Origin of the sequence: uncultured Traorella sp., from assembly GCF_944327115.1 — a bacterium.
GTDB lineage: Bacteria > Bacillota_I > Bacilli_A > Erysipelotrichales > Erysipelotrichaceae > Traorella.
Genome location: NZ_CALVGS010000122.1, coordinates 1 through 57671 on the forward strand (window position 1 = coordinate 1; position 57671 = coordinate 57671).

Genomic DNA, 57671 nt, shown 5'->3' on the forward strand with positions numbered 1-57671 from the left:
ATGCCGAATATGTAGTAAGTGAGGTAGCAGCCTATGGAAGGCTGACCGAGGATTTTGGCCCTGTTACCTTAGGAGAAGATGAATATTTTCTAATGGGAGATAATCGTCAGCATTCCACGGATTCAAGAGTTGTCGGAGCTTTTCACAAGGATGAAATTACGAGTGTGGGCATTTTTATCTATTACCCGTTTGATGAATTTGGGGTAAAATAAATGATTAGAGTCAAATATGAAATCACAGCGGAAGATTTTTTTAAGATGAGAAGATCTGTCGGCTGGCGGGATATTGGTATCAATCAGTTGAAGAAGGCTCTTGACAATTCGATGATAACACTCGGACTTTATGATGATCACAAGATCATAGCGATGGGAAGATTGGTCGGTGATTTTTCCTGTAAAGGAATGTTGACAGATATCATCGTTGATCCGAAATATCAAAGAAAAGGATATGGGAAACAGATCGTATCGGAAATCTTGGCGCTTTGCAAAAGCCGGTTGGATCAGGGCGATAAGATATGTATAGAAGCAAATCCGACGGCCGGCAACAGATTGTTTTATATCCATTGCGGATTTGAATATGATCCAAAAAAGCAGGAGGGTGTCTTTCTTTGGATAGAGAATGTATAAAAAGAGGAAGTGAATCATGGGCGAAAACAGAATAAATATCAACTGGTTTCCGGGGCATATGACCAAAGCTAAAAGGGAAATGCAGGAAAAATTGAAAATGGTGGATATGGTGGTAGAGTGTCGTGATGCCCGTATTCCCAATGCATCTAAAAATCCTTTATTAGAAGAGCTGATCGCACATAAGCCACGTTGTATCATCCTGACCAAGACAGATAAGGCGGATCCTAAGGAAACGGAAAAATGGATTGCCAGCTTAAAAAATGAAACGACAAAGGTAATAGGGTGTAACATATTAAAGGATAACATGACACAGATATTAACTTCTGCCAGTAAGGAAATCATGGCTTCATTTATCGAAAGGCAGAAAAGAAGGGGTATCAATCCAAGAGCCATTCGTATCATGATCGTGGGTATTCCGAATGTCGGTAAATCGACATTAATTAATCGAGTTGCTAAGAAAAAGGCTGTTGTCACAGCGGATCGTCCGGGTGTGACGCGTTCGCTGCAGTGGGTAAAGATCAATAAGGATCTTGAATTATTAGATACACCGGGAGTTTTGTGGCCTAAGTTTGAAGATGAGAATGTAGGTTTGTGTTTAGGTATCAGCGGTGCCATCCGTGATGAAATCTTACCTATGGAGGAAATCTTCATGTTTGGTTTAAAATATTGTATGGAGTATTATCCGCAGTATCTGATAAGCCGCTATGAAATTGAATTAAGTGACGATCCATTGGAAAATTTACGGCGTATTGCCAGAAAGCGCGGGTGCGTTAAAACAGCCAATGAGCTGGATGAGGAGAAGGCAATGAATCTTTTCATCCGTGAAGCCCGTGATGGATTGATTGGCCGGATCAGCTGGGAGCGAAGCGATGGAAACAGCGAATGAATATGAAAAACGCTGGTGGCAGGATGGAAAAAAATATGTCATCGGCATAGATGAAGCAGGTCGAGGGCCGTTGGCGGGACCGTTGGTAGTGGCAGCCGTCTGTTTTGAAGCGGGTTATCACCATGAGGGAATCTATGATTCAAAAAAGGTCAGCGAAAAGAAGCGGGAAGAAATGTTTCAGATCATTATACGTGAAGCGTTAGAGTACCATATCAGGATCGTAAGTCCGCAAGAGATCGATCAATTAAATATTTATCGGGCAACACAAAAAGCGATGGAAGAGCTCGGACGTGAATTTACATACGTAGATGGAATCCTGACGGATGCGATGCCGCTGCATCATATGTCCTGTGAGGTCTGTGATATCATCAAGGGTGATCAGAAAAGTGTCAGTATTGCCGCTGCCAGTATTTTAGCCAAGGTCGTCCGTGACCATATCATGAAGGGCTATGATCTTTTATACCCGGAATATGGTTTTGCGAAGCATAAGGGATATGGTACGAAGCAGCATCTGGAGGCTATTGAAAAATATGGTATATTAGAGATCCATCGTCAAAGTTATGGACCGGTTGCGAAACAAAAAATAAAACAATTACAATTTTTTTAGGAAAAATCACCTTTTCATGCATATATAAGAGTAGAGGTGGTTTTTTTATGAGAGAACAGATTTTATATTATGCATTAAAATATCGTGGAGAATATGCTTCGATGCATCGGGCGATCATGCGTGATGAAACATGGAAAAAAGTCCGTTGTGACCAGCAATATCTTACGATATTGGATGAAGAATATCCCAAGGAGCTTTTTCTTTTGGAATATCCTCCTTATATTCTTTTTTATGAAGGTGATCTTACACTTCTTAAATATCCTAAGGTATGCGTGATCGGTTCAAGAAACTGTTCCGGATATGCTCATAACGGCTGTCATGAATTGATTCGTTCACTGGATGCACATACGGTAATCGTCAGCGGGATGGCTAAGGGAGTCGATGCTTTGGCACATCAAAGTGCCCTTAAGCTGAATTACAGGACGATCGGTGTTATCGGCTGTGGCTTGGATAAGAGTTATCCGAAAGAAAATGCCTGGCTGTATGAAAAAATGAAAAGCAGTCAATTGCTGCTGAGTGAATATCCGTCAGGTACGCTGCCGCTTGCCCATCATTTTCCTTGGCGCAATCGGATCTTAGCGGCCCTGGGAGAGAAATGTTATGTCGTTGAAGCCAGAAATAAAAGCGGTACGATGATCACGGCGGATTATGCCCAGTCATTGAATAAGGAAGTCATTGCGTTTCCATATCGTTTTGATGATGATTTTGGCATGGGCTGTAATTGTCTGATCGAACAGGGAGCGGGTATTTTTATGAAGGAAAGATGAAAAGTGTTGACAAAAAGAAAAAAACAAGAATAATAATAAAGAAGTGAGTGTGATAAAAATGAAAAAACTGGTAATTGTGGAATCCCCATCAAAATCAAGAACGATTGAAAAATATTTAGGAAATGACTATAAGGTCGTTTCCAGCAAAGGACATATACGCGATTTAGCGACAAGTGGTAAGGGAGGACTGGGAATTGATATCGAAAACAATTTCACACCGACCTATGTGATCAGCAAAGATAAAAGAGAAACGGTCAAGGAATTAAAGGAAACAGCAAAGAAATGTTCTGAAATCTATCTGGCAAGCGACCCTGACCGTGAAGGAGAGGCGATTGCGTGGCATCTGGCAGAGGTGCTGGAGGTCGATAAGGATCAGAAAAACCGTGTTATCTTCAATGAAATTACGAAGAATGCGGTAATCGATGCCTTTAAATCACCACGTACCATCGACATGGATCTGGTCAAGAGCCAGGAAACGCGGCGCATGCTGGATCGCATCATCGGTTTTAAGCTTTCAGGACTTCTGAAAAATAAGATCAAATCAAAAAGTGCCGGACGTGTACAGTCTGTTGCGCTGAATCTGATCGTTGAAAGAGAAAAAGAGATACAGGCGTTTAAAAGTGAGGAATATTGGACGATCGATGCTTTGATTACGAAGGGTCATAAGAAATTCAAGGCTTCTTTAAATAAAATTAACGGTAAAAAAGTAAAGATCCAAAATGAAGAAGAAGCTAAAGCGATCGAGGAAGCCTGCAGCGGTGATTATGTCATCACTAAAATAGAAAAAAAGGTAAAAAAGAAACAGCCGCGACTTCCGTTTATTACTTCAACGCTTCAACAGGAGGCTTCTACCAAGCTGAATTTTTCCAGCAAGAAAACGATGAGCATTGCCCAGAAGCTTTATGAAGGTATTTCCATTAAAGGAAACCATGAAGGTTTGATCACATATATGCGAAGCGATTCAACACGTCTGAGCGATGTATTCGTAAAGGAAGCCTTTGACTATATTGAAAAAGAATATGGAAAGAAATATGTAGGAAAGGTACATCAGAAAAATAATAAAAATGCGCAGGACGCACATGAAGCTATTCGTGTGACGCATATTGACTATACGCCGGAGTCGATCAAGGATGATCTGACCAATGACGAGTATAAGCTGTATAAGCTGATCTATGCACGTACCATCGCTTATCTGATGGCGCCAAGTTTAAGCGACAGCGTAAGCGTAACGATTGAAAATGCAGGTCATGAATTCAATGCGTCAGGCTCGGTATTGACCTTTGACGGTTATTTGAAAGCTTATAAGGATTATGAACAGAATAAGGATGAAGTGCTTCCGGAAATGAGCGAGCAGGAAATCCTAAAGGATGTTTCTTTAGACAGAAAACAGCATTTTACAGAACCGCCTCTGCGTTATTCCGAGGCACGTCTGATCAAGGAAATGGAAGAAAAGGGAATCGGACGTCCAAGCACTTATGCTACGATCATCGATACGATCCAAAAGCGTTTATATGTAGAACTGGTGAAAAGCAATGAAAACAGTAAGACAAAGGTCTTTATTCCGACAGAGCAGGGTATTTTGACGGATGCCAAGCTTCAGGAATATTTCTCCAGCATCATCAATGTTTCTTATACGGCAAATATGGAAAAAGATCTGGATGAGATTGCCGAGGGCAAAAAGGAAAGTGTTACTGAATTAAGAGAATTTTATGATAAATTCGTACCGCTTTTAGATGAAGCCTATGAAAAAATGGAAAAGGTGGCCCCTCAAAAGACAGGGGAGCTGTGTCCGGAATGTGGCAGTGAGCTTGTTTATCGCAATGGAAAATATGGACGCTTTATTTCCTGCAGCAATTTTCCTGCCTGCAAATATACCAAAAGTGAAAATGAAGAAGAGGTTCGCTCAGAGGAAACATGTCCTAACTGCGGCAGTCCGATGGTGATGAAGAAGGGCCGCTATGGCAGCTTTTTAGCCTGTTCCAATTATCCGGAGTGTAAAACGATCAAAAAGATCAATGCGCCTAAGGAAGAGCCAAAGCCAACAGGAGAGATGTGTCCGGAGTGCGGCAAACCGCTTATCGAACGTAAATCGAGATATGGAACGACCTTTGTCGGCTGCTCAGGCTTTCCAAAATGTCGTTATATAAAGAAACAGCCGAAAAAGAAAAAAGGTGAAGAAAATGAATAGTGTCAAGGTAATCGGTGCGGGTCTTGCCGGATGTGAGGCTACATGGCAGCTTGTGAAGCGCAATATTCCTGTGACCTTGATCGAAATGCGGCCTGAAAAAAGTACACCGGCACATAAAAGTGCTTATTTCAGTGAGCTTGTCTGCAGCAATTCGCTGCGCAGCAATGAACTGACAAGTGCGATCGGACTTTTGAAAGAAGAGATGCGTCAGTTTGATTCTTTGATCATGCAGGCTGCTGAAAAGCATCGCTTGCCGGCGGGAAGTGCTTTAGCGGTCGATCGTGAAGCATTCTCAAAGGAAATTACACAGCGTTTGAGCGGGCATCCGCTTGTTACGATCGTTCATGAAGAAGTATGTGAGATTCCAAAGGGTCCTTGTATCATTGCTACCGGTCCTTTGACGAGCGATGCTCTTTCAAAAAGTATCCAGGATCTGCTTCAGGAAGAAGAATTCTATTTTTATGATGCGGCAGCACCGATCATTGAAAAGGATTCGATCGACTTTACAAAAGCCTACTATAAGTCACGCTATGATAAAGATGAAGCAAGCTATATCAACTGTCCGATGACAAAGGAAGAGTTTGAAGCTTTTTATCAAGAAGTGATCCATGCGGAATGTGTCAAGATGCATGAATTTGAAGAAGAAAAATATTTTGAAGGCTGCATGCCATTTGAGGAAATGGCCAGAAGAGGCGAAAAGACACTTTTATTCGGACCGATGAAGCCGGTAGGTCTGGAAACGGATAAGATCAAGCCGTATGCAGTCGTTCAGCTCCGTCAGGATAATGCTGCTGCTTCTTTATATAATGTCGTTGGTTTTCAGACACATTTGAAATGGCCGGAACAGAAAAGGGTATTATCAATGGTTCCGGGTCTTGAAAATGCCCGTTTTGCCCGCTATGGAGTGATGCATCGCAATACGTATATCTGCTCACCTAAGGTATTGAAAGCGACTTATGAGTGCAAGCTGAGAGATGATTTATTTTTTGCCGGCCAGATGTGCGGCGTGGAAGGATATATCGAATCTGCTGCCAGCGGATTGCTGGCGGGCTTGAATATGGCCAATCGTATTCACGGAAGGGAATGTGTGATCCTGCCGCCAAGCTGTATGATGGGAGCCATGGCGCATTATATCACACATACGCATCCTAAATACTTTCAGCCGATGAATGCTACTTATGGCATCATGCAGTGTCTTTCTAAGACGAATAAGCATAATAAAAAAGAAGTGCTTGCAAAGCAGGCATTAGATATCATAAAAGAGAAGAAGGCATGCTTCGATGAATGAATGGATTCATAAATTTCTCGATTACATCGCTTCGATCAATACAGACAGCGAGCATACCAGAGATGCCTATCAGCGTGATTTGAATCATTACCAGAGCTTTTTGGAAAGAGAACAGATCAGCTATGATCAGGCAGACCGTCAGATCATTCTAAACTATATCACTTATTTGCGAATGGAATGTCATTTGAAAAATTTATCGGTCTTGAGAAAGATATCGACCGTCCGTTCATTTTATCGCTATTTAAGTGAATATCACGGATTGGAAACAAATCCCTTTGCATTGATCAAATTGGGAAAAAAAGAAAAAAAAATACCGGAATTTCTTTTCTATGATGAAATGGATGCCTTATTAAACAGCATTCCCCTTGATAACGATGAAGATATTCGCAACCGTGCCATGTTTGAGATCATGTATGCCTGTGGCTTACGTGTCAGTGAGGTCGTTTCTTTAAGAGTTGATGATATCGATCTCAATGACCATGTTTTGCGGGTCATCGGAAAGGGAAGCAAAGAAAGGATCGTTCCTTTCTATGATGAAGCCGGTGATTTCTTAAAGCTGTATTTAAATCAGGTACGTAAAAAATGGTGTGATGAAAAAGAGCGCATCTGTTTTTTGAATTTGAAGGGAAAGCCTCTGACGACCCGTGGTGTTCAATATATCTTAGATAAGGTCGTTTTAAAAAGCAATCTGCTTCTCAAGGTACATCCTCACATGTTTCGTCATTCCTTCGCAACCCATCTTCTCGATAATGGAGCGGATCTCAGGGTGGTGCAGGAGCTTTTGGGACATTCCTCACTTTCAACGACCCAGATTTATACGCATGTATCGAGAGAGCATTTAAAAAATACATATGAAAAAGCTTTTCCTCGCAGATAGCTGACAATAACGCTGAAATTCCTATGAAATCAATAAAAACGCTTGTTTTTCAGGCGTTTTTATTCTATAATAAACAAGCGCAAAGCGCAAAATACACACATCATGGATTCTCTGATCCGTGCCTTAGTCCCGAAGCAGGTTGATGATGATAGGTTATCAGAGATATGAAATGATGGAGGAAAAACGGAGGAAAAGTATATGGCAGTCATTTCAATGAGAAAATTATTGGAAGCAGGTACTCATTTCGGACACCAGACTCGCAGATGGAATCCGAAGATGAAACCAAACATTTATACATCAAGAAACGGTGTATATATCATTAATCTTGAGAAAACTCAGGAACAGATCGAAGAAGCTTACAACAAGCTGAATCAGATTGCGGCTGAAGGCGGAAAGGTACTTTTTGTAGGTACGAAGAAACAGGCTCAGCAGATCGTGATGGAAGAAGCTTTACGTTCAGGCTCATTCTATGTTAATCAGAGATGGCTTGGAGGACTTCTGACAAATTTCAGAACGATCCAGAAGCGTGTAAAACGTCTGATCGAAATCGAAGAAATGGAAGCAAACGGTTCTTTGGAGGTTTATCCTAAGAAAGAGGTTGCCCAGATCAAGAAGGAAAAAACAAAATTAGAAAATTCATTAGGTGGAATCAAGGAAATGAAGAAGCTTCCAAACGCTTTATTCGTGATCGATCCTAAGGAAGAACATAATGCTGTTGCGGAAGCCAAGAAATTAGGCATTCCTGTATTTGCGATGGTAGATACGAATTGTGATCCTGAAGTGGTTGACTATGCGATCGCTTCAAATGATGATGCTGTCCGTTCGATCAAGCTGGTCGTTGAACTGATGGCAGATGCAATCGTAGAAGCTAAGGGCGGCTTGCTGTCAGTAGCTCGTCAGGTTGAAGAAGAACCGGATGTTACGATGGCAGATGTAATCGTGAATGTAGAAGAACAGATTGCTGAAAATGAAAGACGTCGTCGTCAGAAGAACGAAGAAAGACGTGCTCAGCAGGCACAGCGTCGTCCTTACAACAGAGATGCAAAAAGAGGCGGACGCTCATTCGCAAGAAAAGAAAAGGAAGAGGTTGCAACTGAAGGGACAGTTGCTGAACCGGTAGCTGAAGCAAACGAAGTGAAAACTGAAGCAGAAGCTGGCGAATAATAACAGGAGGAAAAGCAAATGGCAATTACGGCACAAGATGTAAAAGCGTTAAGAGAAAAAACAGGTGCAGGAATGATGGACTGTAAAAAGGCCCTGACTGAATGCGACGGTGATATTGAAAAGGCCAGTGAATGGCTGAGAGAAAAGGGTATCGCAAAGGCTGCTAAGAAGGCCGGACGTATTGCTGCGGAAGGAGCTACTCGTGTAGCTGTTGACAACAATACAGCCGTTATCTTTGAAGTCAATTCAGAAACAGATTTTGTTGCGAAAAACGAACAGTTTTTAGCGCTGATGGATACGATCCAGAATTTATTGCTGAAAAACAAGCCAGCTACTGTTGAAGAAGCAATGGCTGCTAGTATGGATGGCAAGACATTGGAAGAATTAGTTACCGATGCTACGGCAACGATCGGTGAAAAGATTACTTTCAGAAGATTCAAGATCGTTGAAAAAACAGATGCTGATGTATTTGGTGCTTATATTCACATGGGCGGCAAGATCTCTGCTCTAACTGTTTTAACAGGTACAAATGATGCAGCAGTAGCAAAAGATGTTGCAATGCAGGTAGCTTCTATGAATCCGCAGTATGTTTCCCGTGAGGATATGCCTCAGGAAGCTATTGAGAATGAAAGACATGTCCAGATGGAAATCTTAAAGAATGATCCTAAGCTTTCCAGCAAGCCTGAAAAAGTACTTCACGGAATCGTTGAAGGAAGACTTACAAAGTCACTTCAGGAAATTTGCTTAGTTGATCAGGTTTACTTTAAGGAACCGGATCTGAAGGTTGGCCAGTATGTGAAGAATCACAATGCAAGCGTGAAGTCTTTCGTACGCTATGCTGTTGGTGAAGGTATTGAAAAACGTCAGGAAAACTTTGCTGAAGAAGTAATGTCACAGATTAACGGATAATTGAAAAACCTATGCTGATGCATAGGTTTTTTATATACATGATTGAATAATCGCTATATTATGATATAATATTAGTAATCATTCTCAAAATAAAAGAAGAATGAGAATATGGAAAGGAAGAATGACTATGTGGATGTGTTCGATTTGCGGCTATGAATATGATGGTGAAGATTTTTTAAGCGTTGAGGATGATTATGTTTGTCCTTTATGTGAATCAAAGAATTCATATCGTGACAGAGATATGAATTCGGAAATCGAAATGGCTGTAAGAGAATTTAAAAATAATGAGTAGAGCTGCTTAGGCAGCTTTTATTTTTTTTAAAAGAATAAATTCATGGATACCAGATGATTTAAACTGTGATATAATGAAACAGGAAAGAAGGTGTTTGTATGTCTCCTGAGCCCTTAGGCCCTGATCGAAGTAGAATGAAGAATAAAACAGGAGATATGCAAGACTATCTCCTGTAAAAAGGGAGGTAGGAAATATGATTGAATTCTACAAGACTTTTAATAATGTAACTAAAAAAATAGCAGCACCTGAAAAAGGCTGCTGGATCAATGTCGTACATCCGAGTACAGAGGAAACAGAATATCTGGTCAATGAAGTTAAGGTCCTTCCTGAATTTGTCAAGGCTTCTTTAGATGAAGAAGAAAGCTCACACGTGGATTATGATGAAGATGAAGGCCAGACGCTGGTGATCGTGGATTATCCGAATGCTGATGATGATCCAAATAACAAGACGCTGCTTTATACGACCTTACCGTTAGGTGTCGTCATCATGAAGGATTATATCGTAACGATCTCGCTTCAGGAAAATCTCAATATAGAAGATATGGCTGAAGGCAGGATCAAAGGAATGAACACAGAGCTCAAGACACGTTTTCTGCTCTTGCTGCTTTTGAGGATTTCCCAACGTTATCTGATTTATCTTCGTCAGATTGACCGTGAATCCTCACGAACAGAAAGAAAGCTTCATCAGTCAATGCAGAATAAGGAATTGATCCAGATGCTGGGACTTGAAAAATCACTGGTATATTTTTCCACTTCTCTGAAGTCAGATGAGGTTACCCTGAATAAGATCATGCGTGGCAAGCTGATCAAAATGTATGAGGATGATCAGGATCTTTTAGAAGATGTCATGATTGAAATTCATCAGGCAGTTGAGATGTGTAATATTTATTCAAATATCTTGTCAGGTACCATGGATGCTTTTGCTTCGGTCATTTCCAATAACTTGAATATCGTTATGAAAGTGCTGACGGTCATTACGATCGTTATGGCAATTCCAAATATCATTTTCAGCTTTTATGGGATGAACGTTGAAGGGCTTCCTGTGGCACAGTGGTGGTTTCCGACCCTTCTGGCAGTGATTGCCTGTCTGATTGCCACATGGATCTTTAAGAAAAAGGATATGTTTCATTAAAAACTCCGCACTCTAATGCGGATTTTTTATATATTTAAGAAGGATCTCTTTTTGATTGAGGGAAGGATCATCAAGCACCAGATCCGTGCATCGATGCAGGGCTTCCTTGATTTGTTTTCCTTGAAATCCCAGTTTGATGAGATCATTTCCGTCCACAGCCAGCTTTTCTAAATAATCATGCTGCCCGATCATCTGATGAAACAGTGTAAGATCCATTTGCTTGAAAAGCAGGATCTTTTCACTAAGCTCAATTCCATTATCGTAGATCAAGTGCCGCAGCCTGCGTGGATCATTTGAAAGGGAAATCTTCTTATATTCGACAAGCGTTACGACCTGTCGGATCATTTTTTTTGAACAATGCCAACTTTTTAAGATCTTCTTTGCATATGAACTTGAAAAGAAAAGACAGGCTATCTTACATTCAAGATCATACGGGCAGACTTCAAGCGCATCTGATATCGAAGAATGGGCATGAATATTAAAATAGGGAAACAGATGATAATAGACAAGAATCGAATAAGGATTTTTTCCTTCAACCATCAAAATCTGTTTCAATTCATCGACCTTACGTTCGATAGAAATAGCATCTAAAAGCGGAAGAGATTGAAAGAGGGCTTTTTCTGTTTCTTTTTCGATCGTAAAATTTAAAGAGTATGCAAAACGGATCGCTCTCAAAATACGCAAAGCATCTTCCTGAAACCGTTTTTTAGGGTCGCCGATACAACGGATGATCTTATGTTTCAGATCGTCAAGACCATGATGCTCATCGATCAGATGTCCGTTTGTATCACAAGCAAAAGCATTGATCGTAAAATCCCGGCGTTTTAGATCTTCATGGAGAGAGCGCGTAAAGGCAACCTTTTCAGGAATACGGTGGTGAAGATAATTTTGTTCGATTCTAAATGTCGTAATTTCGATATGATGATGCTGGTTGATGATCGTAAGGGTTCCGTGGCGGATGCCTGTTTCGATGATCTTGTATTCTCCCAGTATTTTTTTCATTTCTTCAGTGCTGGCAGCAGTGGCGGCATCATAGTCATGAACTTTTTTGCCTAAAAGAAAATCACGGATACAGCCTCCGACATAATAGGTTTCATAATGTTCGCTCAGCTTTTGAATCACTTCCTGAATCGGCTGAGGCACTAAGAGTTGCAAAGTTTTCATCTTAGCTTTATTATAAATTGGAAAGGAAGAGGTAACAAGAGAATGTTGAAAAAAGTTGTAGATATTGCTCATGATATATTGCTTGAGGGAATGGATGAACAGAGTATTGCTGTTGATTTTACCTGTGGTGGCGGTCATGATTCATTATTTTTAAGTCAGCATGCTTTATATGTGCATAGCTATGATATTCAAAAGGAGGCTCTTGATGATGCGAAAAAGCTCTGTCATCAGGCCAAGAACATAAGTTTTCATCATAAAAGCCATTTATATTTTGATGAAGATGTGGAGCGGTTTGATCGAGGAATCTTTAATCTGGGATATTATCCCAAGGGTGACAGAAGCATCACGACACAGGCCCATGAGGTGCTGGAGGCTATAAAAAAAGCACTTGATAAGCTTAACCATGGCGGTAAGATCGTCATTGTCTGCTATCCGGGATTTGAAGGCGGTAAGCTGGAAGCCGAGCAGATTGAAAAAGCACTTGCTGGTCTTGAAAGCAAGTGGTATGATGTTTATCGCTTTGGCTTGTTAAATCGACATCAGGCACCATATCTGATAGGAATTGAAAAGCATTAGGGGGAAGAAGTATGAATCAGGAAAGACAAATGTCACAGTCGATGCCGCTGGCAATCATGCTGACGCTTGCGGGAGGCTTTCAGGATGCCTACTCTTATAATAGTCGTGGGCATGTATTTGCGAATGCCCAGACAGGAAATATCGTTTTATTTGCTCAGAATCTGATGAGCGCCCAGTTTGATCAGGCGTTGCATTATCTTGTACCGGTGCTCGCTTTTATGATTGGGGTCTATGTCAGTGAAAGGATCCATCATAAATATAAATATTCACAAATGCTCCATTGGCGACAACTGATTCTTTTCAGTGAGGTTTGCCTGCTTATCATAGCTGGATTTATAGAATCAGATATGGCTGCTAATATTTTATTATCTTTTGCTTGTGCCATGCAGGTGCAAAGCTTTCGCAAATTTAAGGGAATCATGTATGCGACCACGATGTGCATCGGCAATATGCGCAGTGCGACAGAAATGCTGTGCCAGTACCATATCAGTCAAGATGAAGAAGTGAAAAGGAAAAGCTATCGTTATTATCTATTGATCCTTATTTTTGCACTGGGAGCCGGTTTAGGAGCTTTAAGTTCATGGCAATGGGGAAATCATTCCATTTGGATAGCGGCCTTATTTATGATGCTGGGGGTCATTCTGATGTTTGTTCGAGAGAAAAAAGAAGAAGAATAAAAAAATTTAAAAAAATTAGCACTCTACTATTGACAGTGCTAATTTATATGGTATAATACTGTTAGCACAAAAAGGAATGGAGTGCTAAGGAGGGATTTTCATGGATGTAAATCAATTATCTGAAAACATGCAGAAAATATTGCTGAAGGCAATTGAAAAAGCTAAAAGCTATCAGCATGTCAGTGTCGATACACTTGAATTTCTGGAAGCTATATTTGAAGATAACACACTTGATGGTCTTTTTAAGCGTGTAGCACTTGATAAAGAAAAAGTATTCAGGATCCTTCAAGACGAGAATACGCATATCGCACGAACCTCTTATAAGGATATTACATTAAGCAATAAGGTTCAGGAGAGCTTTATGAATGCGAAAAAATGGTCCGATGAGCATGAGGAAAGCTATGTGAGCGTATTTAGTGTTCTGTTGGCTCTTTTGAAGAATAAAAGCAGTATTTCACAGCGGGTGGTCAGTGAATGTGGCATTGATCTGAAAAAGCTGGAAAGTGAGGAATTGATTCGTAGAGGGGGAATGAAGATGAATACCCAGACCAGTGAAAATAATATTGAAGCATTAAGTAAATATGGACGTGATTTAGTTGAGGATGTAAAGGAAGGCAAGATCGATCCGGTCATCGGACGTGATGAAGAAATTCGTCGAGTTATTGAAATATTGTCGAGGAAGACAAAAAATAATCCGGTGCTGATCGGTGAGCCGGGCGTTGGTAAAACAGCGATTGTCGAGGGCATTGCATGGAGAATCATGAAGGGTGATGTTCCTTTGACATTAAAAGATAAGAAGCTGATTGAATTGGACATGGGCTCTTTGATTGCCGGTGCCAAATATCGGGGTGAGTTTGAGGAACGTTTAAAGGCTGTTCTTGAAGAAGTCAAGAATGCAAACGGCGGTATCATCTTATTTATTGATGAAATTCATAATCTTGTCGGAGCCGGTAAAACAGAAGGCAGCATGGATGCCGCTAATCTGTTAAAGCCGATGCTGGCACGTGGAGAATTACGTTGTATCGGTGCGACGACCTTTGATGAATATCGTAAGTATATTGAAAAAGATGCCGCATTGGAAAGACGTTTCCAGAAGGTGATGGTCAATGAGCCGACGGTTGAAGATACGATCTCGATTTTGCGTGGCTTAAAAAGCCGTTTTGAATCCTATCATGGCGTAAAGATCCTGGATGAAGCGATCATTGCCAGTGCAACGCTTTCTAATCGTTATATCACAGATCGGTATTTGCCGGATAAAGCTATTGACTGTATCGATGAAGCCTGCGCCATGCTGCGTGTAGAAATGGATTCGATGCCGGCTGTACTGGATGAGCTTTCCCGTAAGATCATGCAGCTGGAAATTGAAGAAACAGCTTTGAAACAGGAAGAAGATAAGAAGACAAAAGAACGTTTGGCTGAAATCGTCGATGAGCTGAAGGAGCTTAAAACAAAACGTGATGAGCTGCATGCCAAGTGGATGGATGAAAAACGTGATTTGGAAGCAAGCAAGCAGGATAAGATCGATCTGGAGAAGGCTAAGCTGGAGCTGGAAAGAGCACAGAACGATGCCCGTTATGAAGATGCGGCCCGTCTGCAGTATCAAACGATCCCAAATCTGGAAAAACGTATCAAGGAAGCCAGTGAGAATATCAAGAGCGATTCTTTGATTCAGGAAACGGTCAATGAAGAAATGATTGCCAAGGTCGTTTCGAGATGGAGCGGTGTAGAGGTCAGCCGGATGGTAGAAAGTGAACGTATCAAGCTGTTGCATCTGCGGGAAGCCTTAGGTAAACGTGTCATCGGTCAGGATGAGGCGCTGACGCTTGTTACGGATGCGATCATGAGAAGCAAGGCACAGATTCAGGATGAAAACCGTCCGATCGGTTCCTTCCTCTTCTTAGGTCCTACAGGTGTCGGTAAGACGGAAGTGGCAAAAGCATTGGCTGAACAATTGTTTGACAGTGAAAGTCATATCATTCGTATCGATATGAGCGAATATATGGAGAAACACAGCGTCAGCCGGTTGATCGGTGCTCCTCCGGGATATGTCGGTTATGATGAAGGCGGACAATTGTCAGAAGCAGTTCGTCGTAATCCTTACTCGATCATTCTTTTTGATGAGGTAGAAAAAGCCCATCCGGATGTTTTTAACCTTTTGCTTCAGATCCTGGATGATGGACGTATCACTGATAATAAAGGTGTTACGATCGACTTTAAGAATACGCTGTTGATCATGACAAGCAACTTGGGAAGCGAGCATGCCAATGATGCGAATCCGAAGGAAGGTTATATGGCTGCTGTCAAATCATTCTTCAAACCGGAATTTATCAATCGTATTGATGAAATTATCGTCTTTAATTCACTCAATGATGATATGCTGCGCAAGATCGCTCATAAGTTCATGAACGAATTGATCGAACGTTTGAAGCAGAAAGACATTACCCTTGAAGTAAGCGACCGTGTTTATGATAACATTTCGAAATACGGTGTTGATGCCGTTTATGGTGCTCGTCCGATGAAGCGTTATATCCAGCGTAATATTGAAACGATGATTGCCAGAAAGATCATTGAAGGTACGATCAGCAAGGATCAGCATGTATTATTGGATGTTGAGAATGATGAATACGTAATACGTTAAATCACAGAAGACAGATAAAAGAATCCCACTAAAACAGATCAAGGAAATAAAAAAATTTCACTTATCTGGAAGTGGGATTTTATTTTGGGAAGAATGCCTGAAATCGAGCGTTTTTATAAGAGAAGGCATGCGAGAAATAAAACTTCTTTTTTTATATCAAATATGATACAATTTACATGTTGGTTAATGATTTTGGAGGAAATATGGATAACAGAATTTTAATAGCCGTCATAGTTGGTATTTTAGTAGTCGTGGTCATGAATCTTGTGAGAAAATATTTGGAAAAAAGATATACGATCAAACTGATGAAGGCTATCATGACGGATGAAGATGAATTTTTAAAGCTTGTTGATTCTTTTATGGTGAAATATTTATTCCCGCCTTATAACCGTGAATTCATGCGTTTGAACAATTATATTGCCAGAGGTGCAGATAAAAAGGTAAAGGAACAGATTTCACTGATGGAACAGATGCGCATGAATCGGAATCAGCGGTTTGCGGTTTATCAGACAGCTTTCCAATATTTTATTACGATCAATAGTGAATCAAACGCTAAAAACATGCAGCGTAAGATGAATGCCTTTATTGATGAAAATAAGCTTGATCCGGAAATGAAAAAGACGATCGATATGGATATGAAGATGTATTTTGATAAGGATATTTCAACACTTCCGTATATTGATGAGAAGCTGGAAAACTGTGATGATGCGGACAAGGCAGTCTGGAATCTGAAGAAGGCTTATGTATTAAAAGCGAATCAGAAGCTGGAAGAAGCTAAAGAATGTATTCGATTGGTCATGCAATATACAAATGATCCGACGCAAAAACAGATCATGCAGGATCTGCTGGATAATAATTTAAAAGATTTATAGGAGAATGATCTCCTTTTTTATATGTTACTGACAAAAGCTGACTATGTATATGAAAGAAGCTGCTTGTCCATGCAGTCATGCAAGAAATCGGCATTTGAAGCATTATCACAAAATTTCACATTTAATCCTTTATGAAAAGTGGTATAATACAACTGTTATTTTTTAGGAGAAACGATATGAGAACAAGGAAAAGGAAAAAAATCAACAACAAGGTAGATTTGGTCCTGCTTTTATTATTTTTAGTAATCGGATTTTATTTCAGTATCGAAGCGATCATGGGAAATCTGATTCCATTGAAATATATCTTTATATTTATGGCCGCTGTTCTAATTTTATTTGTAGGAATCTTTCTGACTTTTAAAGTCAGGAATTCAGCCTTTCGAATCATCAGAAAAGTGTTTTTAACGGTTTTATGCTGTGTTTTGTTATTTGGCGGTATTTTTCAGGGACAGATCAGAAATGCATTTTCTAATGTGAATGACGGTTCTTATTATAAGGACTATATGTATGTCATTACCTTGAAGGACAATGATTATGAAAGCATCGAGGATGTGGGGGTGCTTGGATATCTGAGCCAGCGTGATGATCTGTTGGATTATTCGTTAAAGCAGCTAAATGAATATTCATTGAGGAATAAAACGTATGATACGTTAGAAGATGAGCTGGCAGATCTCGATGATGAAGAAATAGATGCGGTATTGATCAGTGCCAAGGATCAGACGCTTCAGGAATTAAATGACAGCAGTTTTTCAGGAAAATATAAAACGATACATACGATAGAGATGACGGTTGAAAGCAATAATGATGTGGTTCAAAGCGATTTAACGTCAAAGCCGTTTGTTGTCTATGTAGCGGGACTTGATAACATGGGCGAGCCGACCCAGCTGGGGCTTCATGATGTAAATATGCTTTTGATGGTTGATCCTGTCAATCATCATGTAGAGATGATTTCTATCAATCGGGATACTTATATACCGAATCCGATGATGAATGATTATCCGGATAAGCTGACGCATTTGGGATGGTATGGACCGGAAACCGCAATGGAGACGCTTGAGAGGATTTTTGGGATCGAAATCGATTATTATGCGAAGGTTACCTTTGAATCACTGATCAAAATCATTGATACGTTAGGTGGCATCGATGTCGATGTTCAGATATCGTTTACTGAACAGGATGAGAATCGCTCCTTTGCTGAGGGCGATCTGATCCATCTTGAAAAAGGTTACCAGCATCTCAATGGTTCACAGGCACTGGCTTATGCGCGTCATCGTCATACAGAGGGCTGGGATGTCAGAGGCCGAGAACAGGCTCAGCGTGATATCATTGCTGCAATCGTGGATAAGATGTTATCCGTTGAGGGTGCCTTGAAGCTGGGAGATGTTGTCAATGTGGCCGCCAGCTATGTTTCGACGAATATGTCGATGGACAGTGCACGTTCCTTTGTGAAAAGTGCGATTGATTCCGGTCATGGATGGACATTTGGTTCTTCAACGGTCAATGGTGATGTTGAGGTCTTATTGCCATGTGCGATGGAAAATGATCTGGAGCGTTCTGTCGTATTGCTGGAAGAAAGTGATATTCAGCTTGTTCATGATATTTATACGTCTATGAATACTCAGATTCATTTTAATGAATTTGCTTTCGATTTGGATGACATGGAAAAGTATATGGATACATTTACTCTTGACAAACATGTAATAACTCTGGAAAATTATTATGAAGTGGTGCCCGAATACTTTCCTGAGTATTTAAGGTATAGATTTTAAGATAGGAGTGATATTTTGAAAGATCGAACGAAGAAAATCAATAAAAGAATTGATTTGGTATTGCTGATCCTTTTTTTGGCAGGCAGCTTATATTTTTTGATTGAAGCAATTGCCGGTGAAATGATACCGATGAACTATATCCTGATTGCCGGTGTTGTTTTACTGTTGATTTTTCTTTTGATATTTGCTACCTTTCGAATAGAAAATATGGCTGTCTTTGTCATTCGTAAGATTTTGCTGGCGGGGTTATGTGTACTGCTTGTCTTTGGTGCCGTATTCCAGGGAAGGATACGAAGTGCCTTTGCGAATGTTGATGACGGATCCACCAATATCAGCAGGATGTATGTCATTGCTCTTGAGGATTCTTCATTGCAAAGCATGGACGATGTTGAAACGTTAGGTTATGTGGATCATGCGAATGCTCTGATCACTTATTCCATTGAACAGCTGCAAAGCTATTCGATGGAGGAAATGGCATATAACAGTGTTGATGAAATGCTTGCTGCTTTAAATGCTGATGAAATCGAGGCGGCAATGATCAGCGATCAGGATCAAAGCTTTGAGATTCAGAAGGAGAATAGTACTTATTCCGATGATTATAAGATCATTCATACGATCGAGATGAAAACAACGTCAGAGTCTGATACTGTTGATAACGATTTAAGCAAGCCTTTTGTCGTTTATGTTTCCGGAATGGATGATATGGGTGAGCCTACTTATAATGGTTTGAGCGATGTGAACATGCTGTTAATGGTCGATCCGCAAAATCATCATGTAGAAATGATTTCCATCAATCGTGATACCTATGTGCCTAATGCGAAATATAATGATTATCCGGATAAGCTGACGCATTTAGGATGGGATGGCGTGGAAGCCGGAGCGGCTGCTTTGGAGCGTATTTTCGGCATTGAGATCGATTATACGGCGAAAGTGACTTTTGAATCACTCATCGAGATCGTAGATACCCTTGGAGGTATTGATGTCGATGTACAGCTGGATTTCTGTGAACAGGATGAAAATCGTTCGTTTGCTTCTGCTGATCTGATCTGTCTGAATAAGGGCTATCAGCATCTCAATGGTTCGCAGGCATTGGCTTATGCGCGTCACCGGCATACGGCCGGCTGGGATGTCAAGGGCAGAGAACAGGCTCAGCGTGATATCATATCAGCCATCGTCAATAAGCTGCTTTCCGTAGAAGGTGCTTTGAAAGCAGGAGATGTATTGAATGTCGCATCGAATTATGTATCTACGAATCTTCCGATGAGCAGTGTAAAATCCTTTGTGATGAATGCCATCAGTGATGGCCATGCATGGACATTTGGTTCTTCTACCGTTAATTCAAATTATGAATATTTGTTTCCTTGTGCAAGTTATACGAGCCAGGATCTTTATGCGGTACTTTTAGAGGAAGAAGATATCATGCATGTACATGATCTGTATGTGACGATGAAATCAGATGAAAGCTTCAGTGACTTTGCTTTCGATTTAAATGATATGGAACGATATGAAAATACCTTTGAACTGGATCCAAAGGTCATTACGGTTGAAAATTACTATGACACGGTTCCGGCTTATTTTCCAAGTTATCTGAGACATAATTTCTAAGCAGAATGGAGGTGGACACATGAGAAAAGACAGGATCAGCACGACGATCGATCTGATTTTACTGATCATCTTTACGGTGTCCGCCATTTTTATATCGACCCAGTTATATTTAGGGAATATTGTTTCTTTTTTCTGGCTCATCTTACTGATTTTTCTTTTTATTGCTTTTTTGGTCGGAATGTTCATCTGGCTGTTATTAACAAAGAAGCTGGCATGGCTGCGACGCTCTGTTTTATTCATTTTCAGTATTTCGCTGGTAGTTGGGGGTTTTTATTTAGGAAACCTTCGCTCTGTCAGCCAGCAGGAAACAGATGGCATTGTCATGTATTATCAGATGAATCTGTTAAGCAATGATGAAAATGTAAAGGAAGCAGAGGAACTGGATGGCAAAAAAATCGGTTTTGTGATGAATGACCGCAATCATATCCAGGCCTTTGATGATATCAATGCTTCATTTCAGACAAAAAACTGTCAGCTGATCGAGTATTACAGCATGGAATATCTGATACATGCTTTGGAGGAAGATGAGATTCAGGGAATGATCCTCAGCGATCATAACCTGGCGGTTTTAAAAGCTGCGTATCCGCAGATAAGTCATAAGCTTGTTCTTTTGAATCAGAATGTTCATGAGGTTTTGATATCCCATACCGCAAAGCCTTTGGAGGAGGGCCAGCCGATAAGCATTTTGCTTACCTTGGGTGAGGATGATCTGCCGGCAGATTATGTTTCCTATTCATTGAAGTGTCTGTTGCTTTTTATCGATCCGATTGACCATGAGGTCACGTTGATCGAAATACCGAATAATCTGTATATTCCTAATGTGGCTTATGATTCTTATCCCGATGCCTTATATAATGTTTCTTATAATGGTATTGATAATTTATTGTATTCGATCGAGAGCATATTCGGTGTGGAATTCGATTATTTCATTAAGACAAGCTTTCAATCGATCTTGAATTGTGTGGATATCATGCAGGGAATAAATATTCCTCAAGAGGTATGCGTTGAAGATGTCTGTGTGATGGAGGATGTCACGATGAATGCCGGACAGGTTGCTGATTATTATAGAAGCAGTGATGATCTTAATACCATTATTGAGGGAATATTTGAGAAGAGGGATGAATTAAAGACAACGAAGCTCATGAATTTTTTGAATAATTATAAACGTTCTTCTTTTACGAATCTTACTTCTATAGAGCTCAGAAGGCTGGTTTCCATGCTTGACAGCGATGAAGGATGGAGCTTTGTAAGCCAATCGTTTCTGGATCTGACGACTTCTTATGAGCCTTGTGTCAGCTTTGGAGCTAATGATACCTATGAGGTGTCGATCATTGATGCTGATTTTTTGGATCGGATATATAGCTGTTTCTTAAAGAATTCTCATATGGAGATCATGAGTAATTTTGCCTTTGACCTCGATCGGATGAGAAATAACAGGATACTGCCTTATTCAAATGAAAAGCTGATCACAACGAGTAATATGGATTGGAAGATTTCTGAATATTTTGCCTTGCTGCCGGAATCGATCGTCAGTCCGATCGAAATAGAAAAGTGGAACGGGACGATACGTTTTGAACAGCCAAATTATGATCCGGATGCGCCAATTCAAGAAATAGAATAAAAAAAATACACCGTGAGGTGTATTTTTAGATTTCATGAACAAGGATATTGTTTTCGCGGTCAGGACCTACTGAAACAAGAGAAATCTTTGTTTTGGTGACTTCTTCGATTTTCGCAAGAAACTTCTTGCAATTTTCAGGAAGATCATCATAAGAACGAATAGCTGTGATATCTTCACACCAGCCGTCCATCATTTCATAAATCGGTGTTGCCTTAGCATATTCTTCAAGGGAGCTTGGAATAGCGGTCGTACGTTTGCCGTTGATCTCATAGGCAACGCATACCGGAATTTTTTCAAAGCTGTCTAATACGTCGATTTTGGTAATGACGATATCAGTAAGACCATTGATGATGGCTGCGCGCTTTACTACACAAAGATCCAGCCAGCCGCAGCGTCTTGGCCTGCCGGTCGTAGCTCCGTATTCATTTCCGATCTCTCTGAGCTTTTGACCATTTTCATCATTGAGCTCTGTGATAAAAGGTCCTTCTCCTACACGTGTGGAATAAGCCTTCACGACACCGATGATCTTATCTAATTTATGTGGTGATACACCGGCTCCTTCACATACACCGGCACTGGTCGGAGAAGAGCTTGTGACATAAGGATAGGTTCCGTAATTGATATCCAGCATAGCTGCCTGTGCTCCTTCAAAAAGCACATGCTGATTACTGTCTAAAGCATCGTTGACAAGCGTAACGGAATCAATGATACGTTTCTGCAGCTTTTCTCTGACTTCTCGGAACTGTTCGACCAGCTGATCATAATCAAAAGGTTCCTCATGATAAAGCTTGGTGATCTGTTCATTCTTGATCGCCAAAGTCGAAGCCAGACGTTTTTTAAAAGTTTCAAAATCCAGCAAATCGCCGACTCTTAAGCCAATGCGCGTATATTTATCGGCATAACAAGGGCCGATCCCTCTTTTTGTCGTTCCAATTTTATTGTTGGCTAAGCGTTCCTCCTGCAACATATCTAATTTGATATGGTAAGGCATGATCAGATGCGCACAATCGGAAATCAGGATATGTGAGCTGTCAAAGCCCTGGCTTTCCAGCGATTCGATCTCCTGCAGAAAGACAAATGGATCAATGACGACTCCCGGACCAATGACGCATTTCGCATTTGGATGCAAAGCACCGCTTGGCAGCAGATGCAGGACAGTTTTTTTACCGTTGACGACTACGGTATGACCGGCATTGTTTCCGCCTTGAAAGCGTACGACCATATCGGCCTTTTCACCTAAGACATCTACGATTTTTCCTTTGCCTTCATCCCCCCATTGACAACCTACGACAACATAACTCGGCATAAATTTCACTCCTAACTGTTACTGATACATGATATCATTTTTTTATATTTTAGGCAATTTTATTTGTAAATAAAATCTGTTTCAAAACATTAAAAAATAAAGAAAATAATTGACAAATGAAAGATGAGAATTTAAGATATATCTGTAGAACAAAGGCGTTCCACATGTTTTTTTATGTTGAATGCTTTTTTCATTTAGGGGGTTTTATGAGAGAAACGGAACGAGAAGTCTTACGGTTTGTGGAAGAAAATGATGTGAAATTTATCCGCCTTGCTTTTAGTGACCTTGAAGGAACACAGAAGAATATGTCGATCATGCCTTGTGAATTAGAAAAAGCATTTTCAAAAGGGATTCCTTTTGACACCTCAAAATTCCAAGGTTTTTTTCATAAAAAGGCTTTTTTAAGACCGATAGCAAATACGCTTTCACTTTTGCCGTGGCGTCCGCAAAGCGGTCGTGTGATTCGTCTGTATTGTGATATCGTTGATGAAAATGGTCGTCATATGGAATATGATTCAAGGGAAATACTCAGTCAAACGATTGAAAAGGGAAAGAAAAAGGGATATGAGTTTCAAATAGGCGTTGAATGTGAATTTTATCTTTTTAAAAATGATGCCTACGGTCATGAAACAACCGAGCCGATCGATCATGGTTCCTATTTTGATATAGCACCCCTCGATCAGGCAGAAAATATTCGCCGTGATATCTGTTTGACCTTAGAAAAGATGTCGATCCAGCCATTAAGCAGTCATCATGAAGCAGGATGGGGACAGAATGAAATCGTTTTTGCGGAAAATGAACCTCTGTGTGCCTGTGATAATATCATGACATATAAAAGCGTGGTAGCTACGATGGCATCATTGAGCGGATATAGTGCCAGCTTTCATCCTTTGCCGATCAAAGATCAGCCGGGAAGCGGACTTCATTTCCGTATTGCGATACAAAAAAATGATGTCCTTCTTGATGAACATGATGAAGCGATGAAGCAGTTTAAAGAACGTATTCAAAAACGTCTTCCTGAAATCTGTGCAATTCTTGATACCAAGGAAGAATCCTATGAAAGAGTGAATCGGCTTGATCCGAAACGATTGATTGAAATTGACAAAGAATGGCTGATCGTTCATTCTGCCGACAGCTTGTGCAATCCATATCTGGCGCTTGCCTGTATGTTGGAAGCCGGTATGTGTGAAGAAACTTCTTGTGAAAAACTACCCACGAATCTTGAAAAAGCTCGCAAGATCGCACAACATTCATCTTTTCTTTCATCCTTCCTAAATGAAAATATCTTAAAGGTTTACAGCCAATAGGATGAAAAGCTGTCTTCTTGCAGGCAATATATCTTCACCATTTTTAGCACGCTGTCAGATGTATTTTGATACGGTCGATGTCTTGACAAGCGGTGTGGAGGTTCGGCGGCGGCTGAGCTCACAGACTTATTCCTGTGTGATGATCATGACACCGCTGATCAATGAATTTGGTGATATGCTGGCACGTTATGCGGCGACTGATCCCTATTGTCTTGTTGTTTTGTGGGTGAAGAGTGAAATGGTGGAAGAGATGGCGCAGGCATTGGAAAATGTATATGTCCGCAGCATTTTTGATATGGATGAGTGGGATAGCTTTATGCAGTTTTTAAATGTGACATGTCAGAAAATGGATGTGATTCGGGCACAGAAAGATGATCTGATGAAAAAAATCGATGAGATCCGGCTGGTGGATCGGGCCAAATGTCTGTTGATTGAAAAATTTCATTATTCAGAAGAAAAGGCGCATTATACAATTGAAAAGAAAGCAATGGATAATCGTCTTAGCCGTTTACAGGTAGCTAAGATCATTATCCGTCATATCAAAGGAGATTAAGATGAGAAAATATATTTTTATTACAGGTGGAGTCGTGAGCGGTCTTGGAAAAGGTATTACCGGAGCTTCACTCGGAAGACTTTTAAAAAATCGCGGTTATAAGGTGATCAGCCAGAAATTAGATCCCTATATCAATGTGGATCCCGGTACGATGTCCCCTTATCAGCACGGAGAGGTATTCGTAACGGAAGATGGTGCAGAAACAGATCTGGATCTGGGACACTATGAACGCTTTATTGATGAAAATTTGAATCATTTTTCTAATCTGACGACGGGAATGGTTTATCATAAGGTGCTTACTGCCGAGAGAAAAGGAGAGTATCTTGGTGAAACGGTACAGGTCGTGCCGCATATTACCAACGAAATAAAAAAATATATCTATCAGGTCGGTGAAAAAAGCGAGGCAGATATCGTCATTTCTGAAATTGGCGGTACGGTTGGCGACATTGAAAGTCAGCCTTTTCTGGAATCTGCACGGCAGCTGTCAATAGAGGTAGGACGTGAAAATTGCTGTTTCATTCACGTAACATTGGTCCCATATATTTCCGGAAGCAATGAATACAAATCCAAACCGACGCAGCATTCGGTCAGGGAATTACAATCTTACGGGATTCATCCGAATATCATCGTTACCCGCAGTGATGGTCATTTAGGATCAAGCATACGTAAGAAGATCTCATTATTCTGTAATGTTTCACCGGAATGCGTTATTGAAAACGAAACATGCAAGAGCCTTTATGAAGTAGTCTTGATGTTAGAAAAACAGCATTTTTCCGAGGTTGTCTGCGCTCAGCTGTCACTGCCTCCGAAACCAATCGATCTGAGCGAATGGAAAAGTCTGGTAGAGAGAATCAACAGCTGTGAGCGAGAGGTCAAAATCGGTTTGGTCGGCAAATATGTCCAGCTGCATGATGCCTATCTTTCAGTAATGGAGTCGTTATATCATGGCGGTTATGCCCTTGGTGCCAAAGTTTTGATCCAATGGATCGACAGTGAAGAGATCACACCATTCAATGTTGAAGATAAGCTGAAGGAATGTGACGGCCTGATCATACCGGGAGGCTTTGGCCTTCGCGGAATCGAAGGAATGATTGAAACAGCTTATTATGCACGGACGCATCATGTTCCGCTATTAGGCATTTGTCTTGGCATGCAGGTCATGACGATCGAGTTTGCCCGTCATGTCCTTCAATATCAGGATGCCAATTCATATGAGTTTGATCCGCTTTCCAAGCATTGCGTCATTCATTTCATGGAGCATCAGTCAGATGAAATCTCTAAGGGAGGTACGATGCGCTTAGGAGCTTATCCTTGTCAGCTTACCGCAGGTTCAAAGCTGATCTCGCTTTACGATGAACCTGTCATTCATGAGCGTCACCGTCACCGCTATGAATTTAATAATGATTATCGCGAAGATATGGAAAAGGCAGGACTGGTCATTGCGGGAACGAGCCTTGATGGAAAGCTGGTCGAAGCAATTGAGGTAAAAGATCATGATTTTTATATCGGTGTCCAGTTTCATCCGGAATTTAAATCCCGTCCGAATCGTCCGCATCCACTGTTTACAGGCCTTGTTCATGCCGCTATTCTTCATTCTCAGAAATAAGTGTCCGCAAGGGCACTTTTCTTTCAATTTTGTAAGACTTTCACTTTATTGAGAATCCAGGGGAAAAACATGTTATAATGGTAAAGATGAATTGAAACATGTGGAGGCTTCTATGAAGGTTTGTCTATATTTTGAAGGTAAAGAAATCATCAAAACAAGCGGGATCGGCCGGGCTTTAAAGCATCAGATGGCGGCTTGTGAGTCAGCAGGCATCAGCTATACGCTCGATCCGGATGATGATTATGATATCTTACATATCAATACAGTCGGTGTAAGCTCCTTGCCGGTGATCAATAAAGCGCGTAGCAAGGGCTGTAAGGTCATCTATCATGCGCATTCCACAGAAGAAGATTTTCGCAATTCGTTTGTGTTAAGCAATCAGATTGCTCCGGTCTTTAAAAAGATGCTGATTAGTTATTACTCTAAAGCAGATCTTATTCTGACACCGACCCCTTATTCTAAAAAGCTGCTTGAGGGATATGGGATCACCGTTCCTATTCATGCCTTAAGCAATGGCATCGATCTGAATCGTTTTCATTATGATCCGGAAAAGGTCAAGGCTTTCAGACGCTATTTTTCATTGAAAGAAGAAGATAAGGTCATCATTTCTGTAGGATTATATTTTGAAAGAAAGGGAATCTTGGATTTTATGGAGGTTGCCGGAAGGATGCCGGATATAAATTTTATCTGGTTTGGCTATACCCCGCTGATCTCCATTCCGAAAAAGGTACGGGATGTGATCACAAAGGATCATCCGAACAATGTGATCCTGCCGGGATATGTCAAGGGTGCGGTAATTGAAGGCGCTTATGCCAACGCCAACTGTTTCTTTTTCCCAAGCTATGAAGAAACGGAAGGTATCGTTGTACTGGAAGCATTGGCAAGCTCACAGAACGTTTTATTGCGCGATATTCCTGTATATGATCCATGGCTGGTGAATGGAGAAAATTGTTATAAGGGAAAAAATAATGAAGAATTTATTACGCAGCTCAGAAAGATCTTAAATCATGAATGTGCAGATCTAAGAGAGCAGGGAAGGATCACTGCGGAAAAGAGAAGCATTCAGGAAGTGGGACGTGAACTGAAGAAGATCTATGAGAGTGTTTGTGAGGGAAATATATGAAAAAGGATTTTAAAAAATATGCCTTGAGCATCGTGCTTCTGGTTGGACTGACAGGCTTTGCGCTGTGGTATGTGCTCAAGGATGATAAAGATGCTGTCTTGGCGGAATTAAGCAGCATTTCACCTTTGAATTTTATAGGGATCATGGCTTGTTCGCTGTTCTATTTTATATTTGTGGCCCTTTCGCTTTATGTAATTGCAAAGGAAAAGTATCCGCATTATAAATTTTTGCCGTCTTTATCAAATGCCTATGTCGGCGGTTTTTTCAGCGGTATCACACCGAGTGCCAGCGGCGGACAGGTAGGTCAGGTTTATGTGTTTTATAAGCAGGGAATCGACTCAAGCGATGCGGCAGGTATTTTATGGCTGGACTTCGTCATGTATCAGGTGGTACTGATATTTTATACAACGGTATTGGTCCTGCTCCGCTTTCCTGTATTTTCAAGTCGGGTTCCGGCGCTCTTCGTGATGATCTTTATCGGTTATCTGATGAACGGGATCGTGTTGGCAATGCTTTTTTCAATGGCTTTTTTTCCGGTAAAGTTCAAGCATTTTTGTTTGCGTATCGTAACGCTGCTTCATAAGCTTCATCTCATCCGTGATGCAAATAAAGCGATCAAGAAGTGTGATGACTATTTGGAAGCTTTTACGAATAATATCAATAAGAACAGAAGTAATAAAAAATTAATATGGAAATTGGTCATAGTTAATATCTTACGTCTTACGGTCTATTATTCCATTCCGTATATGATCGGCAAGCTGATCCATGTCGATATGAATTTTATTGATTCACTGGCACTTTCCAGCTATATATCCATGGCCAATACCTTTTTTCCGGTTCCCGGAGCCAGCGGTGGTACAGAGATGATGTTCCTTCAGCTTTATTCGCTGATCCTGCCGCTGACACAAGTATCTACGATACTGATCTTATGGAGGGTGGTTACCTTCCATCTGGCTTTGATCATTGGCTGTATTATGTTTATTATCGAGAAGATTAGAAGAAGGAGGATCATCACATGAGAATAGGTCTGTTTTCGGATACCTACCTGCCGGATCTCAACGGAGTTGCCACAAGCGTGGAGACCTTGCGCAAGGCATTGGAAGCGCATGGACATGATGTCTTTGTGATTGCCAATCACAAGGGACTTCTGCATTTAAAACGCGAAGGCAATATCTTACGGCTTCCGGGCATTGAGCTTAAATGGCTCTATGGCTATAATATGTCCTCACCGTTACAGCTCAAGGCTAAAGAAGAGGTCAAGGCGATGAATCTGGATATCGTACATGTGCATACGGAATTTGGTGTGGGTATTTTCGGGCGTAATGTTGCGAAGGATCTGAATATACCGATCGTTTCGACGTATCATACGATGTATGAGGATTATACGCATTATTTGAATATCTTCGGATTGGAAATCGTGGATAAGGCGACAAAAACGCTGGTAAGTACCTTATCTAAAATTTGGAATGATGCGGCACAGGTGGTCATCGCACCTTCGCAGAAGACAAAAGAAACGTTGATCCGATATGGCGTCAAGGCACCGATCCATGTCATTCCTACGGGAATCGATCTGAGTCAGTTCAATGCCGATAATATCGATCCGGTACTGGTAGCTGGTCTAAAAGAAAAATATGGAATAAGGCAGGAAGACCAGGTCATCATTTATGTCGGACGAGTTGCCAGTGAAAAGTCGATCGATGTCGTGATTCGCGGTTTTAAAAAATTTGCACTGGCTGACGAACATCATAAGCTTATGATCGTTGGCGGCGGGCCGAGCTTAGAAGAATTAAAGGAGCTGGCCAAGACGGAAGGAATCGAAAAAAATGTCATCTTTACAGATCGTCAGGAAAGAGAATTGATACCGGCGTTCTATGAATGTGCTGCAGCTTTTGTCAGCTGTTCAACGAGCGAAACCCAGGGCATGACCTATATTGAGGCCATGAGCTGTTCGCTTCCTGTGTTTGCGCGAAAAGATGAGGTGCTGCTGGATTTGATCGATGAGGGAAAAAGCGGTTATTTTATCGAAGAGGATACTTTTTCGGACCGGTTGGCTGATTTCTTTGCTCTCAGTGAAGAAGAGCGGAAGGAAATGGGGCACTATGCCCGTAAAAAAGTCATGGGATATGATACAGAAGTATTTTATGAGAGAGTGATTGCCTGCTATGAACAGGCGTATGCTTCTTATTTTAAGACCTTGACGATCAAAAAAGTCAAAAGTAACAGCGAATATGTGACATTGACCTTGAAGGATTCACAGGATGAAGAAATCAAGTGTATGGTTTCACTCGAAGATTATTTTGCCTTTGAATTGAAAAAAGACGGCATTGTCCATGAACTGACCCTGCAGGAGCTTCAGCGCAGAGAAGTTATCTTAAAAGCATGGATTTTATGCATCAAAAAGCTTGCTGCCAAAGATCGTACCCGGAAGGAAATGTATGATATCCTTTTAAAAGAGAATACTCTGGATGCGAAAGCGATGAATGATATCATTGATAAGCTGGAAGAAAAAGGATATATCAATGATCAAGCCTATCTGATGAATCACTTGGAGAAGATGAGCGATTCTTTAGAGGGAAAAGAGAAGATCATTCGTACATTGGTAAAAAAAGGACTTCCTTATGAAATGGTAAAAGAAGCGGTGGATTCTTACAGTGATGCTTCAGAAAGAGCGAAGGCGATCCGCTATATCTCAAAAAATGAAAAGACGATGAAGGAAGGCAGCGTCAAGATGAAAAAACAGATGCTGATCTCTCGTCTGATCAATCATGGATATTCTTTTGATGTTGCGAAAGATGTCGTCAATCATTATGAATTTACGGATGAGTTTCTGAATGATAAAGATTCTTTATATAAGACGATCCAAAAAGCAATTCGGACATATTCACGAAAATATAGCGGAGAGGATCTCAAACGTATGGTGCTCAATCAGTTGATCCGTAAGGGCTTCAGCTCTGAGGATGTACTTGTCGCAATAGAAGAAATGGAGATTTTTAATGATGAAAATTAATGAGTTGAAGGATGGATCACGCGGACGTTTTACATTTTTGTTAAGCTCACTTACCAAAGGAGTGACCAGCAAAGGAGCCACCTATCTTTCCTGTGTGCTTCAGGACAAGACGGGCAGCATGGATGCGAAATACTGGTCCCCATCAAGTGAAGAAATAAAAATGCTTAAACCAGGAATGGTTTTGGAAGTTGACGGTGAAGTTTTAAATTACAATAAGCAGCTTCAGATGAAGATCAATGCTGTCAAGGTCATTGATCGCTCACAGATCGATTTAAATGATTTCATCAAAGAGGGGGATATTCCTCGAAGTGAATTAAAAAAGAAGATTACAGGAATCATTGATTCTTTTGAAAATCAGACATTAAAGACGTTGATTCTCAAGGTCATGGAGCATTATGAGCTTGATTTCTATAATTATCCTGCGGCGGCCAAGATCCATCATGATTTTGTAGGAGGACTGGCTACCCATGTCTGGGGAATGATCCGCCTGTCGCTTGCCATCTGTGAATGCTATCCTTCGTTAAATAAAGAATTGCTGATAACGGGAGTGATCTTGCATGATATTGGCAAATGTGTGGAATTGAGCGGACCGGTCATTACGGAATATACAGTTGAAGGAAGACTTTTGGGTCATATTTCCATCATGCAGGCCATCGTAGCTGAAATTGCACATGAAAATGGTCTGGAAGGTGAAGAAATTATGCTTGTACGTCATATGATCCTTTCACATCATGGTGAATATGAATATGGCTCACCTGTCTTGCCAATGATACCGGAAGCTGAGATCCTTCATTATATCGATAATATCGATGCCAGAATGAATGTGATCACGAAAGCTTATGAAGGTGTGAATGAAGGAGAATTTACTTCACGACAGTTTGCACTTGAAAATAGATCTTTTTATAAGAGTCATTTAAAATAGGGATTTCACTTGAAATCCTTTTTTTCATGAACATGATTTTTTTTGCATAGAATAAAGCATGAAAATAAGAAATGAAATAAAGGCTCTTTATGATATGCTTGTAAGGATCCGACGAGATTTGCATCAAATGCCCGAAACAGGCTTTGATACCTTTAATACGATGGCTTATGTTGTAAATAGCATTCCCATAGCGGCTGATGCGTATGATGGCTTCAGCGGTGTTTTTTATTTGCCGGGGAAAAATACGGCATGTATTGCTTTTCGTTGTGAATTAGACGGATTGCCTGTAAAGGAAGAAAACCTATTTTCTTATGCATCTGAAAACAAGGCGATGCATGCCTGCGGTCATGATGCACATATGGCGATCATGATCTGTACCTTGCATTATTTTATTCAGCATCCTTTTGAATATTCTCTGCTTTTTATCTTTCAGCCGGCAGAGGAGAGCGGTGGTGGTGCCAAGCATATGATCCAAAAAGGTATTTTTGAAAAATATAAGGTTCAATATCTGATAGCGGCACATGTCTATCCGCATTTAAATGATAAGATCGGATGCCGCAGCGGTGTCTTGATGGCAAGAAGCTGTGAGATCAAGATCATTGTACAAGGCAAAAGCGCTCATGCGGCTCATCCTGAAAAAGGAATTGATGTCATGCGGACTTTGTGCTTATTTTTAGATTGGATCACTGAGCTGAAAATAAAATCAAGCCCATCACTGATTCATTTTGGGAAAATGAACTGTGGTGAAGTCTGTAATGCAGTTGCTGCCAATGGTATATTGGAAGGTACCTTACGCAGTTTTGAAGATGAGAGCTTTGATGAGCTTCGTTGTCAGATGATCGATAAATTAAAGGAAATGGATGAAAAATATCATACATTATCGAAGATCTGCTTTTCAGATGGTTATGAAAGGGTCGTCAATGATGAAGGACTGGTTCGGCTCGTTTCGCAAATTGCTAAAAAGGATTATGTGACGATGGAACCCCTTTATTTAAGTGAAGATTTTTCATTTTATCGTAAAAAGTGTCCATGTTGCTTATATCTTTGCGGCTTAAGCAGTGGAGAGGATCTTCATTCATCACGTTTTGATCTGAAAGAAGAAGAATGTCTTAAGGCAGTGGAAATGAATGTTTCTTTGGCAGAGCATATCCTTTTAAAAGATGGTATTAATTCTTGACTTAGAAGATGAGATGATTATAATAGTTAATATGGTTAACTATTGGAGGTGATTGCATGTATGAAATCAATAAAGAGCAGATGAAAACCTTGATAAAGATCAAACAAAAAATGCATCATCTGCGACTGTCACCGACGCTTTCGATGTCATTGTTTTCGATGCTGAAAACGATCGATGCACAAGCAGTGCCTATGAAAATAGCCGGTGAAGAAATAGTAGCCATGAGGGTCAATGATCTTTTTGATACGATTCATGTTAGCCGGCCGGCAATATCCAAGGCTTTGAAGGAGTGTGAATCTAGAGGTTATATTTGTCGGTTTACAAGCGAAAAAGATAAGCGTTTCAGTTATGTAAGCCTGAAAGAAAAGGGAAAAGAAGTGATTGCTCAGGCAGAAGCTGAAATCAAAGAATCTATGAGCTGGATCGTTGCCCAATTCAGTGATGATGAAAAAGAACAATTTAAGAACCTGATCTTGCGTATTGATCAGATCTTAGATGATTTTGAAAAGAAAGGACGTTAGAAATGCTACGACTAAAAAAATACTTAAAGCCGTATCTGCTTATGATCGCGGTAGCTATTGGACTTTTGTTTGCTTCTAATATATGTGATCTAAAGCTTCCGGATGTGATGAGCGATATCGTCAATGTCGGCATCCAGCAAAGCGGGATCGAACATGCATCCGTGGATGTCATTAGTGAGGATGGTCTTGATTTTCTAAGCGTGTTCATGGAAGAAGATGAGGTTTCCCTGGTTAAAGATTCCTATGTGCTGGAGGATGGATATTATCATCTGAAAGAAGATGTGGATCGTGAAACCTTAGATGAGATTTTTTCGGTAAGTGAATGGACGCTGATCAATGCCCTTCAAAAGATGCAGCCGGCAGAAGGTACGGGTGATCTGAGTGAATCCGTCAATGATATTGATATTCAGAAATTATATGCCGCAAAGCCATTTTTTGAAATGATGGATCTCAGTGATGCTCGCAGCAGTGCGCTTGCCTTAGATGAAACGATGCGCAGTGGTACAGGTGTTGTCTTTGCCAAGATGTTCTATGAGGAAGCCGGTGAGGATCCCTCAGTGATGCAAAGCGAATATATTTTAAAAAGCGGCGCTAAGATGCTGGGTATTGCCTTTATCGGCATCTGTGCCACGATTGCAGTCAGCTTCATTGCTTCACGTGTGAGCAACGGTGTCGGCAGAGATCTTCGAGAAGATATTTTTAAGAAGGTCGAAGGATTTTCAAATGCAGAGTTTGATAAATATTCAACTTCTTCATTGATCACGCGAAATACAAACGATGTGACACAGGTCAGTCAATTGGTCATGATGGGTTTGCGAATGATCATCAGTGCACCGATCATGGGAATTGGAGCCTTGATCATGATTTTTAAACGTAATACAAGCATGGTCTGGATATTAGGTTTAGGAATAACGGTAGTCATGCTGATGATTATTTTTATGTTTATCTTTGCTTTGCCGAAGTTTAAGATCATCCAGCAATTGGTTGATAAATTAAATCTGGTTGCCAGAGAAAACTTAAATGGTCTGATGGTCGTACGTGCCTTTAAAAATCAGAAATTTGAAGAGAAGCGTTTTGATAAGGCTAATACCGATCTTACGAAGACCCAGTTGTTCATCAATCGTACGATGGCCGTGATGATGCCTTTTATGACACTGATGATGAATGGCATGATGCTTTTGATCATTTGGGTCGGTGCCCATCAGATTGCCCAAAGCCAGATGCAGGTTGGTGATATGATGGCTTTCATGCAGTATTCGATGCAGGTGGTCATGAGCTTTGTCATGATTGCCATGATCTTTATCCTTGTTCCAAGAGCCAGCGTCAGTGCGGGACGTATTGCGGATGTGTTAGAAACAGAGAGCATGATTCAGGATCCTGTTCATCCGCTTCCTTTTAAAGAAGAATATAAGGGTTATGTTGAATTTAGAAATGTATCGTTTAATTATGGAGATGCCGATGAAAATGTGCTGCAGGATATTTCCTTTGTCGCAAAGCCTGGGGAAACGACTGCCTTTATCGGTTCTACGGGTTCCGGTAAGAGCACGCTCATCAATCTGATTCCACGTTTCTATGATGTGAGCAAGGGTGAGATCCTGGTCAATGGTGTCAATGTTAAGGATGTGACTCAGCATGATCTTCACGATCAGATCGGTTATGTTGCTCAGCGAGGCATTCTTTTATCGGGAACGATCAAGGAAAATATTAAATATGGCAATGAAAATTTAAGTGATGATGAGGTCCGTGAGATTGCGAAGGTAGCTCAGGCCGATGATTTTATCAGTGCCAAGGAAGAAGGCTATGATTTTGATATTGCCCAGGGTGGTGCCAATGTCAGTGGCGGTCAGCGTCAGCGTTTAAGCATTGCCCGTGCGCTGGCAAAAAAAGCGCCTATTCTGATTTTTGATGATTCCTTCAGTGCGCTTGATTTCAAAACCGATGCAGCCTTACGTGCCGCTCTTGCAAAGCATACCAGCGATGCAACGATTTTGATCGTTGCACAGCGTGTCAGCAGCATCATGCATGCTGAACAGATCATTGTATTAGATGAGGGAAAAGTGGTCGGCAAAGGAACGCATGAAGAGCTTTTGAAGAATTGTCCGACATATTATGAAATCGCCTCAAGTCAGTTATCAAAGGAGGAATTATAAGATGGCAGAAGCAAATATGACATCTAAAAGACCTTCTAGAAGAGGTCACGGCCCTAATGCCATGATGGTTGCGGAAAAAGCGAAAGATTTTAAAGGTACATTTATCAAGCTGGTGAAATATCTCGGAAAATATAAGATCACGATCATCCTTGTTATGATCTTTGCCATCTGTTCAACGGTATTTTCAATCATAGGTCCTAAGGTCATGGGTGATGCGACTCAGAAAATCTATGAGGGATTGATGAATATCATTACAAATAGCGGCGGTATGGATTATGACGGGATTCTCAGAACGATCCTTCTTTTGCTGGGGCTTTATGTTCTGAGTGCTTTATTTTCATACATGCAGGGCTGGCTGATGAGTGGTGTGGCCAACAAGGTCAGCTATCAGATGCGAAAGGAATTGGCAGCAAAGATTCATAAGCTTCCATTGTCCTTTTATGATAAAACAAGCTATGGTGAAGTACTTAGCCGTATCACCAATGATGTGGACACTCTTTCCAATTCTCTGAACCAGTCATTGACCCAGATCGTAACGTCATTGACTACGGTGATCGGTGTATTATATATGATGTTTTCCATCAGCTGGCAGATGGCATGCGTTGCCTTGCTTGTCTTGCCGATTTCGATGATCTTCATCAGCGTGGTCGTTAAACGGAGTCAGGGCTATTTTGTCAGCCAGCAGGAATATTTAGGTCATGTCAATGGTCATATAGAAGAAATGTATGGTGCTCATATCATCGTTAAGGCGTATAACGGTGAAGAAAAAAGTACGAAACAGTTTGAAAAATTAAATAACAGTCTGTATGAATCAGGCTGGAAGAGCCAGTTTATGTCAGGGCTTATGATGCCGATCATGAGCTTTATCGGTAATGTCGGCTATGTTGCCATCTGTGTTCTGGGAGGCTATTATGCATCCATCGGTGTGATCACAGTAGGTAATATTCAGTCTTTCATTTCTTATATGAGAAGCTTTACACAGCCTTTGACACAGGTAGCGAATATTTCGAATGTCTTACAGCAGACGATGGCAAGCAGTGAGCGTATCTTTGAATTTTTAAGTGAAGAGGAAGAAGAACCGGATACTCAACATCCATTGAATGTCGAGAATATCAAAGGCGATGTCATCTTTGCCCATGTGAAATTCGGCTATCAGCCGGATAATATCGTCATCCATGATTTTACAGCGGATATCAAGCAGGGACAAAAGGTAGCAATCGTAGGCCCTACGGGTGCCGGTAAGACAACGATCGTGAAACTGCTGATGCGTTTCTATGAACTGAATGAAGGTGCAATCTGTATCGATGGCTTGGATATCCGACAATTTACCAGGAATGATCTGCGAAGCTTGTTTGGCATGGTCTTACAGGATACATGGTCATATAGTGCTTCTATTGCGGATAATATACGTTATGGAAAATTGGATGCGACGGATGAGGAGGTCGTCCAGGCAGCAAAGGCCGCTCAGGTCGATCACTTTATCAAGACTTTGCCGGATGGCTATAACAGCATTTTAAATGAGGATGCCAATAATATATCACAGGGTCAGAAACAGCTTTTAACGATTGCCAGAGCCATTCTGACAGATCCGAAGATCCTGATCCTTGATGAAGCAACCTCTAGTGTTGATACACGTACGGAAATTCTGATACAGAAAGCAATGGATAATCTGATGAAGGGAAGAACAAGCTTTATCATTGCTCATCGTCTTTCTACCATCAGGGATGCTGATCTCATTTTATGTATGGATCATGGCGATATCGTAGAACAAGGCAGGCATGAAGAACTTTTGGAAAAGAAAGGCTTCTATTATCGCTTGTATAATTCACAGTTTGAACATGAGGAAGAATAACTTCCTCATTTTTTTTACTGATTAAAGATATGATCGATATGTTTTTGTCTATAAGAAATTTACCTAGGAAGGAGGTATCTTCTTCCATATTCTATGAGTGAGGAATACCTCAGAAAGGAATCAGCTAAATATGAGCAAAGAATTTGGATGTAGCCGTAACCGTAGGGATTCACGTCCTTTGGCAATGGCTTATGTTCGTAAGCAGTCATGGCGCAGAATCTATAAGTTAGATGTTGCACTTGCACGTGGCACACTGTTTAATGAACTGGATATGCCTTTTAGTGGATGTGGAATAGGAGGAAGACATTGTGAGAAATAACGATAGCTTTGATTTCTGCGAAAAAAATCATTATGATTGTGACCGCGATTTTGATTTTTGTGATGATGATTGTGAATATAACGGATATGATCGTCGTCGTATAGGCGATTATGATCGAAGAAACGGCTGTGAAGATTTTGATTGCCATCGCCGTGACAGAGATTGCGACTGTGATGACTATGATACGTATCATCGTGACAGGGATTGTGACTGTGATGATGGACACAGACGGAAGTGTGAGTGTGAGGAAAGAGGCAGAGAAGGATGTCATGATCATGATGAGTGTCACTGCCATGAACGAGAAAATGATTGCTGTCATGATAACGATTTTGATAGCGAATGCTGTGAAAGAACAGCACGTTGTAGCGAATGTCGAGATTTTAATGAAGATGAAAGATTTGGATGTAACTCTCGATGTGATGCCGCACAAAGTGATGAGTCATGGTTCGACTGTCGAGAAGAAGATGAGTGCTGCCAGCGTTCACGTGAATTGTGCGAAGAAGAAAAAAACTTTAAGAGAAAATTAAAGTGCCGTATTCAGGTTTTAGATTTCGCATTAGTAGAAACCGCATTATTTTTAGATACGCATCCTTGCGATTTTGAAGCTTTACGCTATTATCGTATCATTAGAAAAAAACTGGCTCGTTTAGAAAGACTTTATGAATGTAAATTCGGTCCTCTGACAAATCAAGGCGTCGATACCGAATTTGGTTGGGAATGGGCAACGTGCCCATGGCCTTGGGAAGGAAAGGAATAATTTATGTGGACTTATGAAAAAATGCTTCAGTTTCCAGTAAATATCAAAAAAGCTGATCCAGAAATGGCCAGACTTATATTAACCGCTTTGGGCGGACCTGATGGTGAAATGGGTGCCAGCAATCGCTATCTTCATCAGCGTTATGCGATGCCTTATCCACAGATCGTTGCTTTATTAACAGACATCGGCAGTGAGGAAATGAATCATATGGAGATTGTGAGTGCTATCGTACGCCAGCTGACCAGAAATTTATCCTCGAAACAGATACAAGAATCCGGTTTTGACGCTTTCTATACCGATCATACTTTAGGTATGTATCCAGTAAGTGCCAGCGGTGATCCGTTTATGTCACATTATTTCCAATCAAAGGGAGATCCGATCACAGACATGCATGAAAATATGGCTGCTGAACAAAAAGCCCGTACGATGTATGAAAACCTGATCCGTATGGCTGAAGATGATGATGTGATTCGTCCATTAGAATTTTTACGTCAGCGTGAAATCGTGCATTACCAAAGATTTGGTGAAGCATTGGAGATCATTCGCCGTGAACTTGACTGCAAGAACTACTATGCCTTTAATCCGGGCTTTGATAAAAAAGCATCAATGGAAGACAGAGGACTTGAATCAAAATAAATTGAAGCACTTCGGTGCTTCTTTTTTATATAACGATAAAAAAATAAATCAAAAGGTAGACATTTTAAGAAGGGTATAAAAGATGTCAAAAAAACTTTAAATATCTGCTTTATCTTTTCATTTTTATTATAAAACCAATGAAAGAAATTGTCTGATTTATCGTTCAATGGAAAGGAGAAAGAATAAAAATGAAGAAAATGGTAAGAAAATGGCTTGCCTACTTATCGGCATTTGTTTTAGCGTTGTCTTTATTACCGGTAAATATCAAGGCAATGAGTATCACAGATGAAGCAGATTTACAAGATGCCATCAATCAAGGCGGGTCGGTTTCAATTGATTCAAATATTGAATTAACAAAACCATTGACAATCAGTCAAGATGTCACGCTGACAGGCAATGGATCGCTTGTTTTATCAACAAAATGGGAAAATGATACAACGTCTCCGATAACTGTTGAAAAAGATGCAACGTTAATTTGGGACGGAGTCACGTTAGATGGAGGAAATGGAGAGCTGAAATATGGAAAAGAAACTGCTTCAGCAATTATTGTAAAGGGTACGCTGATATTGGAAAGCGGCACGATTACCCGTTTCGTTAATCATGTTTCAGGAAATGACCGTGGAATCATTTATGTCGATGGCGGTACCTTTCATATGAATGGCGGATCTGTATCAAATAATAAATTACTAAGCGGAAACTATCAGGGGATCATTTATTTAACGAACGGTGCATCTTTTGATTTACAGGCAGGGATGATTTCAGAGAATCTTGTTTATGATACGCAAGGTGCTTCAGGTATCGTTAAAGTAGATAACATCAACGGGAAAAATGTCTTTGTCATGAATGGCGGTATGATCAATGAAAATGGAAGTACAGCTGTTTTTGTAGGCTCTCTTGACTCTCGTCCAAATGGAGTGGCTTTGTTTACCATGAATGGTGGTACGATTGCCGATAATAAGATGGATGAGGCCTCCGGTAATACATGGTATGGACGTGCCATCTATGCTACTAATGGCGGTGTAACGCTCAATGGCGGAACAATTTCCGGAAATGAAAGCCAATTTTATGGAGGCGCTGTTTATCTAGTTGCCAATTCGCTGTCAGACGATCATACAAAATCATTTTTTATCATGAATGACGGCATAATTTCAGAGAATCATTCCATGTATGGCGGCGGCATATTAGTCACAGGCGTATCTAATACGAATTATGAGTATCATGTAGAACTGAATGGCGGATCAATCGTGAATAATTCCGCAACACGTCAAGGCGGCGGTATTTATATCGTTAGAGGACAGACAATTCATTTACATCATGTGGTCATTTATGAGAATACCGCAACTAAGATCGGTGGTGGCATCTGGACCTGTTCCACTGGTGATTTAAGAACTTATATTACGAATGGCGGTGCTGTTTTTGATAATCGTGCAGAAGGCGATGAAAGCGGATCTGCCGGTGCAGATTTGGCCTTTGTACAACATGAAGGTGAATCCAATGATTTTATCTTAGCTGAAAGAATCATCGGCGGCGGTAAGGTAAGCTACTATGAAGATGGCGGTGTTTACGCAGTGAATGATCCGGGTGAAGGGACGGATGGCAGCGGTATGTATTATTTAGGCGTATCCGATGGCAGTGCGCGTTTTGATGCAAATGATCCGGGTGAAGCGGTCACGGTTGCTGATATTTCAACAGAAAGCTATGCTTTGATATCAAATATCAGTGATAATGCGAAATCTTTGTCAAAAGAGTCAGCAGCTTTAGTAATTACCGGTAACACAGCGGATCGCGGTGCCGGAATAGGTGCGAATGGCAGTGTTGTTATTGGAGATGCACCTAATGAGGAAAATGTCGAATATACATTAATGGTCAATAAGGAATGGAATAAAGATATTCCTGAAAATAAAAAAACAGCCGTTGAAGTTGCATTAATGGCAGGCGGCTATGAATTAGATACGGTCATCTTAAATGCTGACAACAATTGGAGCGCCAGCTTTACAGGTCTTCCTGAAGGAAATTATGCAGTAAGAGAGGTTCATCTGCAAGAGGACATGGAAGCGACGTACAGCAATGTAACCTTAGATGGTTCAACATATAAAATAACAATAACTAATAATGCCCTGCCTGTCACCATTAGCGGTACGAAAACTTGGGATGATGCGAATGATCAAGATGGCATCAGACCGGAATCAATAATTGTTCGTTTGTGGGCTGACGGCAAAGAGGTGGCTATCCAAAAGGTAACGGCTGAGGATAACTGGACATGGCTATTTGAAAACTTAGCCCGTTATCAGGACGGTAAAGAAATTAAATATACGATCAGCGAAGATGATGTAGATGGTTATCAATCTATGATCAATGGCTATGATATTACAAATCATCATCAGCCAAAAACCATGAATATTACGGTGAGCAAAAAGTGGGATGACCATGATAATGAAGGAAATAAGCGTCCTGAAAGCATCGTTGTCAAGTTATTTGCAGATGGTACTGATACAGGTAAGACGATAACGCTGAGTGAAGAAAATCAATGGATGGATAGCTTTGATGGTCTAGCCGTTAATAAAAATGGTCAAAAGATCGTATATAGCATTTCAGAAGTAAGTGTTGAGGGTTATACGACAAAGATCACAGGTAATGCTGCTTTAGGTTATACGATCACAAATACTTTGAATACCACGACAGAAACTTCGGAAAAGGATGAATGGCCTGAAACCCCGAATACTGGTGATTCGCTTCATATTTACCTGATGACAACAGCCGTATCTTTATTGATCTTATGTGCGATCAGTCTTATGAAATTTAAAAAAGAGTTTTCTAATTAAGCGATATGAATATTGATAAGCTTCATCAGGAAATATATGACATCGTACAGGATGACACAAAAACGGCACTTGTCGTAAAATTAGTAATTAAAAATAAAAAAGAAGAAGAAGCGAAACGAAAAGAAAAAATTATAAACGGCATCAAAGCAGCTCAAGATAAAGGAGTCGTATTTGGAAGACCCAAGAAAAAGATTCCCGAACAGTTTGATATCATCTATGAGATGTATGAAAAGCATCGCGTATCAAGCCGAGCAGCTGCCAGAATGTTAGGTGTTGCTCAAAGCACTTTTCTTAAATGGTGTAATGAGCATGAGTGTTCAGAAGTTCATCAATAAAATTCCATAAAAAGATAAATGAACAAAGCGGTGGTTTAACGCCGCTTTGTTTTTATGACTGCATGTCATCTAAAAAGTATGACAAATTATGATGGCTGGTTTTGATAGAGTGAAGAGGGGTGATTATGGAAAGCTATGTTGAAATTACATTTATGCATAATCTTTTAATCAGTGCTTTTTCACTTACATCTTCACTGGTCCTTTCCAGAAAACCGATGAATCGTTCTCATTTCTGGAAGATTCTTTTGATGGTGACGATATTGCCAAGCTTTCTGTTTTGTGAAAACAGCATGACGTGGATATGGCTCAATGAGATCATCATGTTTTTATTTCTTTTTAAAGAGAGAAATCATACGTATTTATTGTTTGTGACATTTCGTTTATTATTTCATTTGATTTATTATATGTTGTTTGAAGGAGTTATTTATCATTTGCAGTTTTTTGTTTCAGATATTTTCATGGTCTTTCTTGCTGATATGGTCGTTGGTTTCTTTTATCTGATTTTATTGTCAAAAGGACGATATCATCTTTCCGAAAGAGATTTTCTTTATTGCTTTGAAATGAATCATAAAAAGTATAGGGGCTATGTTGACAGCGGCAATCTGGCAACCTACCGCTCTCTTCCTATCATATTTGTGAAAAGAAGCATTTATGAAACGATAAAAGCTCCCGCTACCCTCATTTTGATTGAACAGGTGGTGGGAATTGAAGAAGTCGAGGGAATCAAAAGTGAGATCATCATGAATCGAAAAAAAATTCAAGTCATCTGTTGTCCGCTGGAAGGCGATTATCCTTATGATGCATTATTAAATATGAAAGGAATCCTATGAAACGATTACGCAAGCTGTTTGCCTGGCTGTTTAAGCCTAAAGAAGTCAGATATGTCCATTATATAAAAAGTAAGGAAGGGCTTCCCAAGCCTTTAGAAGGTGAAGAAGAAAAAGAAGCCCTGGATCTGTTGATGAAAAAAGATGAAGAGGCTCGCAAAAAGCTGATCGTGCATAATCTTCGTCTTGTCGTTTACATTGCTAAGCGTTATGAGGTCAGCAGCAGTGAGATGGAGGATCTGATCAGCATCGGTACGATTGGCCTGATCAAGGCGGTCAACACATACCGGACGGATAAAAATATCAAACTGGTGACCTATGCCTCACGATGTATTGAAAATGAGATCTTGATGTTTTTGCGTAAGAAAAGCAAAAGCCGTAAGGAGATTTCTTTAGATGAGCCGTTAAATGTTGATTATGACGGCAATGAGCTTTTATTAGGGGACATTATCGGTACTCAGGGAGATCTTGTCGAGAAGGCCTTTGAACGCAATGAAAATAAACGTATATTATTAAAAGCCATTTCAACATTGAATGAACGGGAGAAGATGATTCTTCAGATGCGCTATGGCATCGGTGAAAATGAAGCAACCCAAAAGGATATTGCTGATAAGCTGGGAATCAGCCAAAGCTATATCTCACGTTTGGAGAAACGTATTTTGATGCAGCTGAAGGCTACGCTGACAAGTGCTAAGGGCAAATAAGGACGGCTGGAAATTTTAGGAAGAAATTGAATTGAATACTCACTCACTTCTAAGGGAAAAATGTAAGTAAGAGGAAGTGGATCATGAGTAAATTCAAGGTTGATATATGTAATGTAAATACTGCTGATTTGCAGGTGTTGAGCGTCAGTGAAATGAAAGAGGCCTTTATTCGTTACCAGCAAGGAGATGAGAGCTATAAGGAAGTGCTTCTTTTAGGAAATTTAAAGCTGGTTTTAAGCATGGTGCAGCGTTTTTCAAATCGCTGTGAAAATATGGATGATCTTTTTCAGGTGGGGTGTATCGGCCTTGTAAAGAGCATCGAGAATTTTGATTTATCTCATGAGGTGCGTTTTTCGACTTATGCGGTGCCGATGATCTTGGGAGAGATCAAGCGCTATCTGAGAGATAATCAGATGATTCGGGTTTCAAGAAATTGTAAGGATCTGGCTCATCAGTGCTTTCGTCTGAAAGAAGATTATTATCATGAATACAGCATGGAGCCAAGCATTGAATATTTATGCGAGATGACTCAGGCGAAAAGTAAGGATGTGATTGAAGCGTTAGACTCGTTTCAAAGCGTCCTTTCATTATTTGAGCCGATCTATAACAGTGATGGGGATGAGATGTGTCTGGTTGATACCATAGGTGATTCAAAAGATGAAATTGCCCTTTTAAGTAATGTTCTTACATTACGGATGAGCTTGAAGCAGCTCAATGAAAAAGAGCTGGATATCTTAAATAAACGATATTATCTGGATTATACGCAAAGTGAGATCGCAAAGGAGCTGGGAATCTCCCAGGCTCAGGTATCACGTTTGGAAAAAGGCGCTTTAAAATGTTTGAAAAAGAATTTTGAGTAACATGTAAGCAATGTGAGCATAGACTGAAGCAGGGTGATTGCATGAAACTGAGCGAGCTGATGAGCAAGCAGGTCATATGTGTTGTGGATGGTAAAAATATTGGTTTTGTCAGTGATGCGATCTTAACACATGATCTGAAGATCGTTTGTATCATCGTGTGCATGAAACGAAGAGGTCTGGCTCGTTTTTGTCCATTCTTGTTTGAACCGGAATGTGAAAAGATTGCAGTTGATTGTATCGTGAATATTGGTTGTGATGTCATCTTAGTCAAACGATAGCTGAAGGCCAGAGGCCTTCTTTTATATTGTTTAAATGATGCAGGGATTATGTTAAGATAGAATTGTAAAAGACACAGATTAAAATTTTTCTAAAGAAAGGGGAATTAGATGAATAAAAAAAGAATCGCTGCTGTGATTGTCGTTGTCATGCTTGCAGGAATGAAGCTTTTTTCGGATCGAATCTATTTTCAGAGAGATTCAAATCTAAGCCAGAAAGAATTCTATGAGCATTTTCATCTTCAGCCCATCTCTGAAGAGTCAGGTTTTGAAGAGTATTTTGTCAATGTTATTTATGATAATCCATATGTATTCTTATTCAGACATGATCCGACTTATGTGCAAAGATATTTCTGGAGCGTGAATGAAAATGAAATCTATTCGGTCGAGTTAGCGGCTTGTGATAGTAAGAACGGTTATAATGTCAATCGTATAGGTGACCATAAAAATTATGATGTTGTTTATACTTATGACTTAACTGTCAATGGCATGGATGTTTATCTGGAGATGGTCAAAATGCTTTATGATTCTGTTGTTTATGATTACCGGATGAGCTTTGAATATAAAGATAAATATTATTCCATAACTTTATACGGCATGGATGATCCGGCGTATCAAAGTCATGATGGATTAAATGAATATTATCATCATTTGATCGTTAGGCTGATAAATGAGCTGTTTTGATAGGGAAAAGGCGGAAATATCTTCTCTTTTTAATTTGTTTATTTTCAACTACCAATAAAATGGTTTTGTGTTATAATAATGAAGTGTGGAGGTAATTATGAGTATTAAGGAGAAGTTAAAGGATTTTATTAGTCCGGATGATGAAGAATTATATCTGGATGAAGAAGAAGTAGAAACAATCAGCAGTAAATACGAACAGCCTCGTTCAAAAGCGATGGCAAATGCACATATTGATGCGAAAATGGTTTTATTTGAACCTCGCTCTTATGAAGAAGCCCAGGAAATTGCGATTCGTTTGAAAGAAAATAAGGCATGTGTTGTCAATTTGCATCGTTTGCCTCATGATTATGCACAGCGTACGATTGATTTCCTGACAGGAGTGATCTTTGCGTTGGATGGAACGATTCAGAAGATTGGCCCTAATATTATCTTATGTGCGCCTAAGACGATTGGTGTTGGCGGATCGATCAATATAGATGGGGACGACGAATAAGAACTGGCTCGTTCATTTTAAAGGAAATGAAACACTGGCACTTCGCTTTGATGATCAGATTGAAAGTCATTTAAGAACCGGACGTCGTATTTTAACGCCTTTTTTGGATGAAACTCAGCAGGAAGTCTTAAAAAAGGTGGCCGGAAACCGGATCACGCTTTCTTTTTTTGGCGGGTATGAAAATGCAGAGCGAAAAAGAGCACTGATCGGCGGAGAAAATGATTTTGAGATCGTCCAGCTTAGTGCAAAATGGTCGTCGTTTGACCGTATTACGCATTCGGACTGTATGGGTGCTTTGTACAACTGTGGATGCAAGAGCGACCATTTTGGCGATATTCTGGTGAATGAGAATGAGGTCATCGTCTTTGTGTGTCAAAGCATTGCGGAATATGTGATGGATCATTGTACCCAGATAAAAAGAAGCCGGATCGTTTTTCATGAAGATGACCGCAAGATTGAAAAATCTGTGAATATTGAGAGGTTTCATAAGATCGTGACAACGCTTCGCTTAGATTCGTTGGTAAGTGCCTGTACGAATCTTTCACGTGCCAAAGCGCAGCATTTGGTGCGTGCAAAAAGTGTAAAAGTAAATCATATTTGTCTTGAAGATTGTGCATACTTGTGCAATAATGGTAGTATTCTATCCATTCGAGGATATGGAAGATTTTTGTTTGAGGGCGTTGTCAAGGAAACCAAAAATCAGAAGTATGTCGTCAGTCTGGGAAAATATAAGTAAGGGGTGAAGTTATGGGTGATGTGAAATTTGATACGATGCGCAATGGCTATAATCGCTATCAGGTGGATGATAAGGTCGCTCAGTTAACCAGTGAAGTAGAAACCTTACAAAAAAAGCTGGATCTGTATGTCAGTCGTCTGGATGAGGTTGAAAAGCAGAGTGCCAGCTATAAAGAAAAGTATCTGACGCTTGCCGGTGAGATCCGCATCAAGGAAAAAGCGGCGGAGGATATTGCCCGCATTGCTTTAAAGGAAGCCAATGTGATCGTACAGACGGCCAATGACAATGCGGATGTGATCGTGAAGGAAGCGTTGGCGAGTGCTCGGGCGATCCTGATAGAGGTCAATAAGCTTGGCGAAGAAACAGGTGAGATCAAACAGCGGATGATCAAGGAACTGGATAAGCTGGATCAGGCGTTAAGCGAATTTGAGGTTCCGCGTAAGATCGATCTGAACTTGCTTGAAGAATAAATACGATGAATAAGACATGTCTTATAGATGGGATCAATAGAGAGCTGCTGGCTGGTGGAAAGCAGTGTGAAAGCTATAAGGAATCACTTAGGAGTAGGTTAGGCGATAGGTAGCTTAACACGTAACCTTGCGTTAAAAGGATGAGTGCACAGGTAATTTGTGAACTAAGGTGGTACCACGTGAAGCGTCCTTAGATGAGGCGCTTTTTTTTATTAAACAGGAGGGATAAAATGGACTATAAAAGTACGCTTAGAATGCCGCAGACAGATTTTGAAATGAGGGGAAATCTTCCTAAAAAGGAACCTTTGTTTCAGGAAAGATGGGAAAAAGAGGATCTTTATCATGAAATGCTTTCAAAGCATGACGGATACCCAACTTTTATTTTGCATGACGGTCCTCCGTATGCGAACGGAGATATCCATATCGGACATGGATTAAATAAGATTTTGAAGGATGTGATCGTCCGTTCAAAGTATAAGGCCGGCTATCAGACACCGTTTATTCCGGGATGGGATACCCATGGTCTGCCAATTGAAACGGCAATTACCAAATTGGGTTATGACCGTAAGAAAATGCCGATCAATGAGTTTAGAAAGCTCTGTTATGACTATGCCTTGAAGCAGGTCGCAAATCAGATGGCAACGATGAAGAAGCTGGGTACAGTTGCTGATTATGATCATCCATATATTACCTTGCAGAAGGAGTATGAAGGACATCAGATCGAGATCTTTGCGAAGATGGCGATGGATGGTTTGATTTATAAAGGCTTGAAGCCGGTTTACTGGTCACCGTCCAGTGAAAGTGCATTGGCAGAAGCTGAGATCGAATACAAGGATGTGAAATCACCGACGATCTATGTGAAGTTTCAGGTCAAGGATGGCAAAGGTATTTTAGATGAAAATGATTATTTTGTGATTTGGACAACAACGCCTTGGACGATTCCGGCAAATTTGGCCATCTGCCTGAATGAGCGATTGGAGTATGCATTAGTAAAGAGTGAAAAAGGAAATCTTCTGGTTTTGAAAGAATTAGTAGATTCACTTTGGGAAAAGTTTGGTTTAAAAGAAAAAGAAATCTTAAAAACGTTTAAAGGAAAAGAGCTGGAAGGCATTACGACCCGACATCCTTTGTATGACCGTGAAAGTATCATTATTTTAGGTGATCATGTTACTGCAGATGCCGGTACAGGCTGCGTCCATACGGCTCCGGGCCATGGTGTCGAAGACTTTATGGTCGGCTTGAAATATGGCTTAGAAGCTTATTGTCCGGTAGATGAACACGGCTGCATGACGGAAGATTGCGGCGATTGGCTGAAGGGACAGTATGTAGATGATGCCAATAAGACGGTAACATTGAAGCTGGATGAAGTAGGCGCCTTATTAAAGCTGGAATTTATCACGCACTCTTATCCGCATGACTGGCGTACGAAAAAGCCGATCATCTTCAGGGCAACGACACAGTGGTTTGCTTCGGTAGATAAGATTCGTGAGAAGCTTTTGAGCGAAATCGAGAAAATTGACTGGAAGCCGGCATGGGGCGAACAGCGTATGTACAATATGATCAAGGATCGTTCCGACTGGTGTATTTCCAGACAGCGTGCCTGGGGCGTTCCGATTCCGATCTTCTATGCAGAGGATGGTACGCCGATCATGGATGAAAAGGTGTTTAAGCATGTTGCTTCTTTAGTGAAGAAATATGGCAGCAATGTCTGGTTTGAAAGAGAAGCAAAGGATCTTTTGCCTGAGGGCTATACACATCCGGGTTCACCGAACAATATCTTTAAAAAAGAAACGGATACGATGGATGTCTGGTTTGATTCGGGAAGCTCACATACAGGCTGTATGGTCGAAAGAGGCTATTCATTGCCGGTAGATCTTTATTTTGAAGGCAGTGACCAGTATCGCGGATGGTTCAATTCTTCATTGATCGTTTCTACGGCTTTCTATGGCTATGCACCTTATAAGCAGGTCTTGTCACATGGATTTGTCATGGATGGCAAGGGCGTAAAGATGAGCAAATCACAGTTTAATGCCGTTTCTCCTGCAAATATCATGAAGCAGTATGGGGCAGATGTGCTTCGTTTATGGGCCAGCAGTGTTGATTATCAGGCAGATTGTGTCATGAGCGATGAGCTCTTGAAGCAATGCTCTGAAGCATATCGTAAGGTACGTAATACCTTCCGTTTCATGTTGGCAAATATCAATCCGAACGATTTCACAAAAGAGGATTTATTAGATCCGAATGAATGCAGTGTTGTTGATAAAGATATCTTATTAAAATTAAATGAGGTTTCTGATAAAGTAAAGAAAGCTTATGCCGACTATGATTTCATGAGCGTAACTTCGACATTGTCAACTTTCATGAGCAATGAACTGAGCAGTTATTATCTTGATTTTGCGAAGGATATCCTCTATATTGAAGCACATGATGATGTTCGCCGCCGTCAGGTACAAAGCGTGATTTATTATTGTGTGGATACGCTGATGCGCTTATGGGCACCGATTTTGGTTCATACCTGTGAAGAGATCAATGACCACTTTGATAAAGGTGAATCGGTACATTTAAAAGAATTTAATGAAAACTATGAAATCAATGATGCACAGGCGATCCGTGAGAAGATGGCACGTTTGATGGAATTGCGCAGTGATGTATTTAAGGCATTGGAAGAAGCACGTGCTGAAAAGAAGATCGGTAAATCATTGGAAGCAACGGTCTATATGCATGTCAGCGATGCCGATCAGAAGATCATTGATGAAGTTTTGGGATGTAAGCTGGCACAGTGGCTGATCGTAAGTGAAGCGATCCTGACGGATACACCTTTAAAGAAATATGAAAGCTGTGAGGTGAGCGTAGAAAAATGTCAGGGCAAGGTATGTCCGAGATGCTGGAATATGCATGATGACAGTGATGCTCATGAATGCTGCAACCGCTGCGTTGAGGTATTAAAGAAAGAATATCCACAAGTTCCTATTTTATAGGAACTTTCTTATGGGAGTGTATATGAAGGTAAAGGTTAAAGATACAGTATTGGAATGTTTTGCTGATGGGAGCTTGAGCATTGAAAATGAGCATGTTCAATGGATCAGCAGAGAAAGAGGAAAGATTGTTTTTGGTGAACATCAAATTGTTTATTTTGATGAGATGAAGGTACAAGAAGTTTCCTATAAAAGCGGTGTAGGAGAAGGGATCCGTCACTTGTATGAGTGGCAAGAGATTCGTTTTGAAACGCTGGTTTGGATCGAATATGCTACGGGAAATGTTTATTTTGAAGTGATTCCGGTTCACTTTGAAGATGATTTTGAGGCGCTTTACTGGCCGGGTCATTTTGAATTTGAGCGCTGTTCAAGGGAATGGATCACATTGTTGCCGCATATGCAGGGACTTATGATTCCTAATGATTATGAAAATGAATGTACACGATTGAATTTTGACGGTCAGTTCTGCAGCAATGGTGCTTATATGCCGTGGATGGCACAGATCAAGGATGGGCATGGTTATATCATGATCTCATGTACGCCATGGGATATGGGATATCAGGTCGATCATCCTGCAAATGGACCTTATACCCATGTTTCTATGCGTCATCTGTCTTCTCTTGGAAAGCTGGCTTATCGCAGGGTCATGCGGATGGTGCTTCAGGAGGATGCCACGGTGACTTCGATCTGTAAGCTTTATCGTCAATATGCCTTAGAAAAAGGAAATCTGGTAACATTACATGAGAAAGCTGCACGCTGCCGTAATGTAGATAAGCTGATTGGCAGTGCGATCCTGCATAAGGGAATCAAAACGCATCTTTCAAAGGACTGTGAATTTTATGATCATGAGCATCCTGAAAAAAATGATCATGTGGTTTCATTTGATGCAAGGGCTGAAGAAATTGAATATTTTCATGAGCAAGGCATTAAAAAGCTGTATCTTCATTTAGACGGATGGGGAGAACCGGGTTATGATAATGCTCATCCGGATTATCTTCCTGCCTGTCAAGAAGCAGGCGGCTGGGAAGGCATGAAGAAGCTTTCGGATACGTTGATGAAGTATGATTATATGTTTGGTCTGCATGACCAATACCGTGATTATTATAAGCGTGCTGCCAGCTTTGATGAAGATTCTGCCCTCATGCAGAAGGATGGTCATATCTTTGAACAATGCCGCTGGGCAGGGGGTGCCCAGTCGTATCTGTGTGCTTCCTTGGCTCCTTATTATGTGAAGCGTAATTTTGAAGAGGTATTAGCCCATGATATTCATTTAGAAGCCAGTTATCTGGATGTCTTTACTTGTAATGAACCGGATGAATGTTACAATGAGCGTCATAGGATGTCACGAAAGGAATGTTTGGAATATCGTGAAGCCTGTTTTCAATATCTCTGGTCAAAAAATATCTTGCCGAGCAGTGAAGAGGTGAATGACTGGGCCGTACGTTCACAGGTATTTGCCCATTACGGTCCTTATGATTTTATGCTGAGAATGCCGGATGCTGCGCGTTTAGGTATTCCGGTTCCTTTATGGAATCTTGTCTATCATGACTGTGTGATCTTGCCTTGGCCGATGGATCATACCGGTAAGGAAGATTATATGCTGTATGCTTTATTGAACGGCGGGGCTGCCTATGTTGATAAGGATGGGGCTTATCCAAATGTGGATGGAGCCTTTGATTACCATAAAAAAGAATTGGATGAAGAAATCCGGCGGTATCGCATCGTTGCTTCTTTACAGGAAAAAGTGGCAAAATGTGAAATGGTAGAATTTGGCTTTATCGATCAGGATTATAAAAAGCAATATTCTGTCTTTTCAGATGGGACACGGGTAGAAATCAATTTGAATGATAATACGTATCATATACGGTAAACATGGATCATAAGGTCCATGTTTTTATTAAAAAAGATAGAAAAATCGTGGCTCTTGTGACATAATAATAGCATGAAAAAGGTAATTAAAAATTTTGCGGTCGATATAGGGCTTCTCATCTGTCTTTTATATTTGGAGATCTTATTTCAGATACATATTTTTCATGAGCTTTCATTTGATCTGATCTATCCTTTTCTTTTCGGATGTTCATGGATCTTGTTTTTGTTGCTGATCATCCATCTGTTAGGTGGAAAATGTGGTAAGATACTTTCAGCTTTTTTTCTTTTGCTGATGATTTTGATCTTTTTGATACAAATGATCTATTATGATAAATTTAAAGTATTTACAAGTATTTTTTCTGTATTTCATGGTACTGGACAGGTCTTGGGATTTGGCAGTGAAATCACGGATTCTATTTTAAAGAATCTGTCGCTGATTGTTCTTTGCCTGCTTCCTTTATTCGTTTATAGTATCGTGCTTGTGAAATGTGAGCTGAAAAGAATTCATTTTAAGGAAGGCTGTATCCGTGCATTAAGTGCTTTAGGTTTCTATCTGGCAGGATTTTTATGCCTTTTGATCCCACATGCCGGTATGGAAACGACCTTGGATATTTATCTCGATAATCGTCCCAGTGTCATGGTGATGAAGCGTTTTGGGGTGATGACCTCCTTTCGTCTGCAGATAAGGGACATGATCATTCGCTTTGATGGCGGAATAGATAAAAAAACGGTGAAGGCGTATAACAGCCATACTTATGATGAGGATGAATTGAATCAGATGGCGATTGATTTTTCATCATTGATTGCCAATGAAGCTGATCCGGCCATCAAAGACATGCACCAGTATTTTGCCAATCAGCCGGCGACGGAGAAAAATGAATATACAGGTATGTTTAAAGATTATAATCTGATCATGATCACGGCAGAGGCATTTAGTGATTATGCCATTGATGAAAAGCTGACACCGACCCTGTATAAAATGAAAACAGAGGGCTTTGATTTTAAAAATTTTTATAATCCATTATTTGAAGTTTCTACCAGTGATGGCGAATATGTCAATGTGATGGGACTTTATCCAAAACCGGGTGTTTGGAGCTTTTCAAGGTCTTATGGACATGAGCTGCCGTTTGTCTTGGCGAGGCAATATCAAAAAATGGGTATAGAAACCTTTGCTTATCACAATCATTATTATGATTACTATGACCGTGACCAGACACATACGTATATATGGAAGAATTATAAAGGGCTTGGAAATGGTCTGGATGTGAAGGATACATGGCCGGAAAGTGATTTGGAGATGATTCAGAAGACAAGTGATGAGTATATGCAGCTGGATCGTTTTCATACTTATTTTATGAGCGTGAGCGGGCATATGAATTATACGTGGATCGGTAATACGATGTCTTCCAAGAATTATGATGCAGTGGCTGATTTAAATATGAGCGAGCTTTCAAAGGGTTATCTGGCTGCTCAGATCGAGCTTGACAAGGCGATGGAACAGCTTTTGAAAGATTTAGAAAGATATGATCATCTTGATGATACCCTGATCGTGATTGCAGCGGATCATTATCCGTATGGATTGGAAAAAGAAAATATTGAAGAGCTTTCAGGCAGAAAGATCGAAGATGATTTTGATCTGTATAAGAGTGCCTTGATCATTTATGCACCTTCGATGGAAAAGACGATCGGGGTGGATACGATCTGCAGCAGTGTTGATATCCTGCCGACTGTATCCAATCTTCTGGGTCTTGAATATGATTCCAGGCTTTTGATGGGAACGGATGTTTTCAGTAATCAAATGCCGCTGGTTGTATTGGCTGATGGCAGTTTCATGAATGGTGAAGTAAAATATGATGCGCAAAAGGGAAGTGCCGTGTTTTTGGATAAGCGAATCAGTGAAGCAAGGTTAAAGTCATTATATGAAAAAGCAGCGAAAAAGCTTGAGATGTCGGCTTTGATTCTGGATAAGGATTATTATCGCAGCTTACATTTGAAATAAATGTTTCCGGTCTTTTTTCTATCGGAGAAGGTTAAATTATGCTATTATAAATAAAGGTGATGAAATGCAAAGCTTATATGATTTTAATTATGAACAGATCCAGCAGTATGCCTTGGATCAGGGTTGGAAGAAGTTTCGGGGTCATCAGATCTTTCAATGGCTGTATCGCAAAAGGGTGCAAAGCATTGATGAGATGAGTGATCTAAGTAAGGATTGCCGCGATTTTCTGAAAGAAAGATTTATCGTCAATCCCTGTAAGGTTGTGAATAAGCAAGTATCCAGTGATGGTACGATCAAATATTTATTTGAATTGACAGACGGAGCATTGGTAGAAAGTGTATTGATGGTCTATGATTATGGGAAAAGCGTCTGTGTTTCTTCACAGGTGGGCTGTAACATGGGCTGTGATTTTTGTGCGAGCGGTCTTTAGAAAAAAAGAAGAGATCTGACAAGCGGAGAGATGGTGGCTCAGGTATTGAGCGTTCAGAAGGATCTGGATGCAGCCGAGGATCGTGTTTCACATGTCGTCGTGATGGGAACGGGGGAACCGTTTGATAATTATGAGCATGTGATGAATTTCGCAAAAACGATCAATCATGATCTTGGATTGGGCATAGGAGGAAGGCATATCACGATTTCAACCTGTGGGATCGTGCCTAAGATATTGGCCTTCGCCCAGGCAAAAACGCAGTATAATCTGGCGATTTCCTTGCATGCTCCCAATAATGCCTTACGCAGCAGGCTGATGCCGATCAATAAGGCCTATCCCTTGGAGGAACTGATGAAGGCCTTGAAGGTATATACTGATTTGAATAATCGGCGTTTGACGTTTGAATATATTCTTTTGAAGGGAATCAATGATCAGCCGGTCCATGCCGATCAGCTGGCGGATCTGATTCGCGGCATCAATGCTTATGTGAACCTGATTCCTTATAATGAGGTCGATGAGCATGGTTATCGAAGTGTGGATCGGAAAAGTGCCATGGTCTTTTATGACCGTTTGATGAAAAGAGGGATTCGCTCAACGATCCGTAAGGAGCATGGCGGTGATATCGATGCGGCTTGTGGACAGCTGAGGGCCAAAGAAGAGAAAAAGAGAATGGGGTGATGGTATGAAGGTAGCAGGATTGAGTGATAAAGGTCTTGTACGTTCAAATAATGAAGATTGTATCGGATATAAAATGAAGGAAGATGGTACGCTTTTGGCGATTGTTTGTGACGGTATCGGCGGCAGCAATGCCGGAGATGTTGCCAGTAAGTGTGCTGTCGAAACATTTTTAAATGATTTTGATCATGCGCCTTCTTTGCAGACACCTAAAGAAGCAAGCGACTGGATCAAGAATGAGATCGATCACTGCAATGATGTGATCTATCAGATGGCAAGCTCCAATAAAAATTTATATGGCATGGGAACGACGCTGGCAGGTGTGCTGATGAATGATAAGATGACCCTGATCATGAATGTCGGAGATTCACGTGTCTATGGTCTGTTCGACCGCATGGTATGTCTGACACAGGATCACAATCTGTTTCAGGAACTGCTTCATGCCGGACAGCTGACAAGTGAAGAAATCAAACGTCAGCCGTCGAAACACGTGCTTACAAATGCCTTGGGTGTTTATGATAAGGCGAAGGTCGATATCGGACTTGCCAACAATGATTATGACTGTTTGCTTTTATGCAGTGATGGGCTTCATGGTTATGTCGATGAGCACATCATAAAAAACGTGTTGATTCAGCAAAAAAGCGCAGAGGAGAAAGCTTCTTTGCTCGTACAGGCGGCCTTGATCGCCGGAGGTTATGATAATACGAGCGTGATCGTGATCGACAAGGAGGTGGGAAGCAATGACTGAAAACCTGCTTGCGGGTCGTTATAAAATTGTGAAGTCTTTGGGAGAAGGCGGAATGGCAGATGTTTATCTGGCCATTGATACGATCATCAACCGTGAGGTGGCCATCAAGATCCTTCGTGGTGAGTTAGGAAATGATCCGGTAACTTTGCTGCGTTTCCAGCGTGAAGCCAATGCGGCAAGCAAGCTGAACCATCCGAATGTTGTTCAGGTTTATGATGTGGGAACAAGTGAAGACCGTCATTTTATCGTCATGGAATATATTCGCGGCAAAACATTGAAACAGCTGATCCAGTTAAGAGGTGCTTTGCACAAGGAAGAAGCGATCAGCATCATGAAGCAGCTTTTGAGTGCTGTGGCAGAAGCCCATCGCCATAATATCATTCATCGGGATATCAAGCCTCAGAATGTTCTTGTGAAGGATGATGGAACGGTCAAGATCACGGATTTTGGGATCGCTCTGGCACATAATGCCGTTCAGCTGACCCAAAGTGATTCAGTTTTGGGAAGTGCCCATTATCTGGCACCTGAAACGACGCGTGGTGAAGCTGCGACCAACCAGTGTGATATTTATTCGCTGGGAATCGTTTTCTATGAACTGCTTTCAGGCAGCGTGCCGTTTACCGGAGATAATCCCGTACAGATCGCCATGAAGCATTTAAGCGAGGAAATACCGAGCATTCGCGAATTTAATCCGTCATTGCCTCAATCAATTGAAAATATCATTATCAAAGCAACCGCTAAAAATAAAGCATATCGCTATCAAAACGTAGAGGAAATGCTGCATGATGTCGAAACCTGTCTGGATGAGGATCATCTTCACGATGAAAAAATCGTCTTTCAGCCGCCAAAGGATAAGGCTACGACAACGGTCGTCATCGACCGCTTTGATAAAAATGTCATCAAGGATGAAGAAGAACCAAAGAAAGATCATAAATGGCTGATCGGTTCGCTGATCGTGTTCATCGTCATTGCCGTAAGTGTGATGATCATGTATTTTAGTGGTGTCTTTGATTACTTGACAAAGCCGAAAACGGAAATCATTCCGGATGTTTCAAATAAAACAGTGGAAGAAGCCACACAGATGCTGACAGAGCTGGGCTTTGTCGTCAATGAGGATATCACTTATGAAAATTCATCGGACTATGCCGAAGATATGATCATCCGTACTAGTCCTGCTATCAGCAGTGAGCAGGAAATCGGTACAGAGATCAAGCTTACTGTGTCGAAAGGACCGGCATTCATCATTGAAAATTATGTCGGAAAAAATATCAATGATATCCAGCCGTATCTTGAAGGAATGAATATCGAAGTAATCGTCAGCAAGGTAAATTCAGATCAGCCGACCAATACGATTTTGTCACAGGATCTGGAAGCCGGAACAGCCATTGATCCTGATGATAAGAAATATCGTATTCGCTTTACTGTGGCAGGTGAAAAAGAATTTGTCATGATGAATCTGATTGGACAGCCGATCGAAGAAGCCCAGAAAACCTTGACAGATCTTGGTGCTGTCGTTGAGCTGGAAGTAATTTCCACGGAAGGCATGAGCGAAGAAGAATTGCTTGAAATCGAAAGGGGCGTGGTGATTACGCAGAGTCAGGAACAGGGAACTTATTATATACAAAGTGAAGGAAAAGTAATTATACTGTCATATTATGAATAAAGGAACGATCATAAAAAATATATCAAATCAATATGAGGTGCTTTTTGACAATGGTGAGATCCATCCCTGTGTCGCCATGGGAAAGGTACGTCTTGATAAGAAGCCGTTAGTAGGCGATCATGTCATGGTAGAAGCCTTTGAATCGCAATACGGTATCCAAAAGATACTTGATAGAAAAAACTATCTGGCACGCCCGGCAATTGCCAACGTCG

General features: G+C 40.7%; 51 protein-coding genes, 1 pseudogene and 1 other annotated feature (1 of these 53 running past the window's edge). Of the genes and pseudogenes, 50 read left to right on the plus strand and 2 right to left on the minus strand.

Translation table 11 applies throughout. The features are described 5' to 3' along the window. From Q0K35_RS10190 to Q0K35_RS10245, 12 genes are all read left to right on the plus strand, one after another. Positions 1-212, plus strand: a 212-nt coding sequence (locus tag Q0K35_RS10190) for a S26 family signal peptidase (protein ID WP_294562754.1), incomplete at its 5' end; no start/stop codon positions are given. After that, entirely contained in the window at positions 213-626 is a 414-nt protein-coding gene (locus Q0K35_RS10195) for a GNAT family N-acetyltransferase (RefSeq protein WP_294562755.1), read from the plus strand. Between the two features lie 16 nt (positions 627-642). After that, complete coding sequence (ylqF, locus tag Q0K35_RS10200; RefSeq protein ID WP_294562756.1) at positions 643-1512, plus strand: ribosome biogenesis GTPase YlqF; 870 nt, start codon at positions 643-645, stop codon at positions 1510-1512. Further along, a complete protein-coding gene (locus Q0K35_RS10205) occupies positions 1496-2119 on the plus strand; it encodes a ribonuclease HII (RefSeq protein WP_294562757.1) in 624 nt (207 codons plus the stop codon). The genes ylqF and Q0K35_RS10205 overlap by 17 nt, the downstream gene beginning before the upstream one ends. Before the next feature lie 47 nt (positions 2120-2166). Further along, positions 2167-2886 carry a DNA-processing protein DprA gene (dprA, locus tag Q0K35_RS10210; RefSeq protein ID WP_294562758.1) on the plus strand — a complete coding sequence of 240 codons (720 nt, stop codon included), beginning with the start codon at positions 2167-2169 and terminating at the stop codon, positions 2884-2886. 58 nt (positions 2887-2944) lie between these two features. Next, on the plus strand, positions 2945-5074 hold the full coding sequence (gene topA / locus Q0K35_RS10215) for a type I DNA topoisomerase (protein WP_294562759.1): 2130 nt from the start codon (positions 2945-2947) through the stop codon (positions 5072-5074). Next, positions 5067-6362, plus strand: a complete 1296-nt coding sequence (gene trmFO, locus Q0K35_RS10220) for a methylenetetrahydrofolate--tRNA-(uracil(54)-C(5))-methyltransferase (FADH(2)-oxidizing) TrmFO (RefSeq protein WP_294562760.1) — start codon at positions 5067-5069, stop codon at positions 6360-6362. Before topA ends, trmFO begins: the two co-directional genes overlap by 8 nt. After that, positions 6355-7239, plus strand: coding sequence for a tyrosine recombinase XerC (xerC, locus tag Q0K35_RS10225; protein ID WP_294562761.1), 885 nt, complete (start codon positions 6355-6357; stop codon positions 7237-7239). The genes trmFO and xerC overlap by 8 nt, the downstream gene beginning before the upstream one ends. A 198-nt stretch (positions 7240-7437) precedes the next feature. Beyond that, entirely contained in the window at positions 7438-8403 is a 966-nt protein-coding gene (rpsB, locus tag Q0K35_RS10230) for a 30S ribosomal protein S2 (protein WP_294562762.1), read from the plus strand. Between the two features lie 18 nt (positions 8404-8421). Beyond that, positions 8422-9312 (plus strand): translation elongation factor Ts, encoded by an 891-nt coding sequence (gene tsf / locus Q0K35_RS10235; protein ID WP_294562763.1) that lies wholly within the window; start codon positions 8422-8424, stop codon positions 9310-9312. A 121-nt stretch (positions 9313-9433) separates the two neighbouring features. Then, entirely contained in the window at positions 9434-9604 is a 171-nt protein-coding gene (locus Q0K35_RS10240) for a rubredoxin/rubrerythrin (RefSeq protein WP_294562764.1), read from the plus strand. Positions 9605-9797: 193 nt separating this feature from the next. Beyond that, complete coding sequence (locus Q0K35_RS10245) at positions 9798-10736, plus strand: magnesium transporter CorA family protein (RefSeq protein ID WP_294562765.1); 939 nt, start codon at positions 9798-9800, stop codon at positions 10734-10736. Positions 10737-10748: 12 nt separating this feature from the next. Here Q0K35_RS10245 and Q0K35_RS10250 read toward each other — a convergent pair whose 3' ends face one another. Next, on the minus strand, positions 10749-11891 hold the full coding sequence (locus Q0K35_RS10250; RefSeq protein WP_294562766.1) for a CCA tRNA nucleotidyltransferase: 1143 nt from the start codon (positions 11889-11891) through the stop codon (positions 10749-10751). A 51-nt stretch (positions 11892-11942) separates the two neighbouring features. On the opposite strand from Q0K35_RS10250, the gene Q0K35_RS10255 reads away from it, so the two are divergent. The 7 genes from Q0K35_RS10255 to Q0K35_RS10285 all read left to right on the plus strand — a co-directional run bounded on the left by Q0K35_RS10255 (position 11943) and on the right by Q0K35_RS10285 (position 21658). After that, on the plus strand, positions 11943-12476 hold the full coding sequence (locus Q0K35_RS10255) for a class I SAM-dependent methyltransferase (RefSeq protein ID WP_294562767.1): 534 nt from the start codon (positions 11943-11945) through the stop codon (positions 12474-12476). Positions 12477-12487: 11 nt separating this feature from the next. Next, positions 12488-13153, plus strand: a complete 666-nt coding sequence (locus Q0K35_RS10260) for a YoaK family protein (protein ID WP_294562768.1) — start codon at positions 12488-12490, stop codon at positions 13151-13153. Between the two features lie 100 nt (positions 13154-13253). Next, positions 13254-15791 (plus strand): AAA family ATPase, encoded by a 2538-nt coding sequence (locus Q0K35_RS10265; RefSeq protein WP_294562769.1) that lies wholly within the window; start codon positions 13254-13256, stop codon positions 15789-15791. 203 nt (positions 15792-15994) lie between these two features. Then, the gene (locus tag Q0K35_RS10270; protein WP_294562770.1) at positions 15995-16663 is read left to right on the plus strand and encodes a hypothetical protein; all 669 of its coding nucleotides are present in this window, start codon (positions 15995-15997) and stop codon (positions 16661-16663) included. 176 nt (positions 16664-16839) lie between these two features. After that, positions 16840-18432, plus strand: a complete 1593-nt coding sequence (locus Q0K35_RS10275; protein WP_294562771.1) for an LCP family protein — start codon at positions 16840-16842, stop codon at positions 18430-18432. 15 nt (positions 18433-18447) lie between these two features. Further along, on the plus strand, positions 18448-20037 hold the full coding sequence (locus tag Q0K35_RS10280) for an LCP family protein (RefSeq protein WP_294562772.1): 1590 nt from the start codon (positions 18448-18450) through the stop codon (positions 20035-20037). Positions 20038-20056: 19 nt separating this feature from the next. After that, the gene (locus tag Q0K35_RS10285; protein WP_294562773.1) at positions 20057-21658 is read left to right on the plus strand and encodes an LCP family protein; all 1602 of its coding nucleotides are present in this window, start codon (positions 20057-20059) and stop codon (positions 21656-21658) included. Positions 21659-21683: 25 nt separating this feature from the next. Here the strand turns inward: Q0K35_RS10285 and Q0K35_RS10290 are convergent, their stop codons facing one another. Further along, positions 21684-22964: an adenylosuccinate synthase gene (locus tag Q0K35_RS10290; protein ID WP_294562774.1), complete on the minus strand. Its 1281-nt coding sequence runs from the start codon at positions 22962-22964 to the stop codon at positions 21684-21686. Positions 22965-23170: 206 nt separating this feature from the next. On the opposite strand from Q0K35_RS10290, the gene Q0K35_RS10295 reads away from it, so the two are divergent. The 31 genes and pseudogenes from Q0K35_RS10295 to rsgA all read left to right on the plus strand — a co-directional run. Continuing rightward, positions 23171-24271: a glutamine synthetase family protein gene (locus tag Q0K35_RS10295; RefSeq protein ID WP_294562775.1), complete on the plus strand. Its 1101-nt coding sequence runs from the start codon at positions 23171-23173 to the stop codon at positions 24269-24271. A 1-nt stretch (position 24272) separates the two neighbouring features. Continuing rightward, entirely contained in the window at positions 24273-24824 is a 552-nt protein-coding gene (locus Q0K35_RS10300) for an ANTAR domain-containing protein (protein WP_294562776.1), read from the plus strand. Position 24825: 1 nt separating this feature from the next. Further along, complete coding sequence (locus Q0K35_RS10305; RefSeq protein ID WP_294562777.1) at positions 24826-26430, plus strand: CTP synthase; 1605 nt, start codon at positions 24826-24828, stop codon at positions 26428-26430. Between the two features lie 112 nt (positions 26431-26542). Further along, positions 26543-27553, plus strand: a complete 1011-nt coding sequence (locus Q0K35_RS10310) for a glycosyltransferase family 4 protein (RefSeq protein ID WP_294562778.1) — start codon at positions 26543-26545, stop codon at positions 27551-27553. Next, positions 27550-28572, plus strand: a complete 1023-nt coding sequence (locus Q0K35_RS10315) for a lysylphosphatidylglycerol synthase transmembrane domain-containing protein (protein ID WP_294562779.1) — start codon at positions 27550-27552, stop codon at positions 28570-28572. Before Q0K35_RS10310 ends, Q0K35_RS10315 begins: the two co-directional genes overlap by 4 nt. After that, positions 28569-30560 carry a RecX family transcriptional regulator gene (locus Q0K35_RS10320; RefSeq protein ID WP_294562780.1) on the plus strand — a complete coding sequence of 664 codons (1992 nt, stop codon included), beginning with the start codon at positions 28569-28571 and terminating at the stop codon, positions 30558-30560. Before Q0K35_RS10315 ends, Q0K35_RS10320 begins: the two co-directional genes overlap by 4 nt. Then, positions 30547-31482, plus strand: a complete 936-nt coding sequence (locus Q0K35_RS10325; RefSeq protein WP_294562781.1) for an HD domain-containing protein — start codon at positions 30547-30549, stop codon at positions 31480-31482. The genes Q0K35_RS10320 and Q0K35_RS10325 overlap by 14 nt, the downstream gene beginning before the upstream one ends. 58 nt (positions 31483-31540) lie before the next feature. Beyond that, positions 31541-32659, plus strand: a complete 1119-nt coding sequence (locus Q0K35_RS10330; protein ID WP_294562782.1) for an amidohydrolase — start codon at positions 31541-31543, stop codon at positions 32657-32659. A gap of 56 nt (positions 32660-32715) precedes the next feature. Further along, on the plus strand, positions 32716-33180 hold the full coding sequence (locus Q0K35_RS10335; protein WP_294562783.1) for a MarR family transcriptional regulator: 465 nt from the start codon (positions 32716-32718) through the stop codon (positions 33178-33180). Positions 33181-33182: 2 nt separating this feature from the next. Continuing rightward, positions 33183-35330: an ABC transporter ATP-binding protein gene (locus tag Q0K35_RS10340; RefSeq protein WP_294562784.1), complete on the plus strand. Its 2148-nt coding sequence runs from the start codon at positions 33183-33185 to the stop codon at positions 35328-35330. 1 nt (position 35331) lies between these two features. Beyond that, a complete protein-coding gene (locus Q0K35_RS10345; protein ID WP_294562785.1) occupies positions 35332-37182 on the plus strand; it encodes an ABC transporter ATP-binding protein in 1851 nt (616 codons plus the stop codon). Positions 37183-37312: 130 nt separating this feature from the next. Continuing rightward, a complete protein-coding gene (locus tag Q0K35_RS10350) occupies positions 37313-37501 on the plus strand; it encodes a spore coat associated protein CotJA (RefSeq protein WP_294562786.1) in 189 nt (62 codons plus the stop codon). Further along, positions 37491-38258: a spore coat protein CotJB gene (locus Q0K35_RS10355; protein WP_294562787.1), complete on the plus strand. Its 768-nt coding sequence runs from the start codon at positions 37491-37493 to the stop codon at positions 38256-38258. Before Q0K35_RS10350 ends, Q0K35_RS10355 begins: the two co-directional genes overlap by 11 nt. A 3-nt stretch (positions 38259-38261) precedes the next feature. After that, a complete protein-coding gene (locus Q0K35_RS10360; RefSeq protein WP_294562788.1) occupies positions 38262-38894 on the plus strand; it encodes a manganese catalase family protein in 633 nt (210 codons plus the stop codon). 188 nt (positions 38895-39082) lie between these two features. Beyond that, positions 39083-41716, plus strand: coding sequence for a Cna B-type domain-containing protein (locus Q0K35_RS10365; RefSeq protein ID WP_294562789.1), 2634 nt, complete (start codon positions 39083-39085; stop codon positions 41714-41716). A gap of 5 nt (positions 41717-41721) precedes the next feature. Continuing rightward, positions 41722-42051 (plus strand): hypothetical protein, encoded by a 330-nt coding sequence (locus Q0K35_RS10370; protein WP_294562790.1) that lies wholly within the window; start codon positions 41722-41724, stop codon positions 42049-42051. A gap of 125 nt (positions 42052-42176) precedes the next feature. Next, positions 42177-42881, plus strand: coding sequence for a hypothetical protein (locus Q0K35_RS10375; RefSeq protein ID WP_294562791.1), 705 nt, complete (start codon positions 42177-42179; stop codon positions 42879-42881). Further along, a complete protein-coding gene (sigK, locus tag Q0K35_RS10380; protein WP_294562792.1) occupies positions 42878-43582 on the plus strand; it encodes an RNA polymerase sporulation sigma factor SigK in 705 nt (234 codons plus the stop codon). The genes Q0K35_RS10375 and sigK overlap by 4 nt, the downstream gene beginning before the upstream one ends. 83 nt (positions 43583-43665) lie before the next feature. After that, positions 43666-44442, plus strand: a complete 777-nt coding sequence (locus Q0K35_RS10385) for a SigB/SigF/SigG family RNA polymerase sigma factor (protein ID WP_294562793.1) — start codon at positions 43666-43668, stop codon at positions 44440-44442. 41 nt (positions 44443-44483) lie between these two features. Beyond that, on the plus strand, positions 44484-44720 hold the full coding sequence (locus Q0K35_RS10390; protein ID WP_294562794.1) for a hypothetical protein: 237 nt from the start codon (positions 44484-44486) through the stop codon (positions 44718-44720). A gap of 108 nt (positions 44721-44828) precedes the next feature. Beyond that, the gene (locus tag Q0K35_RS10395; protein WP_294562795.1) at positions 44829-45401 is read left to right on the plus strand and encodes a hypothetical protein; all 573 of its coding nucleotides are present in this window, start codon (positions 44829-44831) and stop codon (positions 45399-45401) included. Positions 45402-45498: 97 nt separating this feature from the next. After that, positions 45499-45894 carry a cell division protein SepF gene (gene sepF / locus Q0K35_RS10400; protein WP_294562796.1) on the plus strand — a complete coding sequence of 132 codons (396 nt, stop codon included), beginning with the start codon at positions 45499-45501 and terminating at the stop codon, positions 45892-45894. Beyond that, positions 45878-46630 carry a YlmH/Sll1252 family protein gene (locus tag Q0K35_RS10405; RefSeq protein ID WP_294562797.1) on the plus strand — a complete coding sequence of 251 codons (753 nt, stop codon included), beginning with the start codon at positions 45878-45880 and terminating at the stop codon, positions 46628-46630. The genes sepF and Q0K35_RS10405 overlap by 17 nt, the downstream gene beginning before the upstream one ends. An 11-nt stretch (positions 46631-46641) precedes the next feature. Continuing rightward, positions 46642-47100: a DivIVA domain-containing protein gene (locus Q0K35_RS10410; RefSeq protein ID WP_294562798.1), complete on the plus strand. Its 459-nt coding sequence runs from the start codon at positions 46642-46644 to the stop codon at positions 47098-47100. Beyond that, positions 47097-47295 (plus strand) — a binding site (T-box leader). It overlaps the preceding gene by 4 nt. A 35-nt stretch (positions 47296-47330) precedes the next feature. Next, entirely contained in the window at positions 47331-50078 is a 2748-nt protein-coding gene (gene ileS, locus Q0K35_RS10415) for an isoleucine--tRNA ligase (RefSeq protein WP_294562799.1), read from the plus strand. A 22-nt stretch (positions 50079-50100) separates the two neighbouring features. After that, the gene (locus tag Q0K35_RS10420; RefSeq protein ID WP_294562800.1) at positions 50101-51945 is read left to right on the plus strand and encodes a DUF5696 domain-containing protein; all 1845 of its coding nucleotides are present in this window, start codon (positions 50101-50103) and stop codon (positions 51943-51945) included. A gap of 72 nt (positions 51946-52017) precedes the next feature. Next, complete coding sequence (locus Q0K35_RS10425; RefSeq protein ID WP_294562801.1) at positions 52018-53943, plus strand: LTA synthase family protein; 1926 nt, start codon at positions 52018-52020, stop codon at positions 53941-53943. A 64-nt stretch (positions 53944-54007) separates the two neighbouring features. Next, positions 54008-55051: pseudogene (gene rlmN / locus Q0K35_RS10430) on the plus strand (23S rRNA (adenine(2503)-C(2))-methyltransferase RlmN). 4 nt (positions 55052-55055) lie between these two features. Beyond that, a complete protein-coding gene (locus Q0K35_RS10435; RefSeq protein ID WP_294562802.1) occupies positions 55056-55796 on the plus strand; it encodes a Stp1/IreP family PP2C-type Ser/Thr phosphatase in 741 nt (246 codons plus the stop codon). Next, positions 55789-57459 carry a Stk1 family PASTA domain-containing Ser/Thr kinase gene (gene pknB, locus Q0K35_RS10440; protein WP_294562803.1) on the plus strand — a complete coding sequence of 557 codons (1671 nt, stop codon included), beginning with the start codon at positions 55789-55791 and terminating at the stop codon, positions 57457-57459. The genes Q0K35_RS10435 and pknB overlap by 8 nt, the downstream gene beginning before the upstream one ends. Then, a protein-coding gene (gene rsgA / locus Q0K35_RS10445) for a ribosome small subunit-dependent GTPase A (protein WP_294562804.1) crosses the window boundary here: on the plus strand, positions 57452-57671 show its start. 644 nt of this gene lie beyond the right edge of the window; 220 of the gene's 864 nt are visible here — the first part of the coding sequence; the start codon lies at positions 57452-57454; the stop codon falls past the right edge of the window. The genes pknB and rsgA overlap by 8 nt, the downstream gene beginning before the upstream one ends.

Coding starts and splice junctions, on each gene's coding strand:
- Q0K35_RS10335 (WP_294562783.1), top strand. CDS start 32,716: ATGTATGAAATCAATAAAGAGCAGATGAAAACCTTGATAAAGATCAAA.
- Q0K35_RS10290 (WP_294562774.1), bottom strand. CDS start 22,964: ATGCCGAGTTATGTTGTCGTAGGTTGTCAATGGGGGGATGAAGGCAAA.
- Q0K35_RS10350 (WP_294562786.1), top strand. CDS start 37,313: ATGAGCAAAGAATTTGGATGTAGCCGTAACCGTAGGGATTCACGTCCT.
- Q0K35_RS10340 (WP_294562784.1), top strand. CDS start 33,183: ATGCTACGACTAAAAAAATACTTAAAGCCGTATCTGCTTATGATCGCG.
- Q0K35_RS10330 (WP_294562782.1), top strand. CDS start 31,541: ATGAAAATAAGAAATGAAATAAAGGCTCTTTATGATATGCTTGTAAGG.
- Q0K35_RS10365 (WP_294562789.1), top strand. CDS start 39,083: ATGAAGAAAATGGTAAGAAAATGGCTTGCCTACTTATCGGCATTTGTT.
- Q0K35_RS10275 (WP_294562771.1), top strand. CDS start 16,840: ATGAGAACAAGGAAAAGGAAAAAAATCAACAACAAGGTAGATTTGGTC.
- rpsB (WP_294562762.1), top strand. CDS start 7,438: ATGGCAGTCATTTCAATGAGAAAATTATTGGAAGCAGGTACTCATTTC.
- Q0K35_RS10325 (WP_294562781.1), top strand. CDS start 30,547: ATGATGAAAATTAATGAGTTGAAGGATGGATCACGCGGACGTTTTACA.
- Q0K35_RS10345 (WP_294562785.1), top strand. CDS start 35,332: ATGGCAGAAGCAAATATGACATCTAAAAGACCTTCTAGAAGAGGTCAC.
- ylqF (WP_294562756.1), top strand. CDS start 643: ATGGGCGAAAACAGAATAAATATCAACTGGTTTCCGGGGCATATGACC.
- Q0K35_RS10240 (WP_294562764.1), top strand. CDS start 9,434: ATGACTATGTGGATGTGTTCGATTTGCGGCTATGAATATGATGGTGAA.
- Q0K35_RS10405 (WP_294562797.1), top strand. CDS start 45,878: ATGGGGACGACGAATAAGAACTGGCTCGTTCATTTTAAAGGAAATGAA.
- ileS (WP_294562799.1), top strand. CDS start 47,331: ATGGACTATAAAAGTACGCTTAGAATGCCGCAGACAGATTTTGAAATG.
- Q0K35_RS10410 (WP_294562798.1), top strand. CDS start 46,642: ATGGGTGATGTGAAATTTGATACGATGCGCAATGGCTATAATCGCTAT.
- Q0K35_RS10420 (WP_294562800.1), top strand. CDS start 50,101: ATGAAGGTAAAGGTTAAAGATACAGTATTGGAATGTTTTGCTGATGGG.
- Q0K35_RS10305 (WP_294562777.1), top strand. CDS start 24,826: ATGAGAAAATATATTTTTATTACAGGTGGAGTCGTGAGCGGTCTTGGA.
- Q0K35_RS10395 (WP_294562795.1), top strand. CDS start 44,829: ATGAATAAAAAAAGAATCGCTGCTGTGATTGTCGTTGTCATGCTTGCA.
- Q0K35_RS10385 (WP_294562793.1), top strand. CDS start 43,666: ATGAGTAAATTCAAGGTTGATATATGTAATGTAAATACTGCTGATTTG.
- Q0K35_RS10245 (WP_294562765.1), top strand. CDS start 9,798: ATGATTGAATTCTACAAGACTTTTAATAATGTAACTAAAAAAATAGCA.
- Q0K35_RS10300 (WP_294562776.1), top strand. CDS start 24,273: ATGAAAAGCTGTCTTCTTGCAGGCAATATATCTTCACCATTTTTAGCA.
- Q0K35_RS10360 (WP_294562788.1), top strand. CDS start 38,262: ATGTGGACTTATGAAAAAATGCTTCAGTTTCCAGTAAATATCAAAAAA.
- xerC (WP_294562761.1), top strand. CDS start 6,355: ATGAATGAATGGATTCATAAATTTCTCGATTACATCGCTTCGATCAAT.
- Q0K35_RS10270 (WP_294562770.1), top strand. CDS start 15,995: ATGGATAACAGAATTTTAATAGCCGTCATAGTTGGTATTTTAGTAGTC.
- Q0K35_RS10390 (WP_294562794.1), top strand. CDS start 44,484: ATGAAACTGAGCGAGCTGATGAGCAAGCAGGTCATATGTGTTGTGGAT.
- Q0K35_RS10425 (WP_294562801.1), top strand. CDS start 52,018: ATGAAAAAGGTAATTAAAAATTTTGCGGTCGATATAGGGCTTCTCATC.
- tsf (WP_294562763.1), top strand. CDS start 8,422: ATGGCAATTACGGCACAAGATGTAAAAGCGTTAAGAGAAAAAACAGGT.
- trmFO (WP_294562760.1), top strand. CDS start 5,067: ATGAATAGTGTCAAGGTAATCGGTGCGGGTCTTGCCGGATGTGAGGCT.
- sigK (WP_294562792.1), top strand. CDS start 42,878: ATGAAACGATTACGCAAGCTGTTTGCCTGGCTGTTTAAGCCTAAAGAA.
- Q0K35_RS10265 (WP_294562769.1), top strand. CDS start 13,254: ATGGATGTAAATCAATTATCTGAAAACATGCAGAAAATATTGCTGAAG.
- Q0K35_RS10195 (WP_294562755.1), top strand. CDS start 213: ATGATTAGAGTCAAATATGAAATCACAGCGGAAGATTTTTTTAAGATG.
- Q0K35_RS10205 (WP_294562757.1), top strand. CDS start 1,496: ATGGAAACAGCGAATGAATATGAAAAACGCTGGTGGCAGGATGGAAAA.
- Q0K35_RS10295 (WP_294562775.1), top strand. CDS start 23,171: ATGAGAGAAACGGAACGAGAAGTCTTACGGTTTGTGGAAGAAAATGAT.
- dprA (WP_294562758.1), top strand. CDS start 2,167: ATGAGAGAACAGATTTTATATTATGCATTAAAATATCGTGGAGAATAT.
- Q0K35_RS10370 (WP_294562790.1), top strand. CDS start 41,722: ATGAATATTGATAAGCTTCATCAGGAAATATATGACATCGTACAGGAT.
- Q0K35_RS10315 (WP_294562779.1), top strand. CDS start 27,550: ATGAAAAAGGATTTTAAAAAATATGCCTTGAGCATCGTGCTTCTGGTT.
- pknB (WP_294562803.1), top strand. CDS start 55,789: ATGACTGAAAACCTGCTTGCGGGTCGTTATAAAATTGTGAAGTCTTTG.
- Q0K35_RS10255 (WP_294562767.1), top strand. CDS start 11,943: ATGTTGAAAAAAGTTGTAGATATTGCTCATGATATATTGCTTGAGGGA.
- Q0K35_RS10375 (WP_294562791.1), top strand. CDS start 42,177: ATGGAAAGCTATGTTGAAATTACATTTATGCATAATCTTTTAATCAGT.
- topA (WP_294562759.1), top strand. CDS start 2,945: ATGAAAAAACTGGTAATTGTGGAATCCCCATCAAAATCAAGAACGATT.
- sepF (WP_294562796.1), top strand. CDS start 45,499: ATGAGTATTAAGGAGAAGTTAAAGGATTTTATTAGTCCGGATGATGAA.
- Q0K35_RS10285 (WP_294562773.1), top strand. CDS start 20,057: ATGAGAAAAGACAGGATCAGCACGACGATCGATCTGATTTTACTGATC.
- Q0K35_RS10320 (WP_294562780.1), top strand. CDS start 28,569: ATGAGAATAGGTCTGTTTTCGGATACCTACCTGCCGGATCTCAACGGA.
- Q0K35_RS10310 (WP_294562778.1), top strand. CDS start 26,543: ATGAAGGTTTGTCTATATTTTGAAGGTAAAGAAATCATCAAAACAAGC.
- Q0K35_RS10435 (WP_294562802.1), top strand. CDS start 55,056: ATGAAGGTAGCAGGATTGAGTGATAAAGGTCTTGTACGTTCAAATAAT.
- Q0K35_RS10260 (WP_294562768.1), top strand. CDS start 12,488: ATGAATCAGGAAAGACAAATGTCACAGTCGATGCCGCTGGCAATCATG.